This window comes from Salaquimonas pukyongi (assembly GCF_001953055.1).
Classification (GTDB): domain Bacteria; phylum Pseudomonadota; class Alphaproteobacteria; order Rhizobiales; family Rhizobiaceae; genus Salaquimonas; species Salaquimonas pukyongi.
This window is the reverse complement of sequence record NZ_CP019044.1, coordinates 2,557,100-2,614,770: the sequence shown is the minus strand read 5'-3', so window position 1 is coordinate 2,614,770 and position 57,671 is coordinate 2,557,100. Positions and strand designations below refer to the sequence as shown.

At 58.3% G+C, this 57,671-nt stretch carries 47 protein-coding genes and 1 pseudogene (2 of these 48 running past the window's edge); 23 read left to right on the top strand and 25 right to left on the bottom strand.

Annotated features, from left to right (window positions below):
- Nucleotides 1-1,050: the 3' portion of a precorrin-3B C(17)-methyltransferase gene (gene cobJ / locus BVL55_RS12495; RefSeq protein WP_075997175.1), read on the top strand. The gene continues 783 nt to the left of window position 1, outside the view; 1,050 of the gene's 1,833 nt are visible here — the last part of the coding sequence; its start codon lies off the left edge, out of view; the stop codon is at nucleotides 1,048-1,050.
- Nucleotides 1,047-1,823, top strand: a complete 777-nt coding sequence (gene cobM / locus BVL55_RS12490; RefSeq protein WP_075997174.1) for a precorrin-4 C(11)-methyltransferase — start codon at nucleotides 1,047-1,049, stop codon at nucleotides 1,821-1,823. The genes cobJ and cobM overlap by 4 nt, the downstream gene beginning before the upstream one ends.
- Nucleotides 1,824-2,025: 202 nt before the next feature.
- On the opposite strand, the gene BVL55_RS12485 is transcribed toward cobM, so the two are convergent.
- Genes BVL55_RS12485 through BVL55_RS12475 form a run of 3 tightly spaced genes read right to left on the bottom strand, consistent with a single transcriptional unit; the run spans nucleotide 2,026 to nucleotide 4,193 of the window.
- Entirely contained in the window at nucleotides 2,026-2,376 is a 351-nt protein-coding gene (locus BVL55_RS12485) for an MmcQ/YjbR family DNA-binding protein (RefSeq protein WP_075997173.1), read from the bottom strand.
- A complete protein-coding gene (locus BVL55_RS12480; RefSeq protein ID WP_244530507.1) occupies nucleotides 2,366-3,085 on the bottom strand; it encodes a cobalt-precorrin-6A reductase in 720 nt (239 codons plus the stop codon). Before BVL55_RS12480 ends, BVL55_RS12485 begins: the two co-directional genes overlap by 11 nt.
- Nucleotides 3,078-4,193, bottom strand: a complete 1,116-nt coding sequence (locus BVL55_RS12475; protein WP_075997171.1) for a cobalt-precorrin-5B (C(1))-methyltransferase — start codon at nucleotides 4,191-4,193, stop codon at nucleotides 3,078-3,080. Before BVL55_RS12475 ends, BVL55_RS12480 begins: the two co-directional genes overlap by 8 nt.
- An 85-nt stretch (nucleotides 4,194-4,278) precedes the next feature.
- On the opposite strand from BVL55_RS12475, the gene cobA reads away from it, so the two are divergent.
- From cobA to cbiB, 4 genes are read left to right on the top strand one after another with little or no spacing between them, the layout of a single operon-like run.
- A complete protein-coding gene (gene cobA / locus BVL55_RS12470) occupies nucleotides 4,279-5,127 on the top strand; it encodes a uroporphyrinogen-III C-methyltransferase (RefSeq protein ID WP_075997170.1) in 849 nt (282 codons plus the stop codon).
- A gap of 49 nt (nucleotides 5,128-5,176) precedes the next feature.
- Nucleotides 5,177-6,457, top strand: a complete 1,281-nt coding sequence (locus BVL55_RS12465) for a cobyrinic acid a,c-diamide synthase CobB (protein WP_075998138.1) — start codon at nucleotides 5,177-5,179, stop codon at nucleotides 6,455-6,457.
- Nucleotides 6,457-7,503, top strand: a complete 1,047-nt coding sequence (gene cobD / locus BVL55_RS12460; RefSeq protein WP_244530506.1) for a threonine-phosphate decarboxylase CobD — start codon at nucleotides 6,457-6,459, stop codon at nucleotides 7,501-7,503. Before BVL55_RS12465 ends, cobD begins: the two co-directional genes overlap by 1 nt.
- A complete protein-coding gene (gene cbiB, locus BVL55_RS12455) occupies nucleotides 7,496-8,470 on the top strand; it encodes an adenosylcobinamide-phosphate synthase CbiB (RefSeq protein ID WP_075997169.1) in 975 nt (324 codons plus the stop codon). The genes cobD and cbiB overlap by 8 nt, the downstream gene beginning before the upstream one ends.
- Nucleotides 8,471-8,473: 3 nt before the next feature.
- Here cbiB and cobC read toward each other — a convergent pair whose 3' ends face one another.
- The 3 genes from cobC to cobT are packed head-to-tail and all read right to left on the bottom strand — an operon-like array spanning nucleotide 8,474 to nucleotide 10,866.
- Nucleotides 8,474-9,022, bottom strand: a complete 549-nt coding sequence (cobC, locus tag BVL55_RS12450; RefSeq protein WP_156892541.1) for an alpha-ribazole phosphatase family protein — start codon at nucleotides 9,020-9,022, stop codon at nucleotides 8,474-8,476.
- A 4-nt stretch (nucleotides 9,023-9,026) separates the two neighbouring features.
- Entirely contained in the window at nucleotides 9,027-9,773 is a 747-nt protein-coding gene (gene cobS, locus BVL55_RS12445) for an adenosylcobinamide-GDP ribazoletransferase (protein ID WP_075997167.1), read from the bottom strand.
- Between the two features lie 52 nt (nucleotides 9,774-9,825).
- Complete coding sequence (gene cobT / locus BVL55_RS12440; protein WP_075997166.1) at nucleotides 9,826-10,866, bottom strand: nicotinate-nucleotide--dimethylbenzimidazole phosphoribosyltransferase; 1,041 nt, start codon at nucleotides 10,864-10,866, stop codon at nucleotides 9,826-9,828.
- Between the two features lie 182 nt (nucleotides 10,867-11,048).
- Between cobT and BVL55_RS12435 the strand changes: the two genes are divergently transcribed.
- Nucleotides 11,049-11,966 (top strand): DMT family transporter, encoded by a 918-nt coding sequence (locus BVL55_RS12435; RefSeq protein ID WP_205410796.1) that lies wholly within the window; start codon nucleotides 11,049-11,051, stop codon nucleotides 11,964-11,966.
- A gap of 73 nt (nucleotides 11,967-12,039) precedes the next feature.
- Here BVL55_RS12435 and BVL55_RS12430 read toward each other — a convergent pair whose 3' ends face one another.
- On the bottom strand, nucleotides 12,040-13,659 hold the full coding sequence (locus BVL55_RS12430; protein WP_156892540.1) for a TadE/TadG family type IV pilus assembly protein: 1,620 nt from the start codon (nucleotides 13,657-13,659) through the stop codon (nucleotides 12,040-12,042).
- 309 nt (nucleotides 13,660-13,968) lie between these two features.
- On the opposite strand from BVL55_RS12430, the gene BVL55_RS12425 reads away from it, so the two are divergent.
- Nucleotides 13,969-14,778: a hypothetical protein gene (locus tag BVL55_RS12425; protein ID WP_156892539.1), complete on the top strand. Its 810-nt coding sequence runs from the start codon at nucleotides 13,969-13,971 to the stop codon at nucleotides 14,776-14,778.
- 31 nt (nucleotides 14,779-14,809) lie between these two features.
- On the opposite strand, the gene BVL55_RS12420 is transcribed toward BVL55_RS12425, so the two are convergent.
- The 13 genes from BVL55_RS12420 to cpaB form a co-directional block, all read right to left on the bottom strand.
- Nucleotides 14,810-15,268: a hypothetical protein gene (locus BVL55_RS12420; RefSeq protein ID WP_156892538.1), complete on the bottom strand. Its 459-nt coding sequence runs from the start codon at nucleotides 15,266-15,268 to the stop codon at nucleotides 14,810-14,812.
- An 80-nt stretch (nucleotides 15,269-15,348) separates the two neighbouring features.
- Entirely contained in the window at nucleotides 15,349-15,858 is a 510-nt protein-coding gene (locus BVL55_RS12415) for a hypothetical protein (protein ID WP_156892537.1), read from the bottom strand.
- A 73-nt stretch (nucleotides 15,859-15,931) separates the two neighbouring features.
- Nucleotides 15,932-16,498 carry a hypothetical protein gene (locus tag BVL55_RS16840; RefSeq protein ID WP_075997161.1) on the bottom strand — a complete coding sequence of 189 codons (567 nt, stop codon included), beginning with the start codon at nucleotides 16,496-16,498 and terminating at the stop codon, nucleotides 15,932-15,934.
- A 5-nt stretch (nucleotides 16,499-16,503) separates the two neighbouring features.
- Nucleotides 16,504-16,935: a hypothetical protein gene (locus tag BVL55_RS12405; protein ID WP_075997160.1), complete on the bottom strand. Its 432-nt coding sequence runs from the start codon at nucleotides 16,933-16,935 to the stop codon at nucleotides 16,504-16,506.
- 25 nt (nucleotides 16,936-16,960) lie between these two features.
- Nucleotides 16,961-17,434 (bottom strand): hypothetical protein, encoded by a 474-nt coding sequence (locus BVL55_RS12400; protein ID WP_075997159.1) that lies wholly within the window; start codon nucleotides 17,432-17,434, stop codon nucleotides 16,961-16,963.
- A 698-nt stretch (nucleotides 17,435-18,132) separates the two neighbouring features.
- Nucleotides 18,133-18,669, bottom strand: coding sequence for a tetratricopeptide repeat protein (locus BVL55_RS12390; RefSeq protein WP_075997157.1), 537 nt, complete (start codon nucleotides 18,667-18,669; stop codon nucleotides 18,133-18,135).
- Nucleotides 18,670-18,840: 171 nt separating this feature from the next.
- The gene (locus BVL55_RS12385; protein WP_156892536.1) at nucleotides 18,841-19,797 is read right to left on the bottom strand and encodes a type II secretion system F family protein; all 957 of its coding nucleotides are present in this window, start codon (nucleotides 19,795-19,797) and stop codon (nucleotides 18,841-18,843) included.
- Nucleotides 19,798-19,802: 5 nt separating this feature from the next.
- Nucleotides 19,803-20,768 carry a type II secretion system F family protein gene (locus tag BVL55_RS12380; protein ID WP_075997156.1) on the bottom strand — a complete coding sequence of 322 codons (966 nt, stop codon included), beginning with the start codon at nucleotides 20,766-20,768 and terminating at the stop codon, nucleotides 19,803-19,805.
- A gap of 9 nt (nucleotides 20,769-20,777) precedes the next feature.
- Nucleotides 20,778-22,235 carry a TadA family conjugal transfer-associated ATPase gene (locus BVL55_RS12375; RefSeq protein ID WP_244530505.1) on the bottom strand — a complete coding sequence of 486 codons (1,458 nt, stop codon included), beginning with the start codon at nucleotides 22,233-22,235 and terminating at the stop codon, nucleotides 20,778-20,780.
- Between the two features lie 10 nt (nucleotides 22,236-22,245).
- On the bottom strand, nucleotides 22,246-23,478 hold the full coding sequence (locus BVL55_RS12370; RefSeq protein ID WP_075997155.1) for a CpaE/TadZ family protein: 1,233 nt from the start codon (nucleotides 23,476-23,478) through the stop codon (nucleotides 22,246-22,248).
- Between the two features lie 75 nt (nucleotides 23,479-23,553).
- The gene (locus BVL55_RS12365; protein WP_075997154.1) at nucleotides 23,554-23,850 is read right to left on the bottom strand and encodes a hypothetical protein; all 297 of its coding nucleotides are present in this window, start codon (nucleotides 23,848-23,850) and stop codon (nucleotides 23,554-23,556) included.
- 18 nt (nucleotides 23,851-23,868) lie between these two features.
- Entirely contained in the window at nucleotides 23,869-25,296 is a 1,428-nt protein-coding gene (locus BVL55_RS12360; RefSeq protein ID WP_075998135.1) for a type II and III secretion system protein family protein, read from the bottom strand.
- 42 nt (nucleotides 25,297-25,338) lie between these two features.
- The gene (gene cpaB / locus BVL55_RS12355; protein WP_075997153.1) at nucleotides 25,339-26,244 is read right to left on the bottom strand and encodes a Flp pilus assembly protein CpaB; all 906 of its coding nucleotides are present in this window, start codon (nucleotides 26,242-26,244) and stop codon (nucleotides 25,339-25,341) included.
- A 262-nt stretch (nucleotides 26,245-26,506) separates the two neighbouring features.
- On the opposite strand from cpaB, the gene BVL55_RS12350 reads away from it, so the two are divergent.
- A complete protein-coding gene (locus tag BVL55_RS12350) occupies nucleotides 26,507-27,319 on the top strand; it encodes a TerC family protein (RefSeq protein WP_075997152.1) in 813 nt (270 codons plus the stop codon).
- A 21-nt stretch (nucleotides 27,320-27,340) separates the two neighbouring features.
- Here BVL55_RS12350 and BVL55_RS12345 read toward each other — a convergent pair whose 3' ends face one another.
- Nucleotides 27,341-28,279 (bottom strand): alpha/beta fold hydrolase, encoded by a 939-nt coding sequence (locus BVL55_RS12345; protein WP_075997151.1) that lies wholly within the window; start codon nucleotides 28,277-28,279, stop codon nucleotides 27,341-27,343.
- Between the two features lie 416 nt (nucleotides 28,280-28,695).
- Between BVL55_RS12345 and ettA the strand changes: the two are divergent.
- Nucleotides 28,696-30,344 (top strand): annotated as a pseudogene (gene ettA, locus BVL55_RS12340) (energy-dependent translational throttle protein EttA).
- A gap of 4 nt (nucleotides 30,345-30,348) precedes the next feature.
- Here the strand turns inward: ettA and BVL55_RS12335 are convergent.
- Both BVL55_RS12335 and BVL55_RS12330 read right to left on the bottom strand, forming a co-directional pair.
- On the bottom strand, nucleotides 30,349-30,960 hold the full coding sequence (locus BVL55_RS12335) for a BglII/BstYI family type II restriction endonuclease (protein WP_075997150.1): 612 nt from the start codon (nucleotides 30,958-30,960) through the stop codon (nucleotides 30,349-30,351).
- Nucleotides 30,960-31,856, bottom strand: a complete 897-nt coding sequence (locus BVL55_RS12330) for a DNA-methyltransferase (protein WP_083649522.1) — start codon at nucleotides 31,854-31,856, stop codon at nucleotides 30,960-30,962. Before BVL55_RS12330 ends, BVL55_RS12335 begins: the two co-directional genes overlap by 1 nt.
- 146 nt (nucleotides 31,857-32,002) lie before the next feature.
- On the opposite strand from BVL55_RS12330, the gene BVL55_RS12325 reads away from it, so the two are divergent.
- The 9 genes from BVL55_RS12325 (at nucleotide 32,003) to BVL55_RS12285 (ending at nucleotide 49,908) form a co-directional block, all read left to right on the top strand.
- Nucleotides 32,003-32,758, top strand: coding sequence for an SDR family oxidoreductase (locus tag BVL55_RS12325; protein WP_075997149.1), 756 nt, complete (start codon nucleotides 32,003-32,005; stop codon nucleotides 32,756-32,758).
- Nucleotides 32,759-33,306: 548 nt separating this feature from the next.
- The gene (locus BVL55_RS12320; protein WP_162841506.1) at nucleotides 33,307-33,960 is read left to right on the top strand and encodes a proprotein convertase P-domain-containing protein; all 654 of its coding nucleotides are present in this window, start codon (nucleotides 33,307-33,309) and stop codon (nucleotides 33,958-33,960) included.
- The gene (locus tag BVL55_RS12315; RefSeq protein WP_075997147.1) at nucleotides 33,957-36,215 is read left to right on the top strand and encodes a DUF7507 domain-containing protein; all 2,259 of its coding nucleotides are present in this window, start codon (nucleotides 33,957-33,959) and stop codon (nucleotides 36,213-36,215) included. The genes BVL55_RS12320 and BVL55_RS12315 overlap by 4 nt, the downstream gene beginning before the upstream one ends.
- 113 nt (nucleotides 36,216-36,328) lie before the next feature.
- The gene (locus BVL55_RS12310; RefSeq protein ID WP_162841505.1) at nucleotides 36,329-37,939 is read left to right on the top strand and encodes a DUF7507 domain-containing protein; all 1,611 of its coding nucleotides are present in this window, start codon (nucleotides 36,329-36,331) and stop codon (nucleotides 37,937-37,939) included.
- A gap of 269 nt (nucleotides 37,940-38,208) precedes the next feature.
- Nucleotides 38,209-39,228 (top strand): DUF7507 domain-containing protein, encoded by a 1,020-nt coding sequence (locus BVL55_RS12305; RefSeq protein WP_162841504.1) that lies wholly within the window; start codon nucleotides 38,209-38,211, stop codon nucleotides 39,226-39,228.
- A 68-nt stretch (nucleotides 39,229-39,296) separates the two neighbouring features.
- Nucleotides 39,297-43,943, top strand: a complete 4,647-nt coding sequence (locus BVL55_RS12300; RefSeq protein ID WP_162841503.1) for a beta strand repeat-containing protein — start codon at nucleotides 39,297-39,299, stop codon at nucleotides 43,941-43,943.
- Between the two features lie 194 nt (nucleotides 43,944-44,137).
- Nucleotides 44,138-47,812, top strand: coding sequence for a hypothetical protein (locus BVL55_RS12295; RefSeq protein ID WP_075997143.1), 3,675 nt, complete (start codon nucleotides 44,138-44,140; stop codon nucleotides 47,810-47,812).
- 181 nt (nucleotides 47,813-47,993) lie between these two features.
- Nucleotides 47,994-49,211, top strand: coding sequence for an MFS transporter (locus BVL55_RS12290; protein WP_075998133.1), 1,218 nt, complete (start codon nucleotides 47,994-47,996; stop codon nucleotides 49,209-49,211).
- Nucleotides 49,212-49,314: 103 nt separating this feature from the next.
- Nucleotides 49,315-49,908, top strand: coding sequence for an alpha/beta hydrolase family protein (locus BVL55_RS12285; protein WP_162841502.1), 594 nt, complete (start codon nucleotides 49,315-49,317; stop codon nucleotides 49,906-49,908).
- A gap of 85 nt (nucleotides 49,909-49,993) precedes the next feature.
- Here the strand turns inward: BVL55_RS12285 and BVL55_RS12280 are convergent, their stop codons facing one another.
- Nucleotides 49,994-50,782 carry an SDR family NAD(P)-dependent oxidoreductase gene (locus BVL55_RS12280; RefSeq protein ID WP_075998132.1) on the bottom strand — a complete coding sequence of 263 codons (789 nt, stop codon included), beginning with the start codon at nucleotides 50,780-50,782 and terminating at the stop codon, nucleotides 49,994-49,996.
- Between the two features lie 65 nt (nucleotides 50,783-50,847).
- Here BVL55_RS12280 and BVL55_RS12275 point away from each other — a divergent pair, with 65 nt between their 5' ends.
- On the top strand, nucleotides 50,848-52,185 hold the full coding sequence (locus BVL55_RS12275) for an amidase (RefSeq protein ID WP_075997141.1): 1,338 nt from the start codon (nucleotides 50,848-50,850) through the stop codon (nucleotides 52,183-52,185).
- Here the strand turns inward: BVL55_RS12275 and guaD are convergent.
- Entirely contained in the window at nucleotides 52,169-53,467 is a 1,299-nt protein-coding gene (gene guaD, locus BVL55_RS12270; protein ID WP_075997140.1) for a guanine deaminase, read from the bottom strand. The genes BVL55_RS12275 and guaD overlap by 17 nt on opposite strands.
- A gap of 146 nt (nucleotides 53,468-53,613) precedes the next feature.
- Between guaD and xdhA the strand changes: the two genes are divergently transcribed.
- The 3 genes from xdhA to BVL55_RS12255 all read left to right on the top strand — a co-directional run.
- Nucleotides 53,614-55,089 (top strand): xanthine dehydrogenase small subunit, encoded by a 1,476-nt coding sequence (gene xdhA / locus BVL55_RS12265; protein ID WP_075997139.1) that lies wholly within the window; start codon nucleotides 53,614-53,616, stop codon nucleotides 55,087-55,089.
- Nucleotides 55,089-57,407 (top strand): xanthine dehydrogenase molybdopterin binding subunit, encoded by a 2,319-nt coding sequence (gene xdhB, locus BVL55_RS12260; protein ID WP_075997138.1) that lies wholly within the window; start codon nucleotides 55,089-55,091, stop codon nucleotides 57,405-57,407. The genes xdhA and xdhB overlap by 1 nt, the downstream gene beginning before the upstream one ends.
- 98 nt (nucleotides 57,408-57,505) lie before the next feature.
- A protein-coding gene (locus BVL55_RS12255; protein WP_075997137.1) for an S-(hydroxymethyl)glutathione dehydrogenase/class III alcohol dehydrogenase crosses the window boundary here: on the top strand, nucleotides 57,506-57,671 show its start. It continues 947 nt past the right edge of the window; the window shows 166 of its 1,113 coding nt (coding positions 1-166); its start codon is at nucleotides 57,506-57,508; its stop codon lies off the right edge, out of view.

The window sequence follows — 57,671 nt, the reverse complement described above, 5'->3', positions numbered from 1 at the left end:
GCCGTTGCAGGCCATTTCGGCGTGCCGGCACGTTTCTTTTCTGCCGACACCCTGGAAACGGAAACGCCGAGGCTTGCAACCCCCTCTGATATTGTTTTCGCCGAGGTTGGTTGCCACGGGGTTGCCGAAGGTGCGGCCCTGGCGGCGGCCGGTGAGGGGGCGGAACTGGTTCAACCAAAACGAAAATCGAAACGGGCAACGGCGGCAATTGCCCGCTCTGGCCACGTGTTCACGGAAGCAACAATGAAAAAAACAGGCAGGCAACGCGGACGGCTTTTTGTCGTCGGCATCGGGCCGGGGCAGGAAGGCTGGCGTTCGCCGGAGGTTGCCCGGATGATCGGTGCGGCAAGCGATCTGGTCGGCTATTCGCTTTATCTCGATTTGATAGGCGATATCTCCGGCGGTAAAACCCGGCATGATTTTGATCTGGGCAAGGAGGAGGACCGGGTGCGCCATGCCATGGAACTGGCAGGCACCGGCAAGGATGTGGCGCTGGTCTGTTCCGGCGATGCCGGTATCTATGCCATGGCAACGCTGGTGTTCGAATTGCTCGCCAAGGGGGGCCTGACCGATGCAGCACAGCGTATCGGGATTGAGGTTTCACCGGGCATATCGGCGTTGCAGGCCGCAGCCGCACGGGCCGGTGCGCCGCTGGGACATGATTTCTGCACGATTTCGCTTTCCGATCTTTTGACGCCCTGGGAGGCGATCCAGATGCGGGTGAAGGCGGCGGCGGAAGGCGACTTTGTCATCTCTTTTTATAATCCGGTTTCAAAACGCCGGCGGACACAACTGGCCTATGCGCGGGATGTGCTGCTTGAGCATCGCCCGGCTGATACGCCGGTGATTCTGGCAACCAATCTGGGACGTCCGGAAGAGAAGGTCCGTGTTGTGCCCCTGTCAGAACTGCAGGTGGATGATGTCGACATGCTTACGGTGGTGATCGTCGGATCGAGTGAAACCCGCACAATCTGTACCGGCGACGGCCGGAACTGGGTCTATACTCCGCGCGGTTATGCGGCAAAGCAGGGCACGGGGATCGGGGCATGACCGTCTATTTTATTGGTGCCGGGCCGGGCGCGGCCGATCTCATCACCGTTCGCGGGCAGAAGCTGGTGGAGCGTTGCGCGGTCTGTCTTTATGCCGGTTCGCTGGTGCCGGAGGAAATCGTTGCGTGCGCCCCTGACGATGCACTGGTGATGGATACAGCACCAATGCATCTTGATGAGATCATTGCCGAAATCGAAAAAGCGCAGGCGCAGGGCAAGGATGTGGCGCGGGTGCATTCGGGAGATCCGTCGATCTACGGGGCGATTGCCGAACAGATGCGCCGTCTTGATGTACTGGGGATCGATTATGAAGTGGTGCCCGGCGTTCCCGCCTTTGCCGGTGCGGCTGCAAGGCTCAAGGCGGAATTGACCCTGCCGGAAATTGCCCAGACGATCATCATTACCCGTACAGGCATGAAGGCATCCAGTATGCCGGAACATGAGACGCTGGACGTGCTCGGCCGGTCGCGGGCGACGCTCGCCATCCACCTGTCGATCCGAAATCTCGATCATGTGCGGCGCACGCTTGAGCCTTATTATGGTGAGGGTTGCCCGGTGATCATTGCCTATCGTGCCACCTGGCCTGATGAACTCTATATCCGCACCACGCTGTCTGAAATGCGTGAGGAAGTGCGCAAGGCAAAGATCACCCGCACGGCGTTGATCCTCGTCGGGCCGGTATTCGGAGAGGCCGAGTTCCGCGACAGCGATCTGTACAATGCCGACTATTCCCACGTGCTGAGAAACCGGGGGAAAAAGAAAGCGGTAGGCTGAGCGGCAGTTAGAGCCTTTCACGCTCAAACGATTGCAGAAATGACAGGTTTTTCAACAGGTTAAGCTCCCGGCTGTGGAAGCCTTTCCAACCTGACTTCGTCGAAACCCTCGCGAGGTGGCAAGGCACCGCGCTGCGGTGTTCTCCTTGCCAGAAACGAAAAATCCATCCATGCAAACTGCTTCCATTTAAACAGGACACGCTCTAGGTGTCCGGGAATTCAGGCAGTGCCTGTTGCTGCTTTCGGGTAAGACCGAAGCGTACGATCTTGTATGACTGCACCAGCCGGTGGCGCAGTTCCTCCGGTTCGCAATCCCAGGGCAGCAAAATCCAGGAACGATGAAAATAGGGCGCCTTGGTGCCAACTCCCGCATCGATGAGCATTTGTGCGGTCTCTATGCTGTCGGTCTTGACCGAAACGCCGGGTGTTACCGAGCCGATACAGGCGAACATCTTGCCGCCGATCTTCCAGGCATCGTGGCCGCCGCCCCAGGGATCGGAAACTTCCGCGCCAGGCAGTTCGCGGCATATTTCATTGACGAGATCACGGCTCATGGGTTTTCTCCTGTTGAACGGGGCGGCCTATCATGATCACCGGAATGCCCAGTTCACGGGCCGCCGTAATCTTGGCGTAAGCGCCCTTGCCGCCTGAATTGCGGCTGACAATATGGGTAATGTCATGGCTCTTCAGCAGCATGGTTTCGGCGGCAGTATTGTCGGCCGGGCGGCCGAGCACGAGATCGTAGCGCTCAAAGGGCAGGGGCTCGGCCGGTTTATCGATCATGCGCAGGACAAAATGAACGTCCTTGCGGGCGGCAAAGCTGGCGATGTGCTGGCTGCCGAGGGCAAGCAGAACGCGAGCGCCGGGAGGGATCGTGTCGCGGGCTTCTTCAAGGGATGCCACCTTGATCCAGGTCTCGCCGTCCAGTTTTCGCCATGGGGCACGCTGCCGGTTTTCGAAGATGACGCCTGTGGTTTGTGCCGCCTGGCGCGCATTGGCGGAGATGTTGGCGGCAAAGGGATGGGTGGCGTCGATCAATCGCGTAAACCCGTTTTCGATCAGGAAGGCCGCAAGGCCCTCGGCACCGGTTGTGCCATCGCCGCTGAATCCGCCGATGCGGACGCTACCGGTAACGGGCCGGGGTTCCCTGGTGCGTCCGGCCAGTGACGTGGTGACGTCATGGCCTTTGGCCGCCAGTTCGTCTGCCAGTTCGACGGCTTCCTGTGTTCCGCCCAGGATAAGGATTTTGTCTTTTCTAGCCACGGAAGCTGCCTGCCTTGCCGAGCAGTTTTCCATCGCGGGAAAAGATCAGCACTTCCACGTCCACCGGCGCGCCGCGCAGGATGGCAAGGGCCTGCTTTTGTGCAAGGGCGGCAATATGGCCCGGCAGGTCGATCTTGCCGGTGGCAATTTCAAGTGCTTCGAGTGCCGTATTGGCGTTGCGGACGGCTTCTGTTTCAGCGCCGTTGAGCCCCAGTGTGGAGGCCTGGCCGGAAAGCCAATCCAAGTCGACCTGACTGCGGCCCGAATGCAGGTCCATGGCGCCCTGGGCAAGCTTGGTAAACTTGGCAAAGCCGCCGGCGAGTGTCAGGCGGGCGATGGGATGGACCCGCAGATACTTCAATAGCCCGCCGGCGAAATCGCCCATGTCGAGGAGGGCTTCGAGCGGCAGGTGGTAGATCGCGTTGGCGGCATCTTCAGAGGTTGAGCCGGTGGCGGCAATGGCATGGGTCAATCCATTGGCCCGGCAGACATCGATGCCGCGGTGAATGGAGTGAATCCAGGCCGAGCAGGAAAACGGGTGAACGATGCCGGTGGTGCCGAGGATAGAAATGCCGCCGATGATGCCAAGCCTCGGGTTCCAGGTGTGTCGGGCCATTTCCTCCCCATCCGGCACCGAAAGGGTAATCTCGATGTCCGGTGCTTTGCCATGTTCAGCACAAAGCGTTTGGACGGCTTCCTGCATCATTTGCCGGGGCACCGGGTTGATCGCCGGCTCGCCGGCCGCAACGGGAAGGCCCGGCTTGGTCACCGTGCCAACACCGTTTCCGGCCCTGAAGGCAATGCCGCTTCCGGGCGCCCCCATGCGAACAGTGGAGATGATCAGCGCGCCATGGGTGACGTCGGGATCGTCTCCCGCATCCTTGATAATGGCAGCTGTGGCAGCATTATCAATTAGTTCTTCTCTGGCCAGGGCAAAGGCGGGTCTTTCCCCCTTTGGCAGGGTGATGGAGACGGGATCGGGGAAGCTTCCGGTAAACAGCGCGCTCAGCGCGGCCTTGGTTGCGGCCGTGGCGCAGGCACCAGTGGTCCAGCCCCGCCTTAGCGGCGTTGCATCCTCCGGTTTGCCTTTGCGTTCCACTTTACTCATAAACGCCTTATAGGTGACGCGATTGCGATGGCCAATCGCGCTGCTTTATGATGATTGACCCGGTAAACCATGAGCTGTCGGACACGTGGCACAAGAACTGAAAGCACAGGACGTATTTCTGCCGGGCACGGTGTGGCTCGCCGGTGCGGGGCCTGGTGATCCGGGCCTTCTGACGGTATTGGCTGCCCGTGCCATCGGCGAGGCGGATGTTATTGTCTATGATGCGCTGGTCAATGAGGAAATTCTGGCCGGTGCCCGGCCTGATACCGAGCTGCGTTATGCGGGAAAACGCGGCGGCAAGCCTTCTGCCAACCAGCGCGACATTTCCCTTTTGCTGGTGGAACTGGCGCGGGCGGGCAAGAAGGTCCTGCGATTGAAAGGCGGCGATCCGTTTGTTTTCGGGCGTGGAGGTGAAGAAGCGCTGACCTTGGTCGAGCACGGTATACCCTTTCGCATCGTGCCGGGCATTTCGGCCGGGATCGGCGGGCTTGCCTATGCCGGCATTCCGGTTACCCATCGCGACATCAACCACAATGTGACCTTTCTGACGGGCCACGATTCTGGCGGTACCGTTCCCGATGCGGTGGACTGGGCAAGCGTTGCGGCGGGGTCGCCCGTCATCGTCATGTACATGGCAATGAAGCACTGGCAGAACATTTGCGCCCGGCTGATGGAGCACGGTCTTGGATCTGCAACACCGGTTGCCTTTGTCTGCGATGCGACACTGGAAAGCCAGAAGGTTCTGGAGACGACGCTGGGCCAGTCGGTATCGGATTTGGCTGAATCCGGCCTTGCGCCGCCCGCCATCGTTGTCGTTGGCGAAGCGGTAAAACTGCGCAAGGCGCTGGACTGGCGCGGAGCGCTTGAAGGGCGCAAACTCGATCCCGACCCTCTTGGAAGGACTGCGGGTTCCCGGGCCTCCGGGTCCGGTTGACGCGCTTTGGATTCGGCTTTTGGCTGACCTTTCAACCCAGAAACGGCTGATGATTGCCGCGCCGGCTTCCGGCAGCGGGAAGACGGTGCTGACGCTGGCATTGCTGCGGGCGTTAAAGGACAGGGGATATGATATTGCCGGAGCGAAAGCCGGGCCGGATTATATCGATCCCGCTTTTCACGCAGCAGCAACCGGCAGGCCATCGGTCAATCTCGATCCCTGGGCAATGGAAGTTGACCGCTTGCTGGCGCTGGCCTCGGCGCAGGAGACGGAGTATCTCCTCACCGAAGCGATGATGGGCCTGTTTGACGGCGCCGCCGACGGCAGCGGCTCAGCTGCCGATCTTTCCGCCAGCCTTGCCATGCCGGTCCTGCTGGTGGTGGATGCTGCAAAACAGTCTCATTCTGTTGCCGCGCTGGTCGGGGGATTTGTCCGGCACAGAGAGGACGTTGCGGTGGCGGGCGTGTTGCTCAACAAGGTGGGCAGTAAGCGCCATGAAGCCCTGTTGCGCGCTGCGCTGCAACCGGTTGGCAAACCGGTTGTCGGTGTCGTGAAACGGGACGATGCGCTCTGCCTGCCACGGCGTCATCTGGGCCTTGTCCAGGCGGGGGAAAAAGCAGATATCGATGCCTTCATTGCAGCAGCAGCGCAGACGGTAGCACAATCGTGTGACATGAATTTGCTGGCATCGTTGTTTCAGTCCGCCGGGAATGCCGGTATGGCCGCCAATCGCGTGCCGCCTCTGGGTCAGAAGATTGCCGTTGCAAAGGATGCAGCATTTGCCTTCTGCTATCCCCATATGCTGGCGGACTGGCGTATGCAGGGCGCGCAGATCAGTTTCTTTTCTCCGCTTGAAGATGAAGCGCCGCCGCTGGATGCAGATGCGGTGTTTCTGCCCGGCGGGTATCCTGAATTGCATGCTGCACAGCTTGCGGCGGCGGAGCAGTTCAAGAAAGGCATGGAAGTGGTCGTGGCACGCGAAGCACTGGTCTATGGAGAGTGCGGCGGCTACATGGTGTTGGGCGAAGGTCTGATCGACGGGGCGGGAAAAAACCATGCCATGCTCGGCCTGCTGCCGCTGGTTACCAGTTTTGAACAGCGCAAACTGCATCTGGGGTACCGGCGGATCACTTCCCACGGCAGCTTTCCCCTGGGCCAAAAGCTGCGCGGCCATGAGTTTCATTATACGCGTGCGGTTCGCGAAGAAGGAGAGCCACTGTTTTCCGTCTGTGATGCACTGGGCACCGATCTTGGAACCAGTGGTTTGCGCAAGGGCCGGGTGATGGGTTCCTATCTTCACGTCATCGATGCTGAAGGGGGAGCGGGGTGATGGGGGAACGGATTGCCCATGGCGGCGGGCTTGATGCGGCAATGATGCGATATGGCGGGGAGCGTGCCGGCTGGCTCGACCTTTCCACCGGCATAAATCCAAACGCCTATCCGCTGCCGCCGATCAAGATTGAGAGCTGGCAGCGGCTGCCGGACCGTGGCGCCGAAGATGCCCTGAAGGCGGCAGCGAGGGCTTGCTACTGCGTGCCGGAAGAGGCTGCGGTAGTGGTGGCAAACGGTACGCAGGCATTGATCGAATTGCTGCCGCGGGTACTCGATGCCGATCAGATCGCCGTTGTCACGCCGACCTATGGCGAGCACGCCCATGTGTGGCGAAAATCGGGGTTGGCTGTGAGCGAAATCCGCCACGGCGAACCGGTGCCGGAAGCAGCCAGGGTTCTGGTCGTGGTCAATCCGAACAATCCTGATTGCCGGGTGACGCCGCAAGATCAGTTGCTGGTGCTGGCGGAAAGCATGCGTGCGCGGGCTGGCTGGCTGGTTATAGATGAAGCCTTTTGCGATACCAGTCCGCAAGCAAGTCTGATTCCATTGCTGCCGGAAAATGTGATTGTGCTGCGCTCCTTCGGCAAGTTCTTCGGTCTTGCGGGATTGCGGCTGGGATTTGCCGTCTGTTCGCCGGCTCTGGCTGAAGCGCTGGAGGAATTGCAGGGTCCGTGGAGTGTATCGGGTCCGGCGCTTTCCGTTGGAGCCCGAGCATTGCAGGATACCAGCTGGGTTGCGAAAACGCGCCGCCGGTTGCAGAACGATTCCCAAGCCATGGCAGGTTTGCTCAAAGCCCAGGGTTTTGCGATTTGCGGGGTGCATCCGCTTTTCGTTTTTGCCGGTCATGAGCGGGCGACAGAAATCGCAGACGGCCTGGCGCAGCGGCACATTCTTGTGCGCGATTTCGAAACCTTGCCGGGCCGGTTGCGGTTTGGGCTATGCGGCGATGAAGCGGCCTTTTCGCGGCTTGAGATTGCGCTTTCGCAAGTGATGGCAGACGGCGGCGCCATGAAACGCACGTCAGGACATGAGGCCCATGGCTGACGAAGCGCTGCTGATCTTGCTGTTGGCACTTGCCGCCGACTGGAAGTTTGGCGAACCGCAATGGCTATGGTCGCGGATACCCCATCCCGTGGTGGGGTTCGGCAAGGCAATCGCATGGCTCGATCGCCGCTTTAATCTGGAAAGCGATGAGGATGGCGCCCGCTACCGAAAGGGTGCAATCTGCATCGCCATGATGATCCTGGCGGGCGTTGTCTGCGGTGTTTTACTGCATGGTGTGTTTAGTCCCCTTGGCATTCTGGGCATGGTACTGGAGGGGTTCATCGTCTTTTCGCTGATCGCCCAGCGTAGCCTGATCGACCATGTTTCGGCTGTGGCGGATGGGCTGACGGAGCAGGATCTTGAGGGCGGCAGGACGGCAGTGGGCAAAATCGTCGGCCGTGACCCGAAAACGCTGGACCGGCCCGGAGTTTGCCGGGCAGCCATCGAATCCCTGGCGGAGAATTACTCCGATGGGGTTGTGGCGCCTGCTTTGTGGTATGCGGTGTTCGGCCTTCCGGGTGTGATCGCCTACAAGATCATCAACACGGCTGATTCGATGATCGGTTACCGCAATACCCGCTACGAGCATTTCGGCAAGGTGGCAGCCCAGATCGACGATCTGGCGAACTGGCTTCCGGCCCGGCTTTCAGCGGGTATTGTTGCGCTCGCGGCCTTGGCGTACCGGGGAGTGATTTCCGCCCGTAAATCCATGTCCACAGCGATCGCCGATGCGGGTCTGCACCGTTCTCCCAACGCCGGATGGCCGGAGGCGGCGGTGGCGGGCGCCTGCAATTTCGCACTGGGCGGGCCGCGTATCTATGCCTCGGGACCGGTTACACAAGCCTATATCAATGCCAGCGGCAAGCGAGATCTCGACGCCAGTGACATTCGTGCAGCTACGGGTCTCATCAAGACGGCCTGCCTTGTCTTTGCCGGACTTATCCTGCTGAGCTGGGTAATTGCCTGATTGTCAGGCTTTCGGTTCGCGCCAGCCCGGTTTGAGCAGCCGCAAGGGTTCTGCATAGGGCGGCGCCTCGGAAAAGGCATCGTGAAAGGTCAGTCCGTGCCAGTTCATCTGCGTGGCGCGGATAGGGCCGGCATGGCAGACGACCGCTGTTGCCAGCGCCAGATGGTCGTCGAGTTCTGCGGTGGCTTCGGCAACACGGGTCTGCAAATCGGCAAAGGACTCACCGCCCGGCGTCGGATTGTTAACCGGATCGTTCAGCCAGGCCTCGGTAAGGGCCCGGTCGATTTCCTTCCACGGGATGCCCTCCCATTCGCCCATGTGCATTTCCCAAAGGCGCTCGTCAAAGATGGGTTCCAGACCGTCGCGCTCAGCGAGCGCAAGGGCAAGCTTGCGGCACCGGCGTGCCGGGCTTGCGACAATGCGGGACAATTTTGGCGTTGTCTGCAAGGCTTGCTCGACCTGGGTGTGGCCGATTTCGGCAATGTCCAGATCCGTGCGTCCATAGCAGATGCCCGGTTCGATATCAGGGGTGGGGTGGCGCAGGAAGATCATGCCGTCACGTCCACGCAGCACAGAAAAAGAGCATGACGGAGATTTCGGCGATCTGCTGCATGGCGCCCAGCCCGTCGCCGGTATAGCCGCCAAGACGTGCCTCAAGATACTTGAGAAACGCAAATGCCAGCGCAAACGCAACACTGGCTGCCGCAAGGCCGACAAGGCCGCCAAACAGCAATGCCAGCAGCAACGATATGACAATGGTGATGAATAGTTGTGATGAGTGAATGCCGCCGGCGACCGTGCTGGCAAGCCCCTCTTTGCGGGCATAGGATGAATAGACCAGCGCCGGGAGAATGGCGGCCCGGGAGACCGTATGGGCAGTCAGCAGCGCTAGGACGCCGCCGATCATGGTAAGTTCAGCCAGGGAAGCCCAGCGCAGGCCGATGGTCATGATCAGGGCTGCAGCGCCGAAGGCTCCGATACGGCTGTCGCGCATGATCTCCAGCGCGCGCTGGCGGGTAGTGCCGCCGCCAAGTCCATCGGCACAATCGCTCAACCCGTCTTCATGAAGAGCACCGGTCACCAGTAAGCCTGCAGCGATGGCAAGACCGGCAGCGGGAAGGGCTGGCAGTATGGTGGCGGAAATAGCCCACACAAGGGCTGCCAGCGCGCCGACAACGAAGCCGGCAAATGGAAAGCCGGTTGCTGCGGTAGCCAAAGGCTTTCCCTCGCCGCTATCTTCTGGCAGGGGAAGGCGGGTGAAAAAGCGCAAGGCGGCAAGCAAGTCCTGCAAAGTATCGTTCATGCCGGTGTTCCCTCAGCCCAGGCTGAATGCCTGTGGCCGTTCGAGATTGACCTTATTCCTTGCCAGAAACGCCGGCGCTTTCAAAGGTTGCCATGTCGTTCAACATTGCACAGGCATTGCGAAGCAGGGGGAAGGCAAGTAGTGCGCCGGTGCCCTCGCCAAGCCGAAGATCAAGGTCGAGCAGCGGTGTTGCATCAAGGGCCTGAAGAACAGCGTGGTGGCCAGGCTCCTTTGAGCGGTGCGAAAATACCGTGTATCCGGCAGCTTCCGGCCGGGCTTTCAGGGCGCAAAGTGCCGCCGCTGTGGCGATAAAGCCATCGACCAATACCATGCCGCCGGCGCTGGCAGCGCCGATAAGCGCGCCAGCCATGCAGGCGATTTCAAGCCCGCCATAGGCTGACAGCGCATCGCGCGGTTCAAGTTCTCCGGGCCTGCGGGCAGCGGTTTTGTGAAGAATTTCCAGCTTGCGGTTTACTCCGTCCCCATCGAGCCCTGCACCGGGTCCGGTCAGCGTTTCAAGGTCGATCCCGGCAATGGCATGGGCAAGCAGGCTGGCGCTGGAAGTATTGCCGATGCCCATTTCCCCAAGCAACACGGTCTTTGTCCCATTCTGAACGGCATCGGCGGCGATCCGGGCACCGAACGCCAATGCCTGGTCAACCTCCTGAAGGCTCAGGGCATCTTCTTGAAGGGCGTTGGCGGTTCCCTTCCGAATTTTGGCCCGCACGAGATCGGGATGGTCCGGCAAGTCGCCGATGATGCCGGCATCTGCCACGGTGATCGCTACATTGTTGGTTTTGGCGAAGACATTCGCTGCGGCGCCACCGGACAGAAAGTTCAAGACCATCTGGGTGGTAACTTTGCTCGGCCAGGCGGATACGCCTTCTGCCGTCAGGCCGTGATCGCCGGCAAATATGAGCAGGCGGGCGGGATCAGCAGATGGGGTTTCGGTTTGCTGGCAAAGCGCGATGGCAAGCGCCAGTTCCTCAATGCGGCCCAGAGAACCGGGCGGTTTTGTCTTGTTGTCGATGGCGCTCTGGATGCGCTCGCGCCGGGTTTCGTCCAGTCGGGAGATGGAAAAGTCTGCCAGCATGGTGCCTGTCTTTGCTTTGTAAAGTTCCTTCCCATCGCATAGGGCGGCTGGATCGCGATGCCAAGCCTGAAAGCGGCATGGGGGGTTAATTTAGCGCCAGCAGAAGCCTTGCCGGCATGACAACCGGCGCATACCCACTTGCCTTTTCCCGCGGGGCAGTTACGGCATTGGGTCATCGACTCATGAACAGGGTCGAAATGGCGTTGCGCCATGCAGTGTTGAAACCGGCAAGGGCGGGGCCCGGCATGCTTGAGCGCGTTGCGCCATTCATATTTGTCTTCTTGTGGTCAACGGGGTTCATCGGGGCGAAATACGGCCTGCCCTATGCAGAGCCGTTCACCTTTCTTGCCGTGCGCATGGCGATCACCTTTGTTCTGCTGATCGTTATGGCCCTTTTGCTCAAACGCCAATGGCCGGGGCTTCCGGCTGCCGGTCATTCCATGGTGACGGGCATTCTCATCCATGGCGGGTATCTGGGCGCGGTCTTCTGGGTGATCGACAATAGCATGCCGGCGGGCATTGCAGCATTGATTGTCGCCATGCAGCCGCTGCTTACGGTGTTGATTGCCCGGCTGCTGCTCGGCGAGAAGGCAACAAGGCGCCAGATCATCGCCTTCTTCTTCGCGCTTGGCGGGGTCTTCATGGTTATCCTGCCGCGGCTTGAAGGGGTAGCCGAGGCTACCGGCATTACACCGCTCAATTCTGCTGTCACGCTGTTTTCGGTGCTGGCGATCGCTCTTGGTACCGTGTACCAGAAGCGCTTCGCAGCGGATGTGGGAGTGGTCAGTGGAACCACTGCACAGTATTTCGGTGCGTGTTTGTTCTTGTCGGTTCTGTCATTTTTCTTCGAAACCGGACACATCGAGTGGACGCTGCAATTTATCCTGGCCATGGTCTGGCTGGTGGTGGTTCTTTCGCTGGGCGCAGTCATGCTTTTGATGGTGCTTATCCGCCGCAACAGTTCCGCCAGTACCGCTTCGCTGTTTTATCTGGTGCCGGTGTTCACAGCGGTTTTCGCCTGGTTACTGTTCGGCGAAACACTGACGCCGGTGCAGATTGCCGGTATGGCGGTTGTTGTCGCTGCGGTGGCTCGGGCCTGAAATCGGCAACTCCCGCGAAACACAAAAAAACCCCGCCAGTGGCGGGGTTTTCCGTTTGTTATGTTTGCCGGTGTCAGGAACCGACCCTGAGCATGTCCGGAATGGAGTCCAGAATTTTCTCTGCGATCACCTTGACCGCCTGCTGGTTTCCGACCGTCAGGCTGCCACCGTAATAGGTGCGGTCCCAACCCATGATGGTATTGAACCCGGAGGCACTTTCAGGACCGAAGCGAACCAGCAGTTTGTGCGACTGCTCCATTTTCGAGGGGTCTTGCCAGAGGTTCTTGAAAGAAGCCCAGCTGGTTGGCGTCGTTGAAGAAAGGTACTGTCTGCTCAGCGACAGGCTGTTGATTGTCGCATCCGACCAGAAGACCACAACCGGAACCGGGGTCACCAGTGTGTAGGTCTGTGCGGGTATCGGCTCACCCTGCTGGATGATCATGTGATGGTCCGGAATCTTGAAATACTCCCGAGCCTCTGCGGACTGGTTGTCGAACCAGTCCGAGCGGACGGCTTCGTTGAGGCAGGCACCGGCAGCTTCCGGCCAGTCATGGCCGCCAAAGGCGTGGGTGCTGCCCAGGAACCCTTCGAGCAGGTCGTTACGGTCGCTGCGCATGGAGAGGCGGTCTTCTCCAGCCCTTGCAGCTTCCTCTTCACTCGGGTCGAGATCGATGAAGTCGCCATACATGTTCAGGCCGTGATTGACCGGCGGTTCCGGACGCGGCGGCGGTTCGCTGCTTCCCGAACCTTCCAGCGTGTTCATCCAGGCTTCCAGTTCCGCCATGTCGCGGAAGTAATATTTCGTGCCTTCATGCCTGACCCTCTTGTGGGTCTTGGGTTTCCAATTGCGGTTGGATTTTCTCCACCTGCCGTTCTTGTTGTAGTACCAGCTGCTGTAGTTGAACTCGTTGCGGAACTGGTTCTTTTCAGATTCCGACAGGCCGGAACCGTCGCCGGGCTCCCAGTCGCCCCATTCGTTTTCCCAGTCCTGCAGATCCTGCTCATAGCCGGCATAGGCATTTTGATAATCACGGCCTTCTTCCCAATCGCGATAGAAGATCGGACGAACCCTGATTTTCAGTTTCTGGGAGAACTCCCCGACACCAAGCTCGGTGCGCAGGTCGGTATTGAACGTTTTTGCCGAAGCCTGAACCGCGTCCAGGGTGTTCTGCATCGAGCCGGTTGCATCAATGCACATGACGATGTCGATGATGTAGTTTTTCGGCTGGACCTTGAGATTGACGACCATTTCCTTCCGCGCGGTCAGCCGGTCGTAGCCAAAGGCTTTCATCACGGCGGTGTCGTAGTCCATGGCAACTGCCAGCTTGGTGACGTTGTCGACCTCAATGTATTCTAGGGTGTAGTTTTCCCTGTCGAGATCGTAGCCGCCGGCCTCGTAGTTGGCCTCGAAGAACGGTTTGAACACCTCATCCAGTTTCGCAACATACTGCTCGTTGGAGTAGTCGTAGCGCCCGTTATCGGCGTAGTCCTCTTCCTGCATCTTCTTGACCTCTTTGGAGGCGGCAAGAAGGGCGGATTCAGCAGACAGCGTCATGCGGTTTTCAACGCGCTTGAAACCGACATAGTCAACCGACACACCGGCACACATGATGACCGGTGTCAGGGCAAGACCGAGAATGATGGCGAAGTTGCCTCCGTCATCTTTCAGAAATTTTCTTACGATGCCTTTCATGGCTTCCTCGCTCTCCAACGGAACTTTTTTTGCAGGTCCAATTAGTGACATGCCCCACATCGACGCTGTTTTAACATGGGGGGTGTTACGATCCGGTTCAGGCGGCAATCTGCATTTTCAGCTTCCGTTTTGCCGTTTGTTAAGTATTGCAGAGCCGTGTTTTGCGAAGCGTTGTACGGGAAATCCAAGACACCTCTTCGATGCCGGTTCTGGCAGGCGATGACGGGAGGATAGCGGTTCGCCGCTAAGGGTTCGTTAATGCAAAAAACGCATTATCTGCAGGGTTTCCACGTCATTTGGGAATTACACATGCTTGCGAGAATTTCTGCCGCCCTGCTGCTTACGGCCACACTTGCTGCCTGTCAGAATACATCGGCTGTTGGTTCTGTGGAGAATGCAACCGCCGATGAAATCGATACAGTGGAAACTGCTTCCATTGAGGCGGCGGCGGACCAGCCAGCCGTCCTGGATGGCCCCGAGACGCCGCCCGCCGACGAGGAAACGAAAACCGCCGCATTGGGAAAAGATACCGGCGATCCGGTGAAGGGCGGCGTCATCACACATTACCGGCCGCCCGAGAAGGGAACGGTTTTTACCTGGCGCAATAACTGGTCCACGCTGCCGCCGGTCATCAGCTATGTTGCCGATGGCACCCTCGCCAAGGGCGATAAAACCTATGTCCGGTTCAAGTCCGTCAAGGGTCTCGATCAGACAACATTTGCGTATTACGACACCGGCAATTTCGGCCTTAAGGGATATCGCGATTCCCGCGACAAGGCATTAACGACGTTCAAACCTGTCGAAGAGCGTTACCGTTTCCCCATGAAAGCGGGCGACAAGTGGGTAATGCAGTGGAAGATGAAAGATCATAACAGCGGCAAGATCAGCCAGGGTGGCGGTATCGTCACGGTCATCGGCATTGAGCGGCTGAAACTGCCAGCCGGTGTTTACCAGGCGATGAAGGTTAAGCTGCCGACCCCTGCAGGCCTGCCGCGGCAAATGGTCCACTATGTCTGGTTTGCACCGGCGCTTGGCGTTACGGTCAAGGAACAGATCGGCAATGGCAAAATGACCTGGAGCCAGATTCTGGAAAAGGTGGAGCCGGCGGCGAAAGGCTGACTTGCCGAACCAGACTTTTGTTCGAAAGTCCCTATTCACACCTTACGATGGTAACGGCCGTGTAGTCGCCCGACGGAAACGAATCCGGGCGCTCTGCCTCCAGGTCCACATAGACCCGCGTTATGCTGTAGCCTCTGCGCAGGCGAACAGAGTTGTCACCTGGCCGCTCGGCAAAATCCCTGCCGCGATAAAGGCTTTCTCCCGAGAACGTTGTTGTGAAGGTTGTGGTGTCGTTGCCGCCGGACGGTGCATTGGTGAAAAAGTCCGGCGAGGAAACGGAAATCCGATAGCGGCGGATCGAATAGATGTCGGCGACACCCTGTTGTCCGCCGGCATTCTTTGAGCTCAGTTTCGTGCTGTCGGCATTGGGCGTGATCGTTCCCGGCGCGCCGACCACGATGGCACACGCGTTCGAATAGGTAATGTTGCCGCCGAAGTGAAGCGTGCCACTGCCGCCGGTGGCAGAAACCGGAGGCAGAAGAATGATCATGGCGGCAACTACCGCCGCGGCCGCTTTCCGCAGGATTGCTCCCAGGCCTTTGATTTGCCGGTTACACATGCCTGCCACCCTCACTCGCATCTCAGGGTAATGACTGCAGCGTAGTTTCCGGCCGGAAAAGGTTCGCCATTGCGGTGGGCAACCAGATGGGCCTCAATACTCGTGGTGCCTCTTTTGAGTTTGTGCTGGATGTTTCCCGGTGTCTCGGAAAAGTTGGAAGCGCCATGGCCATTAAACGTGGCCGTCATGACAACACCGTCATTGCCTCCCTTGGGAGCGGTGTGGAAGCCCAGCGGCGCATCGACGCTGAGACGATAGGATGAATTGGACGTCATGACCTGGGCGGTGCCCGGCCGCCCGCCGCCCGATTTCGAGGACAGCTCGAACAGGCCCGGCACTTCGCGAAGAACCCCCTCATTGCCAAGGACGATCTGACAGTAGTTTTTGCCGCGCTGGTGCTGGCCTTTTTTCAAATGCGTTTGGCCCTCCAGCGCCTCCTCGATGATCTCGTCGGCGGTTTGAGGGATTTCCTGTGCGTTGGCGGAGAAGGGAAGGGCGGCGGCCAGGCAGAGCGCAGCCAACCTGGTTCCGGTGAAACCAGCTTTGGGGGTGCTGCTGCATGCTGCAAGGTGTTTGCGCCGGACTGTCATCCCATCACTTCTTCTTCAGACCTTCTGTCGTCCAGCCATCGTCTGCCCAATCGTCTCCATCATCATCGCCAGCGGCGGTTTTGGATTCGGCAGGTTTGATCTGCGCTACCTTGATGTCATCGGTGCCGGCAGGTGCTGCAACCTCGCCGGAAGCAGCTGGCGTTGAGCCGGCATGGCTTGAAGAGCCTTCCGCAATGGGTGCAATTCCCCGGTTCAAACCCATCTGCATGAGCTTGAGTTCCATTTCCAGGCGGGCGACCTCAAGATCGTAAAGCCTGGTGCAGTCCACGCGCTTTCGGTTGGCGCCGAGCGGAACCACGATGCGTCCGTAGGCCGAGAAACTGCTCTCGCCCGAGGTCGTCCGTTCGGGATTTCCGATCACGCCCAAATCCATATATGCTCCATTTCCGCCTACTGCCGTGCGGCAGGTCGTGCCGTCTGCAGCGCGCACCTCGTCATGGCCTTGCGGCAGGGTGACGCCCGGCAGGTTGAAGCCGGAGATGTTCTGATTGATGGTGGTATCCTGGGCATTTGCCTTGACGCCTGAAAAGGCCAATGCTGCCAGAGCCATAATGGCTAGTTTAACCGCTCCCCTAGAAATTTCCCACATATCTGCGCCTTTATTGTTGTTGTTGTTTTTCCGCCTATTCCCGGGAATGGAACAGACTCAGTGCAGACACGGACTTTACGTTGGTTGGATCCATCAAACGGCACCATGACCGTTACGGGGCGGGAGTTTCTGCCACCGAGGGTGAATTCGGCTGGTGTAACCCTCGCAGGTACCGGGTTGAAGTGCTGGTCGTAGACCTTCACTTCAACGCGGATACGATGATTGTACGGGTTCGACGGGTAAACCTTCAACGCAAACGAGTCCGTAAAGCTCTGAACCTGCCCCCTCATGGGAGACATGGCTTGTGCTGCTGCCTCGTTCGGCAGCAGCGTGAGCGCAAAGGCACAGCCAAGAAATGAAGAGAGAGTAATCCTGGTAAAGATGGATGTCTTGTTCATGTCGTGTCTGTGCCTTTCTGGAGTGTTATTCGCAGCGAAGTACGACCGTGCCCGTATAGGCGCCGGCTTCGAATACGTCGGAACCCGACTTTGCTGCTTGCATGTTGACGGATACGTTTGTCGTACCGTTGTTGAGGTCGTTTGCTGCCGAAGCGTCGGTACCCGACACCGAAGAAGCACCCGTGGTGGAGTAGGAAGCACTCAGCGTTTCGCTGGTCGTGTCTTCAGCCGGCTTGGAAAGCGACGGTGTATCAACACTGACGTCGAAACCGTTACCGGTGGCGACAATCGTTGCGGTGCCCGCAGAGCCGGAGCCGATGCTCGATGAAAGGGTCTGGAACCCGGGATCAACATCAAGCGAACCGGCAGTGCCGCCGACGGTGATGGTGCAAGTGTGCGTGACGGTACCATTAAAAATAACGTTGCCGGTTACCGCATGCGCGTTGATAGGTGCGAGCGCGAGCATTGCCGCGCCAGCAGCCAGAATTGACTTCTTCATGTTTGACTCTCCTGTTTTTTTATTACCAAACAGGGCCCGAATTCGTGTTGGAAAATCCCCACTTCTTCAGCCACAACCCCTGTATTGGCTAGGTGAGAAATTACCTGTTATCGATTAGAAATTGGTAAACGCAGGTGACCCTTCGGCAGGTATTTTCCTTTACGGGAAGCTTTTGAGTCTCAGGGTAAATTGTAAGTAAACCGGCCCGTTTCTTGCACAGCCTTCGCCATGACGTTTCACAATGAAACATGGCCTGGTGTACAAGCTGCTGTCTGGAGACATTTTTGCGCGAAGGTCTGTGTCGCGCTGGCGGCAGTGGTGACGTTGATGCCGGACTGCGGGCTGGCTTCATCGGCTGCAATCACCTTTTCCGGACAAGTCCCCGCCCGGAACGCGCAGATCCGCGATATGGAGATCGTGGGATTTTCTGAAAGCGTATTGCTACCGGTACCGGCGATTGGTGCCAACTGGCAGACAGATGAACTGCGCGTTCAGACGATGGATGTTAGCCGAAGCTTTGTTATTTGGTCTGCTGCCGGGGGAGGGGCCTTGCCGGAGTTTGTTGCAGTGCCGGTAAAGCGGGGTGATGAAACCCGCTACCGTGTCTGCGTTTATTTGCAGCAATCCCTGAAAATGCGATGCCGGGCCTACCGGATAATCCCGGCGCCCGGCATGAATTGATACTGTAACGCCTGTCTTCAGGTGCGTGCGATTTTTTCCAGCAGGTGGATGTTACCCTGAACCTGATCGAGGCCCGGATTGGAATCCTGCGCGCGGTTCAGGTATTTGCGCGCTTTTTTGTAATCGCCACGCAGCAGATAGGAATAGCCCATATTGTTCAGCACGCGGGCGTCATTTCCCTTCAACTCTACCAGTGCCTTGTAGGCGCGGTCAGCCTTCTCGAAGTTTCCGAGCTGGTCGTAGGCGGCAGCGAGGCCGGCCCAGGCACCTGCATTGTCGGTACGGCGGGCAACTGCCTTGCGGAAATACCGTTCGGCGAGGCCGTAGTTCTGAAGGCGAAAGTTTTCCTTGCCCAGTTCCAGCAAGCGCTTCGAACTGTCGCCCTTCAGGCTGACATGATCGGATTGTGGTGAATGGGTGACGATGCCATCGCGCGCATACACGAAGCTGGAAGAATCTGCCGGAGCATGACTGGACGTTCCGGTCGTGTTGCAACCTGCCAGCGGTAAAGCGATGAGCGCGGCAAGCGCCGCCTTCGAAAGAAGGGATGTCATGGAGTGCCCCCTGCTGCACTTTTTTTCTTGTTGTTATGGGGCAAATCTAGCAGACCGCTCTTAACGGAGCTTCTACTTGAAATGGAAAGATCGCTTAAAATGCCGTTTGTTACAGCTATGCTTACCAAGAGGTTGCAAACGGTTATTGGTGCTGTCTGACAGCGCCGTCTTCTACTGCGTTGTCAGCCGCACAATCGTGGGGATGACGGCAACGCCGATAACGATGGGCAGGATGAAAGCAGTGACCGGCACGGAAAGCTTGGCGGGGAGGGCATAGGCTTTTTCCTCAGCGGCCATCATGCGGCGGTGGCGCATTTCATCGCTATAGACGCGCAGGGCATCGGAAACGCTGGTGCCAAGTTCCTTGGACTGCTGGATCATGGTGGCAAACCCCTGGACCTCCTCAAGACCCACCCGCTCGCCAAAGGCGCGCAGGGCTTCGTCGAGGGACTTGCCGGCCCTGACCTCGATTGCCGCGACCTGAAGCTGCTCGCTCAGGATCGGATAGGTGCGGCTGATTTCCTGTGCGATGCGCTCGATGGAGGCTTCAATGGTCAAGCCGGCCTCCGAGGAGACCACCATCAGATCCATCACATCGGGAAAGCCGCGGCGGTTTTCAGCCTCGCGCTCCTTGATGCGCTTGTTGATGTAGAAATTGGGAAAGAAATAGCCACCGGCGGCACCCAGCATGATGATGAGTGCCTTGTGGGTCATTTCCTTCTCGGGAAGGAAGGTGAAGACAAACCCGGCAGCAGCCAGCAGCAGGGCGATGCCGAGGCAAAGGCGGGCGGCCAGAAAGTAGCCCAGTGCACCCTTTTGCGGATAGCCGGCACGGATCAGGCGCATCTGCATCTTGCGCTGCTGGCCTGGGTCGTTGACCGAATAGTATTTGTCTGTCCGGTTGGCGATGCGGGTTGCAAAAGCGCCGGCGGCCCTCTTTGCCGATGGCGCACCAGAACCAGCGCCCCTGTCTTTTCTGGATGAAATATCAAGGCGCTTGCGTACTTCCGCCCGCGCCCGTGCCTGAGCCCGTGACTGCCAGAAATAGAAAATCAGGCCAAACATGAGCAGGCCGGCGAAGATTGCGGCCAGTACGGGCAGTTCGATGGTTTCAATGAGCTCAATCATTGCCGTCACACCCTGAAGCTGACCATTTTAAGAATGAGCAGATTGCCCATCACAAGCCAGAACCCGAGGCCTGCAAACATGTACCAGGTCATCGGCTCGCCCCAAATGCCGCCATAGTAGTCGGGCAGCAGAAACAGCAGCACCATGAACAGCAGGACGGGCATGGCCGAGAGAAATCCGGCGGAAAGGCGCCCCTCAGAGGAAATCGCCTTCACCTTGGCTTTCATCTTCAGCCGCTCGCGGATGACCTTGGACAGGCTGTCGAGAATTTCGCGCAGGTTGCCGCCCGTTGTCGACTGGATGGAAACGGCCGAGACGAGCAGCGGCAGATCGGGGTGACCAATGCGCTCGTACAAAGAAATCAGGGCGCTTACCAGATCAGAACCATAGGTGACCTCGTCGACCACGATGCCGAATTCGGTACCAATCGGGTCGGGCATTTCACGCGATACCATGGTCAAGGCCACAGGAACGGGATGGCCGGCCTTGAGGCTGCGGGTAATCAGATCGATTGCCTCGGGCAATTGCTTGCCGAACAGCTTGGTCTTCTTGTTGTGGCGCCAGCGCAGCCAAAGATAGGGAAGAATGAAGGCGGTTACCGGGAGCGAAGCGACCGGCAGCAGAAAAGAACGGGTGGCAAACAGCAGCGCCAGGAAGGCAACGAGCACGTAGACCAGATGATAAACGGCGAACTTCTTCAGGCCGGTGGTGATGCCAGCCTGGATGATCAGCCTGTTAAGCGCCTTGATTGGCAGAATGCCACGACCACGCGCATCCATGCCGCGTTCCTTGCGTAACTGAAGCAGAATGTCGTGCTGTGTCGCCTCTGTCTTCTCCGACAACTTCATGCGCCGGTTGATCTGACTCTTCGCTGCCGTATTTCGGGCGAAGAACAGATAGGCTGCTTCCACCGCCAGGACCGAGCAGGCCATGATGGAAACGGAAAAAATGACGACGGGGCTGATAACCATTGCCGCCCCCTACAACCGGTGACCCGGTTCGAAATATTCGCCGGGCAGTTCAACACCGAGGGCAAGAAGGTGCTCAAGAAAGCGCGGCCGCACCCCGGTTGCCTCGAAATGGCCGATGATCTTGCCTTCTTCAGTCATGCCCGTGCGGCAGAACTTGAAGATTTCCTGCATCTGGATGACATCGCCTTCCATGCCGGTAACCTCGGCGATGGAAGTGATCTTGCGCTGGCCATCAGACAGCCGGGTTAATTGAACGATCAGATGGATGGCGCTTGATATCTGGCTGCGGATTGAATTGACGGTCATCGGCATTCCGGTCATGCCGAGCATCTGCTCAAGGCGGGATATGGCATCGCGCGGAGTATTTGAATGGATCGTTGCCATCGATCCCTCATGGCCCGTGTTCATGGCCTGCAGCATGTCAAAGGCTTCTTCGCCGCGCACCTCGCCCAGGATCACACGATCTGGCCGCATGCGCAGGGCGTTCTTTACCAGGTCGCGCTGCTTGATTTCGCCGGAACCCTCATTGTTGGCGGGACGGGTTTCCATCCGGCCCACATGGGGGATGTGAAGGGCAAGTTCGGCAGCATCCTCAATGGTAATGATGCGTTCCTTCTCGCTGATGAATGCAGAAAGCGCATTCAGCATGGTGGTTTTGCCGGTACCGGTGCCGCCGGAGATGATTGTCGTCATCCTCGAATGCACGGCATGGCGAAGCACTTCCGCCATCGGTGTTGTGAGAGCGCCGAACTCAACCAGTTTTTCAAGGCTCAGCTTGTTCTTGGAGAATTTGCGGATTGATACCAGCGGGCCGTCGATGGCGATCGGACGGATGGCGGCGTTGAAGCGCGAACCGTCCGCCATGCGGGCATCGCACATCGGATTTGATTCATCGATACGGCGGCCGACGGCGGCAACGATCTTGTTGACGATGCGCAGAAGGTGGGCTTCATCCTGAAAAGGGATGTGCACGCGCTGCAAAACACCGCTGATCTCGGCATAGCAATTGTCGGGCCCGTTAATGAGAATGTCCGAGATGTCGGGATTGCGCATCATCGGTTCCAGGGGGCCAAGACCGGTCAGTTCATCGACGACGGTGCCGACAAACTGGTCGAGTTCGGAATTGTTGAAGGCGAGGCGTTCTTCGCTGGCATAGTCTGAAACGAATTTACGTACTTCACTGACAAGCTGGTCCCGCGGAAGTTTTTCGAGCGCTGCCAGATTGAATTCGTCAAGCATCTTGCGATGCAGTTTGGACTTTGCCTCAAGTATCTTCTTCTGGCTGGCGCCGTTTTCCTGGCCGGAAGGCTGGGATGCCGACTTAGGTTCCTGCCGGGGCGGAGGGCCGGACTCCGGCTGTGGCTGCGGTTCCTTTTCAACCTGGGATGCAGGCGGTTCGGCGGCCGTGTCATCGAACATGGCTTCGTCGAAGCTGAAATTCTGAAGGGCGGAAAAACGGTTGTTCATTTGCTGTTCCTCATGCCGCCTTGCGCCGGAACAGCTTGCGTCCGAAGGCCAGAATGGAGGACTTTCCGTCCTCCTCCGCTTCGGCGTTCTCATCGTTCTGGCCAATGATGGCCGAAAGCGATGCCGTCACATTGTTGGCCGGATCGATCTCAGAAAGCTGCACGCCCCGGTCCACTGCATCACGCACCAGCATGTAGTTGTTCGGAATGGTACCCACCAGGTGCCCGTCAAGGGCCGCTGTCACGTCGGTGGCGTTGAGGCCGGCGACATTTTTGCGGGTGTCCATGCGGTTGACGATGACCTGCGGCTTGATCTGGTTGCCGCCCTTTTCCTCAATGGCGGCGATGGTGCGCCGGGCATGGCGGATCGAGGGTACCGTCATGTCGGCAATAATGAAGGTCCGGTTGGAGCCCATGAGAACCGTTTCGGTCCAGGGAAACCAAATGCGCGGCATGTCGATTACCACATAGTCGAAATAGGCCGAGACGAGATCAAGCAGGCGCACCACCAGTGCCGGTTTGAACGAGCGCATGTCGCTTGGCTTGTTGGGGGCTGCAATCAACGACAGACCGCTTGCGTGGCGAGCCAGCATGACGTCGAGCAACTGCCGGTCAAGACGTTCCGGGGCGTTTTCAATCTCGTTGATGTCGAAGCGTGGTTCGAGGTCGAGATACTCCGCGCAGGAACCGTGCTGGAAGTTGAGGTCCACCACGCAGGTCGACCGGCCGACCTGTTTGCCGTAGCGGTTGAGAATGGCTGCGGCTTCCAGCGCCAGCACCGTGTTTCCCACCCCGCCGGAAGCTGGCATGAAAGCAAGGAATTGCGGTTCAACCTGGGCGTTTTGCGAGGACAGTTTCAGCGCATTGTTAATCGAGCGGACAAAGTCCGACGTTGCCATCGGCTTGACAAGAAAGTCGGTGACCTTGAGCTGGATCAGGATTCTTGCCGCTGATGGCGAGAAGTTTTCCGAAATCACGATGATGGCGGTCGAAGTGCCGGCCATGCGCTTGATTTTCTGCAGCTGTTCGAAATCTGTCACGGAGGTGGCATCGAGGTCGATCACAAGCGCGTCGTAATGGGATTCGCGGATTTCGGTGGCAACCTCACTGACTGGTTTCTGCAGCACGGCAATCCGGATTTCGCCGGAAGCGTCGAAGGCGCCTTTTGCCATGCCGATCAGTTCGTGATCGGTTGAGATCAGCAAGGTCTTGCGGATGTTCGCTTCGGTTTGCGAGCCTGTCATTTCGTGTCCCCGTTTCCTGGCTAACCTCCCGGGATCAAGCCGGGATGCTGCCGGTTTTTCTCCGGCATTGGTATCTTATTGCTGCGTGCTGGAACCAGAATTGCTGGTCTGCTGGGCGGGAACCACCACCGCAGCTGCAGCCTGGCTTTCTTCGTGCGCGTTGCGATAGTTGCGCACGGCGTCTGCCTGACGCTTGCCGCTGGTCTTCAGATTGGTGTCATAGACATAGCGCGGCCATGGATCGATGGTCTGCTGTGCCTGATTGGTAATCACGGCATTGCCCGTATAGGGGCTGACCATGTCGCTGCGGACCAGGTATTCCTGACAGCCTGCGAGCAGGACCAGCAAGGCAAGAGTGAGTGAGTTCTTCATCGTTCCGATGCCTTTCGATCAAAAGTCCAGAATGTGCCCGGCCGGCAGAATGCCGGCTTCGGTCTCGGCCATGGTGCGCAGCTGCGCACGGGAGATCTCCGTTTTCCCGTCGAGGAACATGTCGACATCATTGGGTGCAGCCGTTGCATCGAGCGGGGAAGCAATCTTGGTGCCGGGCACCAGCGGCTTTACGAGCCGTGGCGTCACGATGATCACCAGATCGGTTTCCTTCTTGCGGTAGGCGCTGGACCGGAACAGCGCGCCAAGAATGGGCAGGTCGCCAAGCCAGGGGAATTTGCGCACGTCGTAAATGCCGTTCGACTGCAGCAGGCCAGCCATGACAAAGCTCTGGCCGTCACGCAGTTCGACCGTCGTATTGGCGCGGCGCACAATCAGGCCGGGGATTTCGATGTCGTTGAATTTCACTGATGACGTGTTGTCGATGGCGCTGACTTCCGGTGCGATGTTGAGGTGGATCATTCCGTTGTCGAGCACGGTGGGCGTGAAATCGAGCCCGACACCGAATTTCTTGAATTCAACCGTGACCTTGCCGTCTTCGGCAGCCACCGGGAAGGGGAATTCGCCACCGGCAAGGAAGCTGGCCTTGTCGCCGGAAAGGGCAACCAGATTGGGCTCGGCTAGGCGGCGGGCAACGCCCCTGGTTTCAAGGGCCTGCACCAGGACGTCGACATCCAGCCCGTGGGAGATCAGGCTGGTAATGACCTGGCCGAACGGCAGGCTGCCGCTGACCAGTGCATTGGTCAGATTGCCGGTGATAAAACCGCCGGAATAACCCTGAACACGGTTTTTGTCACCGCGCAGACCAATGCCGAATTCCTTGGTCTTGTTGCGCTGGGCCTCGATAAAGCGAACTGCCAGTTGAACCTGGGTCGAGGACTGAACCTTGATGGTGTCGATGGCATCTTCGTCGAATTTTTTGGCGATCTTGCGGGCTTTTTCGGCCGCGGCGGGCGATTTTGCCTTTCCGGTGATGACAACACTGCCATTGTTGGTGGTGGCTTTCACGCCGGAATCACCAAGGGCAGCGCGCAGGTCTTCGTTGATCCTGCCGGCATCGGGACCGATTTCCACATCCAGTGACCCGATCAGGTCGCGCGCTTCGTTGAACAGGGCGATACCGGTCAAGCCCTTTCTGTAGCCGACCACATAAAATGACTGGTCGGTCAGCGGGGTGACGATGGCAAGGTCCGGATCGCCAACCACGATTTCGTTGAATGGCGTGTCAGTGCGGAATGTCGTCGGTTTGGCAAGCGGCACCTTGATTGACCGTGTTTTGGTGGAGGCGGCAAGCTTGATTACGCCGTCAGCTTTTGCCGGAGTTGACGAAAGGCCGAAGGTTACCGTTATGGCGATGGCCATCATGAAGATGACGACCGCAAGGCGCGGCAGGTAGCCTGTTTTGGTGACACGATTGAACTTGCTCATGACCGATCCCTTCATACCGCGCTTGCGCGGTCCCACAGCCGGTTACTGTATCTTCTTCTTTTTCAATTGCTTGTGCACGGGGACTGTCGCTTCGCGCACTTCCTCGCCGCGCACCACCCGAATGGTTTGCGATTTCTTTTCACTGTTCAGGAAAGAGAGAATGCCGTTGCCCTGACCGTCTGCGGCCGGATCGGGCGCGCCGTCTGCGCTTTCCTCGCCGCGTTTTGCCGGACCGCCGAAAGAAACCACGGATTTTTCCACCGATGCTTCATCGCCCATGCCGCGCAACAGGAGCGACAGCCGCCCCACTTCCGCGGCCAGAGCAAGGCGTTGTGCGCCCTCTGCATCGGTTTCCAGCGTAACAGTCTTGGCAACCTTGGGAGAGCCGACATTGTCCGCCTCCTGGTCGACGGTCAGTACCTTGACCTTCTCCATGATGATCTTGGCCGTCTGCCGGCCCGAGTGGCGGTCGCGCTGGGAAAAGACGATATCGACCCGGTCGCCGGGCTGGACGAACCCGCCAACACCCTTGACGGTGTCGACCGGAATGGTCACCGCGCGCATGCCTTCGGCTATGATGCCGGACAAGCCTGCCCTGCCATCTTCTCCGCTGAGTTTTACTTCCAGCAGGGGCTCGTTTTTGGTGATGGCCTTGAGCACCTTGCGCTGGCCTTCACCAACGGCAGCCTCAATGGAGGCAAAAGCGCCTTCGGGCATGGAGTCTTTCGGCCAGGAAACAAGTTTCAACTTGTCGGCAGCGAGCGTGTCGCCAAAGCGCAGATCGTCGGTGGCAATAACGACCTGCCCGACTTCGATGGAAGCCTGACTGCTTTCGATTTCGTTGAGGCGTGCCTTGGCCTGGCTGTCCAGATACTGGTTGCCCGCATAATAAGATGTGGCCCCAAAGACCACCGCCAAACCGGCCATGACGGCGAGTTTCCCGCTCATTTTAGCCCCCTGCTAAGAGAATATTCCAGGGCGAGCATAGCGAAGAAGGGTGTACGCATCCCTTAAAGGGCCGCGTGATTTATCTAAAACTTGAGTAAAATGGGCGGGTTTCGGCTGTCTTGGTAAACAAATTGTTTTATTGCCGGGGAGGCCTTTTGGCGGTTCGGGGATATTGCGGCGGCGCTGCATCCTCCTTAAAACCCGTGCAATCGGGAGCACTCCGAACCCTGCGACAGGCGGCAAATCTTACGGGAGATCATTCATGGAAGCGCTGTTTTCGATCGAAAACCTGTTTACGCTGGCAATGCTCATTGCCCTGCAGGCTGTGCTGGGCTTCGACAATCTGCTCTATATTTCCATTGAGTCAAAGCGGGCCCCGGCAGAAAGCCAGCGCAAGGTGCGCCAATGGGGCATCGGGCTTGCGATCGTGTTACGCATCATCCTGCTCTTCGTGGTGATGAACGCCATCGAGTATTTCCAGGATGAATTGTTCCACTTTGATCTGTTTGGCCTGTTCGAGGGCACCTTCAACGGCCATTCGCTGATCGTGCTGTTCGGCGGCGGGTTCATCATCTACACGGCGGTAAAGGAAATCATGCACATGCTGTCGGTGGATGACATCGAACATGCAGACAATGGGGGAGCAAAATCGGTTGCCGGCGTTGTCGTATCCATCGTGTTGATGAACCTGGTGTTCTCTTTCGATTCCATTCTCTCGGCACTGGCGCTGACCAAGGTCTTTCTGGTCATGGCGACGGCAATCATTCTGTCGGGTATCCTGATGATCGTGCTGGCCGACCGCGTGGCGGAATTCCTGAAGAAGAACCGGCTCTATGAAGTGCTGGGCCTCTTCATCCTGTTCATCGTTGGCATTCTGCTGGTTTCCGAAGGCGGTCATCTGGCCCATATCAAACTGGCCGGATATGCCGTCGAGCCAATGGCGAAATCCACCTTCTATTTCGTCATCATCGTGCTGGTGCTCGTTGACATCGTACAGAGCCAGTACCAGAAACGGCTGATGCGCCAGAAAGCCCGCGAAATCAACGATCCCGCCATCAAGGCGGAAACGGTCTAACCGTGGTTGCGTCAAGGCTGGTCAGTTGAACCGGCTGTCCAGCCATGCCAGCAGATTTGCGGTTTCCTCGTTCCGGTTGATCTCGTTAAGGGTTTCGTGCCGGGTTTGGGGAACCGTTCGTACTGTCAGGTCGGCAATGCCGGTTTTTCGGAGGCGCGCGGCCAGGCGTGTCATCGCCTTGCCGCTGTCCGTGCAGGGATCGGCCTTCCCGCCCAGCAGGTTCATCGCCAGCGCATTTTTGATCCTGCCGAGTTCCCGATCGCTTGCGCCTGTGGCGATCATACTGGAAACGTCCAGCCAGAGCCCAACCGAACAGGGAAAACCGCAAAGCGGATCGGCGACGTATTTGTCCACTTCCGCCTCGTCTCGCGACAGCCAGTCAAACTCCGTCCGGTTCGGGGCAAATTTTCTGTTCCAGGCATCAAAGGTGAGTTTCTGGGCGATTGCACTGGGCACATCGGAGCCCTTGAACATTCGCTCCAGTTTCAAAAGTGTCTTGTACACTGTGAGCAATGCACCGCCGTCGACGCCGGAATTCCATAGCACTGCCCCGCTGATCGTATCGGAGTGCCGGATGCAGTAGTTGACGCCGATGATCGAACCCATGGAGTGGCCGAACCAGATGACGGGCAGGCCCGGCCAGGTTTTGCGGGCATGGGCGTTTACGGTGTGGCAATCGGTCAGCACCTTTTCTGCGCCATCCCTGTTGGAGAAAATGCCCAGGGGCGCATCGGGAGCGCTGGTTTTGCCGTGGCCGCGGTGGTCCTGCGCGATGGCGTGATAGCCGGCCTTGTTGAGGACATCGGCAAAGCGGGCATAACGGACAGAGTGTTCAGCCATGCCGTGATTGATATGAACGATGGCCCTCGCCTTGCGCCTGCCCTTTGCCTTGCTCATGCGCACAGCCAGATTTGCGCCAGTCGGGCTTTTCAGGGTCTGGTGATCATTCCAAGCTGCCATGAATGCTCCTGTTGCTGCCCTGGCGGGGATATCGCTGAAGTGGTCAATCTTGCGATGCCGGTGAGTTCTGCCGTATCAATTGCGGTGCAGTGGCAAATCTCCTAGGGTCAAAACTCAATGCTATTGATGAAATGGTGGGAGGAAATTTGTCTTGATGCCAGGAGGAAATGTGCAGGAAACCAACTGGTTTTCAAACATTTACGACGACGCAGCATGGCAAATTCACCCCATCGTTTGGACGCCCCGCAATGACTGCGAACTACCACGTCAAAGTTCCCGGCCGGGGGATAAACCCCGCTCTTCGAGCTTTTCCCCGTATTTCTTGTCATATCGGGCGCCATTTCCTCAACAGCATTGAGTCTTGACCCTAAACACCTGCCAGTTTTCCATCGTTCGCACAGCGGAGCAATCCTTTCATGGCGCGCCAGTTCATCTATCACATGTCGGGGCTTTCCAAGTCCTATGGCAACAAGAAGGTTCTCGAGAACATTCACCTTTCCTTTTATCCGGACGCCAAGATCGGCATTCTGGGCCGAACGGGGCCGGTAAATCCACCGTGCTGCGCATCATGGCGGGCCTCGACAAGGAATTTACCGGCGAAGCCTGGCTGGCGGAGGGAGCGACCTGCGGATATTTGCCCCAGGAGCCACAGCTTGATGCCTCCAAGACCGTGGCTGAAAACGTCATGGAAGGGGTGGCGGAGAAAAAGGCGATCCTCGACCGCTACAACGAGCTGATGATGAACTATTCCGACGAAACGGCGGAAGAAGGCGCCAAACTGCAGGACATCATCGATTCCCAGAACCTTTGGGACCTCGACAGCCAGGTCGAAATGGCAATGGATGCGCTGCGGTGTCCGCCGGGAGAAGCCAGCGTCGACAAGCTTTCAGGTGGTGAGATCCGGCGCGTTGCGTTGTGCAAGCTGCTGCTGTCCCAGCCCGACCTTTTGTTGCTGGATGAGCCGACCAACCACCTTGATGCAGAAACCATCGCCTGGCTTGAAAAGCACTTGCGGGAATATCCCGGTGCCGTGCTGATGATTACCCATGACCGCTATTTTCTCGACAACGTAACCGGCTGGATTCTCGAACTCGACCGCGGCCGCGGCATTCCCTATGAGGGCAATTACACCGCCTATCTGGAAGCCAAGGCCAAGCGCATGACGCAGGAGGGCCGCGAGGAAGCTGCACGCCAAAAGGCGATCGCGCGCGAAAGCGAGTGGATCACCTCCAGCCCCAAGGCGCGGCAGGCAAAATCCAAGGCCCGCATCAAGGCCTATGACGAACTGGTGAAAAGCGCGGCCGACAGGCGGCCCGGCGATGCGCAGATCGTCATCCCCGTGGGCGAGCGCCTCGGCAATGTGGTGATCGAGGCCGAGCAGATTTCCAAGGGATATGGCGACAAGCTTCTGATCGACAAGCTCGATTTCAAGCTGCCGCCGGGCGGCATTGTCGGCGTGATCGGCCCGAACGGCGCCGGCAAGACGACCCTGTTCCGCATGATCACCGGACAGGAAGCGCCCGACAGCGGCGAAATCCGCATTGGCGATACCGTGCAGCTGTCCTATGTCGATCAGAGCCGCGATGCACTCGACCCCAACAAAACTGTGTGGGAGGAAGTTTCCGGTGGAAACGATGTCATCAAGCTCGGGGGGCACGAGGTAAATTCACGCGCCTATTGCTCATCGTTCAATTTCAAGGGCGGTGACCAGCAGCAGAAAGTGGGCACGCTTTCGGGCGGCCAGCGCAACCGCGTACACATGGCGAAGCTTTTGAAGGAGGGCGGCAATGTTTTGCTGCTGGATGAGCCGACCAACGATCTCGACACCGAAACCCTGGCAGCACTGGAAGAAGCGCTGGAGAACTTCGCCGGCTGCGCGGTGGTGATCTCCCACGACCGCATGTTTCTCGACCGGCTGGCAACCCATATCCTGTCGTTCGAGGGCGATAGCCATGTGGAATGGTTCGAAGGCAATTTCGAGGACTATGAAGCCGACAAGATCAGAAGGCTGGGACCGGATAGCGTTAATCCGAAACGGGTGACGTATAAAAGGCTGACTAGGTGAGGGATTAGGGAGCCACACCAACAATCACCAAGGGAACAGCAGGACTGCCTCGGCCTTGGCGTATAAGATTGTACAACTCTCCCTCGTAGTAACCAGGTCCAGAGGACATCTCTGTTTGAAGTTCTTTCATCGGGAGGATTTCGATCCCCAAATCAATCACGTCGCCAACAAAAAAAGCCATATGCTTTACGAATAGATCAAATGCCACGAAGGAGTATTTTCCAAATTGGACCTCAACTGCTACTCGATCTTTGACAAAGTCAGTTTGGTTGTAAGAGAAGATGGGAGAATAACCCGCTGCTTCAATCTCTTCTTTTTGTTCGTTGGCAGGCATGCTCATTGTTCGCCGAATGAGATTGGCATCCTTTGTTACCCAGTAGGAAGTTCTTGATTCTTTCCATCCATGCCCGGTGAACCCTTCATTCATTGCACTGTTCATTTCTTTGGGAGCGTAGAGAAGCCTCCCTTTCATGGTTTTTTCCTTGGAAACCTTTGTCTTGAATTGCGTGGCATCAACTGACGCAACAATGTCTTGAATTTCCTGCCAAAGCTTCGGTTTGTGAACGAGAAGGTATTCAAGGCCATTCAGATGCGAGTGATATTCAACTATGCGCATCAGTGCCCGCCATTCGGGAGGTTAGGATCATAAACTGGCTTGTTCATCGGGCGAGTTCGCAATTGGCCTTTTCTAAAGTCTTCAATCCTTGACTTCCCGATTTCTACGAACTCAGGATTGAGTTCACAGCCGATACCCGATCGACCGTGTTTAATAGCGCCGACAATCGTTGACCCTACGCCAGCATAAGGATCAAAAACGGTATCGCCTTTGTTTGTAAGAGATAGGACCAATCTTTCAACTAGCTCCACCGGATATTGGCAAGGGTGTATTGTTTTCTCAACATGGTTGTTTTTGACATTTGGAAATATCCAGACATCCCCAGGGTTCTTTCCCAGAGGATTTCCTGAAAGTTGGCCTACTTTGGGTCCCTTAAAGTGCTTTTTATTTGGATACTTGGACGGAACCCTAATTGGGTCTAGATTAAAAGTATATGCATCTGTTTTAGTAAACCATAGAATAGTTTCATGTCGACCTGACAAGCGCTTTGAACAATGTAGCCCATGCTCGAAATGCCAGACAATTCTATTTCGGAGCTTCATTCCCAATTCAACAAAAATTGGATATAGTAGGATATCCAGAGGAAAAACTTCGCCATTGTCAACGTGATTGCCGACTTGCCAACATATTGAGCCGGATGGAGCTAATGCACGATGACATTCAACAATTAGCTCTCTTTGTTCATTCAAATACTTGTCTAGTGGAGTGCGTGTTTCGTAAGATTTGCCGATATTGTATGGCGGTGATGTTATAATAAGTTGCACGCTTTCATCATCTAGGAATGGCATGAAATTCGCATTGTCAACGCAACGTAATATTGCTTGCGGCTGCGTGCCGCGTTCTTGTTGAACATTAACTTGAACTGAATGTCCGTTTGTCTTTCCGATGAAATTCATCGTTTCTTCCTCGATTCCAATTCGAGAACAGATCATGAACATTTCTGGTTGTCAACATTCACGAATCAGTTTGATGAGATTTGCACATCCAGGAATTCAATGCGACTTTGAGGTTCTCTTATGTGACATGAGGTGATTTCTTCTCAATGACCAATCTTCTCATCACCGGCGTTGCACGTGGTATCGGCTTTGAACTGGCTCAGCAGGCGCTGACCATGGGCTGGCGCGTCTTCGGCTCGGTCCGCAGCGAAGAGGATGCATTTCGGGTTCAGGGCGAGTTGGGCGTTACCGGTGGCGGCGAGCTGCGCGCGGCCGAAGCTATTGAGGCGCCGATGGGAGAGGCAAAGGCCGTTCCTGAAGCCCGTTTCACACCGCTCGTCTTTGACGTGACCGATCATGCCGGCGTTGAGGCGGCAGCTGACAGCATCGATATGCCGATTGACATCCTGATCAACAATGCCGGCATTATCGGGCCGAAGCGGCAAACGGTGCTGGACATGGATTTTGCAGGGTTTGCCGAAACCCTTGCTGTCAACACGCTGGCGCCGCTTGCGGTCACCCAAGCCTTCCTGCCGCATCTGAAGCGCTCCGATGCGGGGCGTATCGTCACCATTTCGTCCTGGATGGGGTCGATGAGCCATCAGAACGCCGACCGCATCGCGTACCGGGCGTCCAAATCCGCGATCAACAAGGTATGTCAGGGGCTGGCGACCGAACTGCGTGGCGACGGCATTGCCGTTATCTCCATGCATCCGGGCTGGGTGCAGACCGACATGGGCGGGGCGGCCGCCGATATTGCACCGGAAGAAAGCGCTGCCGGTATTTTGGCGGTTGCCGAAAACCTGACGCTTTCCCAGACCGGCCATTTCATCAATTACGACGGCTCGCTGCTTTCCTGGTAGACCGGCTGCGGCGCGTGGCGCCGAGCGCGGCTGCGCAAGATTCTACCCAGGAGTCGTGCGGTTTGTGGCAGCAGTTGGCCTCAGCCGGCGTGAAAATTCCCTTCCCCGGCTTTCTTGTGTGAGCCTTGCGCTGCGGCACAAGGCGCGCCGGAAGACCGGAATTATCCCGAAAGCTGAGTCTTTTCGGCAACAGTCCTGTCCATTACGGCGGAAATAATGCCGCAATAGGTAAGATTTCATGTTCAAAATCTTACCTAACCCCCTCGAATCACTTAACGTTTCGTTATTGCAAAGGGGGTGCAATGCGGCGGACATGGCCGAATTGTAAGCGGCGTGCCGTATCCTCTCATGGTTTGAGAGCCGGTTCGGCAGCATTGGCTGGTGTCTTGGCGCTGGCCCGTTTGGTGTTTGCTGTGCTTGTTCGGTTCAGCGGTCTGTTCAACAGCCGGTTCACAGAAAGTGCCCGCCGGCGCCGTTTTCTCCCCAATCTACTGCCAAGCCGTTCGCTGAGAGGACTGGCGGGCGTTGCGGCGGTTGCGGCGCAGGCGTTGTCATTTTCCGCCGTTTTCAGTGAAGCGGTTGCGGCGTCGGGCCAGTATAACTCGACAGGCAGCGCCCAATCCATTGTCGATGAATCCTGCACCGGCACGCCCAGCGGTGCGGCCATGACGGTGAATGTACCCACGGGCGGCACGATAACCGATATCGACGTTGGCGTGAGGGCAACCCACACCTATCGCGGGGCGCTTGATGTCTTCGTTACTTCGCCACAGGGCACAACGGCCACGCTTGCAGAAGGTGTAGGCGATGGTGCTGTAAACATGCATGCCCGCTTCAACGATGAGGCAGGTACGGTAATTGGCGGCAGCACCCATCCCTCCACGTCAAGTTACGATTCAACCTTTAACCGCAGGCCAGAATCTGCCGGTGCACTTGCTGCCTTTGATGGCGAGGAAATGGCGGGTAACTGGACGATACGGATCTGCGACTTTGACGCCTATGGGGACAGCGGACAGTTGCTCTCGGCGCATCTGCATATCACCTATACCGCGGCGGCGCCTGCCCCAACGGGCAGTCAGCAATGCGCTTCACTGACCGGGGCCTGGAGCGGATCAACGGCAACGTCGGGCGGGATCACGGTTACCCGGACACTTGGCACATCCGGGGGGGCACATGGGGTAGTTCATCGACCAATACGATGAATACCATCAATGCCTGGAGCGAAACGGCGGTTCAGGGCCGTGCATCGCTTGTCGACACATTTCAATGGCCAGGCGGGCCCACTTCTTCCTCTGGTAATCGCGGCACCTATACGGTTAGCTTCAACAAGCCCGTAACCAACCCGGTGTTTCATATCGACCGGGTTGGCGGCTATTCCGGTAGCGTTTCCAACTCATCAAAGTGGATCCTTGCGTCCAGCGGAACGATGTACCGGCTGGCCGGGGTCGATCATTTCGACACCTTCGCCGACAATTCGTTCATTCGCACGATCGGAGATACAACCACGAACTCTGAATCGAGTTTTTCAACGGCCAATGGAACGGCCGCTGGCTCGGTATTGATTTCGGGCACGCATTCTTCGGTGTCATTTACCGTGGAAGGGCATTCGGTCGGCTCTGGCGGTGCTTCCGACCAGATTGAAATGGTGGTTTGCGCGCCGCAGGCAGACCTCTCGCTGGCAAAGTCCGTCGACAATGCCACACCAACGACCGGCCAGGATGTCACCTTTACCCTGACGCTGACAAATGACGGACCGGAGGATGCACCCAATGTGCAGGTCACCGATCTGCTGCCGGCGGGGCTGACTTTCGTCTCCGCCACCCCGAGCCAGGGAACCTATACCAGCGGTACGGGGGTCTGGGATATCGGTACTGTTGCCAATGGCACCAGTCCCACGCTGCAGATCGTTGCGACGGTCAATTCAACCGGATCCATCACGAATACCGCGGAGGTCACCGCTTCCGGTTATGTGGATCCGGATTCAACACCGGGCGACGGCGGCGGCGATGACTATGCCAGTGCGGGGATTACATCTTCCGCCCCGTCCAACATTTCCTGTCCGGCCGGGTCCACCGCAACGGGTTCGGGTTACGCATCCGGCGGTTCAGGCGGTTTCGGGGACGAGGTATTCTGGTTCGACTGGAACTGTGGCGGAACAACCAGTTTTCCTGCCGGATCGACGGTGGCCAAAAGCTGGTCACTGCCGAACGGCACGATAGTTTCGGCGACCATTACCGGCATCACCCAGTCAATTTCGCCGTATAGTTCGGGAGACTGGACCGGAGACATGTTCCCCTCAGTCTATGGCGGCGTCAATCCTGTCGGTCTCATCAACACCGTGTCCGGTGAAGACCCCTCCTACACGTTGTCGTTTTCAGTTACCCATGGCGGCGTCCCGGTCGCGCTCGACTTTGTTGCCGCCGAAGTGGAGGAAACGGCGTCTGCCGAAAGCCTTTCGATAACCACGAGCGCAAGTGCATTCGAGCTGTTGGAGCAGTTTGGCAGCATTACCGTTTCGGGCGCCGGCACCAGCTCGGTAACCATCACGGGAAGCGGGGCTGGCGGCACCGCATTGGTGAGTTCCCATGGAAGTCCGACATTCAACGTCGCCCTGACCGCCGGCGGCAAACAGGCTTTTGGTTTTGGTGTGCGGCTGAAGCGCGATTTCTCCGATGCGCCGACATCGGGTTACGGCGGCGGCGATCACAGACGGATCGGTAGCTGGCTTATCGGGGCTGATGCAACCACGGAGATGGCGGACTACAACGACGCCAACGCGGCAGGCGACACCGATGACGGCGTTGTTTTGCCCGCGATGGTGCAGGGTGAACCCGTTATTATTCCGGTCACCGTCTCAGGGGCGGGTGGCTATCTTCAAGCCTGGATCGATTGGAATGGCGATGGTTCCTTCGGTGGTGCAGGTGAGCAGATCGCGAGCGATATTCAGGATGGCGGTGCCGGCGACAGTGACGGTACTGCCAATGGAACCATCGAGCTTGCGGTGACGGTGCCGGCCACAGCGATCACAACGCAGACCTTTGCCCGTTTCCGCTGGTCAACGGCAACCGGTGTGGCCTCAAGCGGTTCCGCCAATGACGGCGAGATCGAGGACTATGCGCTGACGGTTACGGCCGCTGCACCGGCCCTCTCCATCACCAAAACAGCCAGCGACACGACCGATGTCACTGCCGGCCAGACGATCACTTACACCTACACGATCACCAATACCGGCAACCAGACGATATCGGCGATCAGGCTTTCCGATGCCCATGGCGGCAGCGGAACGGCACCGGCGCCCGATGCAGACAGCGCAACCCTTACCGACAATGCACCAGCAGGAGATTCGGCAAATGCAACCACCGGCGACGGGGAGTGGGATGCGCTTGCCCCCGGCGACGTGCTGACCGTTACCGCGCCCTACACCGTAACCCAGAACGACGTGGATACGCTGCAATGACGCAAGGTAAGAGACAGCACGTGAAAATTGTAGTATGCACGTTCCGAATCAAAGGGCGAGAACTGTGCGTGTGGGGGGCACTTTCACACAAAGGAGCATGGGCTCTCGTTTTGGTGAAAGAGCACTCAGGGCCAAATGTCTATTGGCTGGCAGGCGGGCGTGGAGGGATAGCCGAGCTATCCGTCTTCCTTGTTGCATTTCTGTTTCTGTTTGCCTGGCCCGGCGCGAGCCGCGCCGTTGCGCAGGTTGTCAATGGTGACTTTGCTTCCGGTGCAACCGGATGGACAACCACTGCGCCTTCCAACAGTTCGCTTTCCTACGCGGGAGGGCAACTCACCGCCGTATCAGACGACAATGGCGGCACGAATTCCCGCACATTTGCCAGTCAGACACTGACGGTTTCCGATCCCGGTTTCCTCTCGGCGCTGCTGGTCAATTGGACCACAGCCGACATCGCTCACTATGACTACCCAATGGTGCGCCTTGGCGGCACCTATCATTGGATTACCGCTGCTGGCGGGTTGACCACCACCGCAGCCAGCGGCATCGACAATGGTGATGCGCCGGTTGCCAATCTGACGGTTCGCACCACTTTTGCCGCCGGGTCGCAGCTAATCGGTTTTGGCGTTACAGCCACCGACAGTTGCTGTGGGCGCGGCACAGCCATCTGGGATGACGTCGAGTTCCAGGAACTGACGCAATCTCCCGGCGCGCAGACGGTGGATGAAGACAACACGCTGGTTTTTTCCGGCGCCAGTGCGTTGCAGGTAGCCGGTAATTCCGGCGCTGCCAGCATGAGTGTCACCCTGTCGGCAGCCAATGGTGTGCTGACTTTAGCCACCACCACCGGCGTCACGGTGACTTCAGGTGCCAATGGCTCGGCAAACATGACGTTCAGCGGAACGCCGGCCGCCATCAATACTGCACTCGACGGGCTCAGCTATACCCCCTTGGCCGACTACAACGGAGCCGACACACTGACCTTCAGCGTCAGCGGCGGTGGCCTTTCAGACACTGATAGCGTCGCACTCACCGTTAATGCCGTGCCTGATTACGGCGTGAAGCTTTCGAAAAGCGCCGATACCGCCATTGTATCATCGGCCGGTTCGGTGATTGGCTACACGGTTACGGCCACCAACACTGGCGATACAGCGCTGACCGGCATTTCGGTCTCCGACACACTGGAGCAGAACGGAACAGCTACCACCCTTACCCTTTCCGGACCTGCTGGTGATGGTGGGGTTTCCGGTGTGATGGAACCTTCTGAGGTGTGGGTCTACACAGCAAGCCATACGGTAACCCAGAGCCAAATCGATGATGCCAATGACCTGGTGAATACGGCTGTTTTCACTTCTGCGGAGATGGCTCCGGCGAATGACGCTGCCACAACCGCGGTTACCGCCAACCCGGCCCTCTCCATCACAAAGTCTGCCAGCGACAAAACCGATGTCACGGTCGGCCACACGGTTACCTATACCTACACGATCACCAATACCGGCAATCAGACGATCTCGGCGATCCAGCTTTCCGATGCCCATGGCGGCAGCGGCACGCCACCGGCGCCGGATGCCGACAGCGCAACCCTCACCGACAATGCTCCTACCGGAAATTCGGCCAACTCAGCCACCGGCGACGGTGCGTGGGACAGCCTTGCACCTGGTGACGTTTTGACCGTCACCGCACCTTACACCGTAACCCAAACAGACGTGGATACCCTGCAATGACCCAATCAGATCAGCACTACACGACCTTGCAAATGGACACCTGCCTTGCAGTGCAAACCGAAGCGCTGAGTACCACTTCCGGCGAGGGAGATGTCAAAGCACTATCGGAAGATTTTTCCAGGACGATCCGAAGTTACTGCATGCGGGTGGTTTCACCGCCATTCGAGTTCCTGGCTGCGGTCCGGCGACGAAGGCCGCACTCCGTGCTTGGGGGAGCACTTTGGGTGGGACCACGCACAACCAAGGAATTCAATCCGGGAAACAAAACGATGTCAAAGCAATCAGAAACCAACCTCTCCAAGCCACCAGCCATCCGGCAACTGGCAGCATGTCTTGCCATCTCTGCGATGGTGTTACCGGCGGCGGTGAAACCGGCCTATGCCGTCATCTCCAACACCGTCACGGTGACCGGCTCCTCGCCGGGAAATACTGACGACATCACCGAGCCGGCGACGGAAACGGTTGATGTGGAAGATGCAGCTCCCGTACTGACGGTGACCAAGACGGCCACCTATGGTGCGGGACCGACGACAGCCGACGGAACCACTGACAATGTGGGGGTCGGCACCGTTATCACCTACACCTACACGGTTACCAATGACGGTAATGTCGGGGTGACCAATGTTTCGTTGAGTGATGATCACGGCACCGATGCAGATGGGGCGCTTACCACGATTACGCTTGGATCGCTGACGCCGGATGGCTCAGGGGCACCTTCCACCGATGACAGTTCGGACAACGACTGGGACTATCTGGCGCCGGGCGATCAGGTTTCCTGGACGGCGAGCTATACCGTTACCCAGGCCGACATCAATACGCAGAGTGCTGATGGCAATGGCGCGCTCAACAACACGGTGACGGCATCAGCCGGGTTCGAGAACTCTTCGGGCAACCCCGATACCGCAACGGGAACAGCTTCCGAAGCGGTTGACCTTGAAGATGCCAATGCTTCCCTGCTGATGGCGAAGGTTGCGACGGTTGGCGGCTCGCCGGTTGACGGGTCGGGTGACAATGTGGCGGTGGGTACTACCATTACCTACACCTACACCATCACCAACAACGGTAACGTCCCGATTGCCGACATCACGCTCAACGACGTGTTCAACGGTTCGGGAACCTTCACCCAGCCCAACCCGGATTCAGGGGTGGCGACGCTCACCAACAATTCGGGCGGCGGTTCTTCGGATGTTTCCGGCGACAGCACCTATGACCTGCTGGCGCCAACCGATGTCCTGACCATTACCACGACCTATGTGGTGACCCAGTCGGACGTCGACAATCTGCAATAGGCGCAGCCTGAACTGAAGAAGGTGAGGGCGGCGTGATGCATCGCTGGCAGCAAGGCAAGGGGGCAGGCATGGCCCGCTGGAGACGAAAGTCTCCGGCGACGCTGCTGCTTGCACTTTTTCTGACGCTGGCACAGGTGCAGTTCGCCCTCGCTGCGATTGTAAACACGATCACGGTAACGGGACAATTTGGCGACGGTCCCGTTACCGCAACGGATTCACAAAGCGTGGATGTGGAGGATGCAGCCCCTGGCTGGACCGTCACCAAAACCGGCATTCTCAACGATGACGACGGAACACCGGGCATTTCCGCCGGTGATACAGTCGACTATGAGATCACCGCCGAGAACACCGGCAATGTGACGCTGACCGGTGTGTCGGCCAGCGATCCGTTTGTCACCCTGACATTTGATGCGGCCAGCGACACCGATTCCGATGGAGCGCTTGATGTTGGCGAAACCTGGCGCTGGACGGGAAGCTATACGCTGCAGCAAAGCGATCTTGATACCGGCGGTGGCGGCGACGACGATTTGGACAATACGGCGACCGTCTCCAGTGACCAGTTGCCGGATGCGACCGTGAGCGAGGAAGTGCCGATTGTAACGGCGGCGGAGCTGACCATCGTCAAGTCCGGCACGCTCAACGATGATGACGGCACGCCGGGCCAGTCGGCGGGCGATACGGTCGATTACACCGTGACGGTGCAGAACACCGGTAACGTGACCGTCAGCGGTGTGACGGTTTCCGATCCGCTGGTGACGCTCGTTTTCGATGGTAATGACGGGGGCAGTGACGGGGTGATCACGCCTGGGGAAACCTGGACCTATGCCGGCAGCTATGTGCTGACCCAGGGTGATTTCGATGGAAATGGCGGCGGCGATGGCAGCCTGGACAACACCGTTACCGTTTCCAGTGACCAGCTGACCGATGAGACGGCAGGCCACAGCATCCCGCTTGCGCCGGCCGGCGGCATTTCGATTGCCAAAAGCGCGGATATGTCCGGCGTTTCCGGACCGGGCGACGATGCTGTTTATACAATTACCGCGACCAATACCGGCAATGTGACACTTACCAATGTGGTGGTCACCGATACGGTCACCACGCCTAATACAGCGACCTGCGCCACGCTTGCACCACAGACCGATTGCGTGCTTACGGGGAACTACACGGTGACGGCGGCCGATTATGTGAGCGGTGGTGTCACCAACACGGCCAGTGTTGCCACTGATGAGGGAGAAACCGACAGCACGACGGTTACGACGCCGCTGACGGCATCGCCTTCTATGGCGGTCACCAAGACGGCGTCTCCGGCCAGCGTGTCTTCAGCCGGTAGCGCGCTGACGTATACGGTGATGGTGGAAAACACCGGCAATGTGCCGCTGAGCGGTGTCAGCGTATCTGATCCGATGGTTTCGCTCGATTGCGGGGACGGAAGTTCCATCATCGCCACGCTGGCGGTTGGTGCCACCGAAACCTGCAGCGCCAGTTACACCGTAAGTCAGGCCGACATGGATGCGTCGAGCACGCTCAGCAATACAGTGACCGTTAGCGATGACGGCACTTACTCGGTCAGCGAAACCGCCTCGGCCAATGTGGCGGTAGTGCAGGCGCCGGGCATGGTGGCAAGCAAGTCCGGTGTCCTGAATGATGATGATGGCATAGCGGGTGTCAGCGCCGGCGATACCATCGCCTACGGCGTGAGTGTTGAAAACACCGGGAATGTTTCCCTCACAGGGGTTACAACCAGCGATCCGCTGGTCACCCTGGCGCTCGACAGTGGCGACAGCGACAGCGACAACGAACTTGACCCTGGCGAGATATGGGTTTTTGCAGGTGCTTATCCGCTTACGCAGGCTGATGTGGACAGCAACGGCGGCGGCGACGGCAACATCGAGAATACGGTAACGATTTCAACCGATCAGCTGCCCGACGCCACGGCAAACACGGCTGTGCCGCTCAACATCAATCCGGCGATGGAAGTTGCCAAGACCGGGACCCTCAATGATGACGATGGCAATCCCGGTCTGACCGCAGGTGACACCATCGACTATCAGGTTACCCTGACCAATACCGGCAACATCCGGCTGACAGGCATTGTCGTCGATGATCCCTATGTGACGCTGACGCTCCAATCAGGCGACACCAACAGCGACAACCGGCTGGATGTGGGCGAGGTGTGGGCCTATGGCGGTACTACCATCGTCACCCAGAGCGATCTTGACACACTGGGCGGCGGCGATGGCGATATCGACAATACGGTAACGGTCACTTCCGATCAGTTGCCGCCGCAAACAGCAGATCACGAACTGCCGATTGCACCGGTTGCTTCGCTTGAACTCAAGAAAACAGCGACGGTACCGGTTCAACAGTTTCCAACGGTCTTTACCTTCGATTATCAGTTGACGGTGCGCAATACCGGGGCGGTGACGCAAACCGGAATCCGCCTTTCCGACGATATCGCCGCCGCCATTGCTCCGGGCGTCCTGATGAACAGCCCGGCAGTCGCTGCCAGCGGGTTTTCCGGTAGTGGCGGGGTCAATGGCGGATATGACGGTGACACGGACATCGAGCTGCTGACCGGAGACGTTCAGCTTGCACCGGGCGATATCGCCCTTGTCACCATCCCGGTAACGGTAAACACCGGCGGACAGTCGATTTCGGGGATCAATACCGCCTTTGCCACTTCCGACCAGATAACCACGCCCGTTACTTCTGATGACCCGACCCAAACACCGGGCGATTCTTCTGATACCAACCCGACGCCCAAGAGCATTCCCGACAGCGATGGCGACGGCGCTGTCGATGGCGATGAAGACGATACGGCAGACCGTGACGGAGATGGCGAAGCGAACGAGACGGACTACGATCCGACCGGCTATTTTTACTGCCAGTCCGACGGGCGCATACTCTCCGGCGGTCTCATCACGGTGGAAAATCTTACTTCCGGTGGCAGCCAGACGGGGGTTGGTACCAGCAATGGCATCGTTATTGTCCGTGATGGCAGCGATGGGCATTACCAGTTCCACGCAACGCAGCCGGGAACCTATGAGCTCAGCTATTCCTTGCCGGCAGGCGGGGTCGCCAGCACCGACCGGCTTTCTTCCGGGACGACCGATCTGACCAGCTACCTGCCGGACAATCCTGCTGTGCTTGGCTCGGGCGAATTCGGTTCAAGCGGCTATCTTGCCGATTACACGGCAGCGGCAAATCCTTTCTATACCCGGTTTGAAATCGAGGCGGGTGATCCTGCCCTGTTCAACAACAACATACCGCTGCAGTATTGCGGGTCACCAAGCCTGAGTGCCGACAAACAGGTTGTGGCGGGGCCTGATATCCAGCCGGACTTTTCTTCCAACGTCCAATACCGCCTGACGCTTACCGCCGACGGGGATGAACCGGTCAACGATGTGCAGATGGTGGACGATCTGGCTGCTGTTTTCGGTGCGGGCAACTTCACCGTCACCAACAAGGCGATCGACAGTGCGCCGGCAGGATTTACCCAATCCATCGACCCCTTCTATGACGGATCGGCCAATACGGCGCTGCTGACCGCAGGCGGATCGCTGCAACCCGGTGAAAGCATCGCCGTGCTGCTTGATGTCAACGTTACGGCAGCAAGCGGCGTCTACAACAACACGCTGGTTTCAGCAGGGACGACACCCCTCGACGGCGGTGCAATACCCTCCAGCAGCGACAACGCCCAGGTTACCATCAACTCGGCTTCCGGCCAGTTGACGGTGGAAAAGAGTGCTGTGCCGGGGCGTGCGCCGATTGGGGCTCCGGTGTCCTATACCATCACCATTCGCAATGGCGGCACGACACCGGTAACCGGCATCGACATTGTCGACGTCATGCCAAACGGAATGAGCTATGTGCCGGACAGTGCACGGGTTGCCGGTGTGGCAAGAGAGCCTGAACCGGGAGAAGCACCAGGATACAGCAGCCGCTCAGGCAGGGCGCTTGTATGGGCAAACATCGATGTTCCGGCGGGCACGTCGGTAACGGTGACGCTGGCCATGGCGATCAATGCGTCGGCTTCGGCCGAGGAGTTTGAAAACCTTGCTTACGGTTATTCGCAGGCTGCAGGCAGTATTGTTACCAACATTGCCCGGGCAAAGGTTCTGCTTGAAATCGAACCGGTCTTCCAGTGTTCCGATGTCATCGGGCGGGTATTCGACGACAAGGACAAGGACGGTTATTACGACGAGGGAGAGCCGGGCTTGCCCGGTGTGCGGCTTGCAACACCCAGCGGCCTGCTGATTGTTACCGACAAGTTTGGCCGGTACTCGATTGCCTGCGGGGCGATACCGGACAGTCAAATCGGATCAAACTTTCTGCTCAAGCTCGATGTTGCGACGCTTCCAACCGGTTACAGGGTCACCAGCGAAAATCCCCGGGTTGTTCGCCTGACACGGGGCAAGCTCGCAAAACTGAATTTTGCCGCTGCCAATCTCAGGGTTATCCGGCTTGAGGTCACCGATGCGTCCTTTGCCGAAGGGGATGCGCGGCCTTCCGCACAAACCGTGCGTTCGCTTGGCGGCCTGCTGCCCCTTGCCGAAGAAGAGCCGTCGCTGTTGCGGATCGTCTATGCCGCACCTGATGTCGATCCGTCACTTGCCCGCCGCAGGCTGGAAGGGCTTGAAACCCTGATCGACAGCGCCTGGTCGGCGAAGCCGCGCAGCAGTCCGCTTCCGGTTGAAACCCGTATTGTGAATTAGCGTGGCGTCCGGTGGGACTGCTGCCAGATGACAGTGGTTTGCGTAATGCAAAACCAGTGCGGGGCTGCGCGAGGAAATACCTTGTTTCGGAAGGTATTCGAAGCCGCAGAAATTCACGAAAAATCAGGGGCTTATTAATCCGATGTTAACCATAAATGCCGTTTCTTTACCCTTGGTTAAGGATGCGGCGAATCATGTCGAGATTAAAAGCATCGCAAACGGTTCAGTGGCCGAAAACCGCCCTGAAAAGGGTGGCTGCCGGCCTGTTCTCATATTGTCTTCTGACAAGTACCGCCTACGCTGCCTGCACTCCGGACAATTTGTGCGATGACGATCTCTCGGCGGTCCTCGCCGCGGAAGAAGCTGTTTTACAACACAAGGAAACCGCAAGTCAGGGCGCCGGGCTGGGAGCTGGGATTTCAATCAGCATCGATGGTGAAACGGTCGTCGGTACTCCCGGCCGTGATGACGCAAACCGGCAGGCGGACATCGATCTTGAGGCTGTCGACATCCAGGTGAAATTCGACGGTCTTGGGGTTGAACGCAGCCTCTCGGTCTCAACAGCAGAGGATGCGCGTATCCATACACCTGATGCGCTGGTGGAATTCACCGGCCACTGGAACTACCCCGACTGGATCGAGCGCGCGGAAGTGCGCATTCATCCCGCGCCAGGGTTGCGGCGTACCAGCGGAAACGCGCAACCGGTGGCGGTTGTCCCGATGGATCGCGAGGGTAACGCCTCCTGGCTTCCCGGGCCTGGTTCCAAGGGCGATCATTTCTACGTATTGCGAGTCTATGACGCTCAGGGCCGGTTCGATGAAACCGAGCCCCTGCCGCTTGTTGTCAGCGATGATCCGCTACGCCTGCCCGGAATGATGCTGCGTGGCGAGCAGACCGGTCGTGGCATGATCCCGGAGCGGCCCGCTTCGCCCTTGCCGGCACACGGCACCAATCAGCTGGCCCGGGCCGGAATTCCGGTGCATGGCGGCATGGTGACCGTTTACGGAAAACAGGTCCAACAAGGACTGGCTGTACGGGTCATGGAGCGCGAAGTGCCGGTTACCGGTGACGGGGATTTCGTGGTTCAGCGCATTCTGCCTGCCGGGGAACACGTGGTGGGTGTTTCGGTATATGAAGAAAAGGGCGAACGCAGTATTGAGTTTGAGCGCGGCATCAACATTCCCGACAGCGAGTGGTTTTATGTGGGGCTTGCTGATCTGACGGTCGGCCGCCGAACCGGCGATGACAGCGCATTGCTGGCGCCGGCAAAGCCGGGCGAATACGATCCGGTCTATCGCAAGGGGCGGCTCGCCTTCTATCTGAAGGGCAAGGTTCGGGGCCGCTACATCATCACGGCAGCGCTGGATACCAACGAGGAAGACCTCGATACGCTGTTTTCCAACATGGACCGGAAGGATCCGCGCCAGCTTTTGCGGCGGCTCGATCCAGATGACTATTATCCGGTTTATGGGGATGATTCGCTCATCAAGGAAGATGCACCCACCTCAGGCAAATTCTACGCCCGGGTGGACCGTGGCCGCAGCCATGTCATGTGGGGAAATTTCAAGACCCGCATTGAGGGCGTCGAGCTGGCCCGCTACGAGCGCGGCCTTTATGGGGCAAAAGCCAATCTGGAAACGGAAGCTGCCACCGTTTACGGCGATCCGGTTGCCCGCCTTCAGGGTTTTGCCGCTCAGCCGGGCACGCTGCCCCAGCGCGACCAGTTCAAGGGAACAGGCGGTTCTGTCTATTTCCTGAAGCGTTCCGACATCAACCAGGGTTCGGAGCAGATCACCATCGAGATTCGCGATGCGAGCAGCGGGCTGGTGGTGGACCGCAAGCTGCTGCGGGAGGGGGAAGGCTACACCATCGACTATGTTCAGGGTGTTCTGATCCTGGCTGAGCCCTTGTCGTCGACAACCATCGGTGCGTCTTCAGTTCTGCCCTCCAGCCTGGCGTCCTATGAGCAGTTTGTCGTTGCCACTTATGAGTACACACCGACTTTCGATGAGGTGGATGGTTACAGCTATGGCGGGCGGGCGGAAGCCTGGCTGATGGACAGCTGGCGTTTCGGGGTGACCGGCTATCAGGAAAACACCGGCCCAGCCGACCAGACGCTGGTTGCGGCCGATGCCACATGGCGGCTCAGCGAAAAGAGTTATTTCCAGCTTGAATGGGCGCAGTCGCAAGGCGACACATTTGCCGAGGTCAGTTCCACCGATGGCGGCTTCATCTTCAATCCTGTTACGGGTACTGGTGCGGGTGGCACGGCAGAAGCCTGGCGTGCCGGTGTACATCTCGATCTTGGGGAACTGACGCTGGGCGGTATGGAAGGCAGTATCGGGGCTGTCTATGAACAGCGCGACAAGGGCTTTAATGCGCCGGGCCGCTATACCGTTACCGACGAGCGTATTCTTGATGCCCATCTTGAACTGCGTCCCAGCGAGGCATTGACCCTGACCGGGCGGTTCGATCAGGTTGAGCGTTCCGATGGGGTGATGCGCCGCGATGCCAGCGCCGAGGCCAAGGTGCGGCTGAACGAACAGGTCAGCGTTCAGGGCGGTATCCTGCATTCCGACAGCGAAAGCGGTGCCGAACTTCATGACGGCGTGGGCGAACGCACCGATGCCGGTGGCCGCATTACATGGCATGGTAGCGGGGAAGACGAGATTTATGTCTTCGGCCAGGGGACGGTGGCCCGAGATTCAACGCGTGAGCGCAATGATCGTATTGGCGCCGGCTTCAAGGCTGACATTGCCGAAAACCTTCGCGCCGAGGCACAGCTATCCTACGGCACCAGCGGTATTGGGCTGCTTGGCGCGCTGACCTGGGAACCCACCTCAGGGGACAAATATTATGTTGGCTATCGGCTGGTGCCTGATTCCATCGGCGGTAATCTTGTAAGCTACGATCCTTTCGGCCGCGACAATGGTACGCTGATAACCGGCATTCGGCGCCAGGTTTCCGATTCCATGACGGCCTGGACCGAGCACAACTTCGACATGATGGGAACAAGCCAGGGACTGGTTCAGGCCTATGGCGTGGAGTTTCGGCCGGACAGTTTCTGGACGGTGAGCAGTGGGGTGGAAATCGGAACGGTAGAGGATGAAGCCAGCGGCAGTTTTGAACGTATTGCTCCCTCGATTGCTGCAACCTTCAAGGACCAGGGCAAGAATTTCGGCGCCCGGCTTGAAGCGCGGTTCGAGGATTCCAACGGGGAGGTTCGCGACCGGGTTACCTGGCTCGGGCAAGCCAATATGGGCCTGCAGTATGATGATGATTGGCGGTTTCTTGCCAAGATCGATGCGGTTATCTCGCAATCCGACCAGTCGGCGACGCTGGATGGCGACTACATCGAGGCGAGCGTCGGCTGGGCTTACAGGCCTGTCGCCAGTGACCGGTTCAATGCCCTTTTCAAATATACTTACCTGCACGACCTGCCGGGCGCCCAGCAAGTTAACTCCGATGATGTGATTGCAGGTCCCAAACAACGCAGCCATGTGCTTTCGGCCGATTTCATCTACGACCTCACCGAGCGGCTTTCCGTTGGCGCCAAATACGGTCTGCGTATGGGCGAAATCTCCACCAGCAGGGATGACGATGATTTCGTGCCCAGTACTGCGCATCTGGGTATCGTGCGGGCCGACTATCACGTGGTGAAGAACTGGGACATTCTGCTGGAGGCCAGGGCCTTGTGGCTGGAAGAACTGGAGCAGGTCCATTACGGCGTTCTTGCCGGGATATACCGTCACATCGGGAACAATCTGAAAGTCGGCGTCGGCTACAATTTCGGACGCTTCTCCGACGATCTTACCGATCTGACACTTGACGATGAGGGAATCTTCGTCAACGTGGTTGGAAAGTTCTAGACACCAACCCTTGTAGTTCCTGCCCCGTCCGGTGTCTCATCGCACCTGTGATTGTATCTTGATCCAAACTGCCGGAAGGGGTGTTTCCCCGGACCGGTTCTTTCCCGCCCAATGGTAGCAGCCCGTGACCGACAATTCCGATCCAGCCAATAAAAGTGCCGCTGGCGCGGAACCGGTTTCGATGGGCGACCGCTATCTCGCTTTCCGTCATCAAGGCTACCGGCGTTACTGGTCTTCCCGTTTTGCAAACACCTTCGCAGCGCAGATCGTCTCGGTAGCGGTCGGCTGGCAGATTTACGATATCAGCCGTGATCCGTTTCACCTTGGGCTTGTTGGATTAACCCAGTTTCTTCCCTCGCTCGTTCTCGTGCTGGTTACCGGTGCGGTGGCCGACCGGTTCGGGCGTCGTTTGATCATGGCGCTTGCCGATGTGCTGGAGGCGGTATGCGCGCTGATCCTGCTGTGGCTGACGATCACCGGCACGGACAGTGTCTGGCCGTTCTTTCCCGTTCTTGCGGTATTTGGCGTTGCCAGGGCATTTCACGGTCCGGCCTCCTCGGCACTGGTCACCAATGTCGTGCCGCGTGAAGCGGTGGCCAATGCAATTGCGTGGAACTCTTCTGCCTGGCAGACCGCCACCATCATGGGGCCGGTTGCCGGCGGGCTGCTCTACGGTGTTTCACCGGAAATTGCCTATTCGATTGCTGCTGCGATGCTGCTTATCGGCGCCGTGCTGGCGGGGCTCATTCCCAAGCCGGTACGCAGCCAGACGCGGCAGAAAGTAAACCTCGAGACCCTGCTTGCCGGATTTCGCTATATCTGGCGCGAAAAGGTGGTGCTGGGTGCCATCTCGCTTGACCTGTTCGCTGTTCTGCTCGGCGGTGCGGTGGCGCTGCTGCCGGTCTATGCGCGCGACATTCTGGAACTCGGCCCGTGGGGCCTCGGCCTGTTGCGCGCAGGCCCCGGAATCGGCGCGGTGGTGATGGCCTTGTGGCTGACCGGAAAATCGATCGACAATCACGCCGGCTATATCATGCTGGCCTGTGTTGCTGCGTTCGGTGTTATGACCATCGTCTTCGGTGTTTCGACCATTGTGTGGCTCTCCATCCTGGCGCTGGCTCTGCTTGGGGCTGCAGACATGGTCAGCGTCTATATCCGTGAAACGCTGATCCAGCTTTGGACGCCAGATGAACTGCGAGGGCGGGTCAACGCCGTCAACATGGTGTTCATCGGCGCCTCCAATGAATTGGGCGAATTTCGTGCCGGAACCATGGCAGCGCTGATCGGTGTGGTCCCTGCCGTGGTGTTTGGCGGGGTGGGCGCCATCGGGGTTGCGGCAATCTGGGTGGTGCTGTTTCCCGAACTTGCCCGGGCAAGGCATTTGCGTGGCCGCGACTGAACCGCCTGCCGATAACCAAACCGCTTTAACAGGGTTGAATGCCATTGCGCTTTGACTATTATCCGCGCCATCGGGGCGAAGCGAATCCAATTGTGAGGTGATGATGGCGAAGTTGAAATCCATCCGGGCAGGAGTTTTTGGTCTGCTGGCCATGGGCGCCACCCTTGGTGCTGCAACACAGGCAGCCGCCGAAGAAGTATATGTCCTGCGCGGTGCGTTTGACGTATTCTCCGCCGGCATGAACCAGATGACGAAACGGATGCAGGCACGGGGCATCAATGCCCGGGCCTATTCCAATGGCGCCTGGCGCGGTCTTGCCGACAACATCATCAAACGGGACAGACAGGGCGGGGTTTCCTATCCGATTGTCATCATGGGCCATTCGGTGGGCGGTCAGGAAGCTGCGGCCATGTCGAACTATCTGGGTCAGAACGGCATTCGCGTTTCGCTCGTGGTCGGTTTCGATCCGGGCTTTGCCCAGCCGCAACCGTTTCGCTATGGTTCGCCGCGTGTGGTCAACTTCTATATTGCTGGCCAGCCGCGCGGCCATCCCTACCGTTCGGCTGCCGGGTTTGGCGGCAGCATCAACAACATCAACATCAAGTCGTTCACCAATGCAGACCATGTGGCGATCGACAAGGATCCGAAAGTTCAGTCGCGGGCGCTTTCCGTGGTGTATGCCGCTGTCGGGAAATAACCTTGGCCATTCACGTTTCATCGGAAACGGGTCAAGATGATTTAGGAAGGGGCCGTATCGGTGGATGCGGCCTTTTTTCGTGTCATCAACCGGCGCTCAAGCCGCCATCCAGGGCTAGCGCCTGACCGGTATAGAAGCTGTTTTCGGGGGAACATACCCACAGCATGGCCTGGACGATTTCATCCACTTCGCCGACTCGGGCCATGGGAATGTTGGAGATCAGCTTTTTCTTGGCAGTTTCGCGGCCATGGGGTGATTCCGACAATGGTATTTCCAGCATGGCGGTGCGGGTAAAGGCCGGGCAGATTGCGTTGATGCGGATACCCTTGCGGGCATATTCGATGGCAGCTGCCCGCGTTAAGCCGATGACCGCATGTTTAGCCGCGCCGTAAACCGACAATGTCGGTGCGCCGACGAGGCCGGCAACGGAAGCGGTATTGAGGATCACCCCGCCATCTCCCGTTTTTTCGAACTGTTCGCGCATTATCGGCAGCTGCGCTTTCATGGCATGCAGGACCGCCATGACGTCTACCTCCAGTACCTTACGGGCATCATCGGCGGAAATGTCTTCCAGGCGCTGTTGGGACTGGACGATGCCGGCATTGTTGAGTGCAATGTCGAGCCGGCCGAAAGTTTCGATTGCTGCTGCGGCCAGTTCTAAATGCAGCGTCTCCCGGGTCACGTCGCCGGAAAGGAAAATGCAGGGATATTTCTGCTGCAAAGCTGTTTTGGCAGGGTGCAGCGTTTCATCGGTCCGGTCTGTCAACACCAGATTGGCGCCGGCGTCTGCAAAGCGCTTTGCCGCAGCAAGGCCAATGCCGCCGCCCGCGCCGCTGACAAGGACGGTTTTGCTGGTAAAGTCGTATTGTGTCATGGCTTTTTCCTTGCCCAATCTTTTATGGTTGCCGATAAGCGCTGTCAGCAAAAAAGGGACTTCCCATGGATTATTCCAAGATGACCGCTGCTGCGCTGGGTCGCGCCATTGCGGACGGAAAAGCCGATCCGATGGAGATCACAGGGCATTTTCTCGATCGCATCAACACTCATTCCAGGGCAGATGAAATCTATGCCCGGCTGACGGCGGAGCGGGCAATTGCGGAGGCAAAGGCAGCTTCGGTCCGGGCAAGGGAGGGCAGGCTATCGGGCCCGCTTGACGGGGTGCCGGTTTCCTGGAAGGACCTCTTCGATACCAAGGGCGTTGCAACCGAAAGCGGGACACCATTGCTGAAAGGGCGGGTGCCCGACAGGGATGCGGGCGTGCTGGCCGCTGCAGGGGCGGCGGGCACGGTGTGCCTCGGCAAGACCCATCAGACCGAGTTTGCTTTTTCGGGCCTTGGCATCAATCCGAATACGGCCACCCCGCCCAACCGCTTGATGCCGGGCCACGCGCCCGGCGGCTCTTCCTCGGGAGCTGCGGCGGCGATAACCCACGGGCTGGCACCGGTTGCCATCGGGTCCGATACCGGTGGCTCGGTGCGCATTCCGGCATGCTGGAATTCGCTTGTGGGCATGAAGACCACCCATGGGCTGCTGCCGCTTGAAGGTGCGGTGCCGCTGTGTGCCGGGTTTGATACCGCGGGTCCGATTGCCAGGACGGTCGAGGATGCGGCTCTGATGACCGCGGCGCTCGGCGGGCCTGAAACGCCGGATAATGGCCTGCCTGCAGCAAGCGATCTGCGGTTTGCGGTAGTGGACGGACCGCCGATGGAAGAGTGCGACGACCAGGTCTTGCAAGCCTTCGGTTCGGCGGTTCAACGGCTTGAAAGCGCCGGCGCTGTCATTAACCGGATCGAACCATCGGCGGCGCTTCAAAAAGCCCTGTCGCTCGGTGCCATATTGTTTCCATTCGAGGCCTGGCAGCAATGGGGTGATCTGATCGAAGCCAATCCCGGCGTGATGTACCCGCCGGTGGAATCCCGCTTCAGGCAGGGAGCATCGGTTAGCCGTGAACACTATGATGCAGCCTGGCTATCGCTGGGCGAAATTCGCAGTGCATTCTTTACCGAACATGCCGGATATGACGGTTTCCTGCTTCCAACCATTCCCATTCTTCCCCCGCGCGTCGATGAATTGCTTGGCAATGACGAGCGCTTTACCAGCGTTAACCTGCTGGCGCTGCGCAACACGCGCTTCGTCAACCTTCTGGGAAGCTGTGCGTTGAACCTGCCGGTACCCGAACCCTGCATCGGGCTGCAAATCATGGGGCATCCGATGGGAGACGCGCGCCTTCTGCAGATCGGGTTTGCGGTGGAACAAGCCGTCAAAGACGGGGCTTGACCGGCTTGCCTGCGACCCAGGTTTCGGTGACCGCCCGGTCATCCCCCAGGATCATCAGGGCAAACAGGACGTCGTGCAGGTCGCCGGAAAGGGCATGACGTTCTGCCATCAGCGGGGTTGCGGCCGGGTCGAGCACCACAAGGTCGGCATATTTTCCGGTTTCAAGCGTTCCGGTCTCTCCATCCGTGCCGAGCAGACGGGCATTGCCAAGCGTTGCCCTGTAGAATGCTTCATGGGCGGAAATGCGCGAGCCAACCAACTGGGATACCGTATAGGCATCACGCAGTGTGTCGAACATTGAATAGCTCATGCCGCCGCCGATATCGCACCCAACGCCTACCCCGACCGGATGATCGCCTTCTGCTGTGGAATGCAGGTGGAAAAGACCGGAACCGAGAAAATTGTTTGAGGTCGGGCAGTGGATGACAGCGGAGCCGGCTTCACTCAAACGGGCTTGCTCGCGCTCCGACAGGTGGATGCCATGGGCGAACAGGCTTGTGGAGGTCAGTAGGCCGTAACGATCATAGACGTCGGTGTAATCCTTGGACCAGGAAAACTGGCCGGCGACGAACTCGATTTCGGCGTGGTTCTCGGAAAGATGGCTCTGAACCAGAAGGCCGGGATTTTCCTTTACCAGCGCTCCGGCTGCTTCCAGTTGCGCCTCAGAGGACGTGACGGCAAAGCGTGGACTGATGGCATATTTCAGCCGTCCCTTGCCGTGCCATCTGGCGATCAGCGCTTTCGAATCATCATAGGCGGATTGCGGTGTGTCGAGCAGGCCCTGCGGTGCGTTGCAGTCCATAAGGGTCTTGCCGGAGGCGACGCACATGTTGCGGCGAGAGGCTTCCTTGAACAGGCAATCGAGCGCCACCGGGTGAATGGTCGAGAAGGCAAGGCATGAGGTGATGCCGTTGCGCAGCAATTCATCGAGAAAGACGTTCGCTGCGGCCGCGGCCACCGCCGGGTCGCCGTAACGCTGTTCTTCAATAAAGGTATAGCGGTTGAGCCAGTCGAGGAGGTCTTTGCCAAAGGCGGCCAGCATGCGGTACTGGGGAAAATGCAGGTGGGCATCGATGAAGCCGGGCAGGATCAGCTTGCTGCCATAGTCGGTTCGTTCCAGACCTGCATGGGCATCCGGCAGTTCGCTGTGTCCGCCGCACCAGGCAATTTTCCCGTCCTTGCCAACAACGAGTGCACCATCCTCGATATGACGGACGGCACCGTCCCCTGCTTTTCGGGGATTGGCGGTGTAATGGAGAATCTGGCCGGTCAGTAGTCTCATGCGGCAATCATATATACCAGGAACGGGAGAACATTATACGGAATTCGGAGAAAGTGTATCTGGCGGGAGGCCGGAGCAGTACCCTTCACAATGGTCGAAATGATGCTACCGTCAAAACGCAAGCTGGTGGAGTTGAGGGAGAGAGCATGCGTGGTGCGTTGCGGTTTCTGCGAAACGGGAAAGAGGTGGAAATCGGGGATTTCGACCCGGCGACGACGCTGCTTGATTATCTGCGGCTGACAGAGCGCAAGACGGGCACCAAGGAAGGCTGCAATGAAGGCGATTGCGGTGCCTGTACCGTGGCGCTTGGAAAACTCCGCGACGGTGATCTGAAATACGAACCGGTCAATGCCTGTATTCTGCTGCTGGGTCAGGCCGATGGCTGCGATGTCATCACCGCCGATGATCTGGCGCAAAACGGCAAGCTGCATGCCGTCCAGCAGGCGATGGTTGATCTGCACGGGTCCCAATGCGGTTTTTGTACCCCGGGTTTTGTGATGAGCCTGTTCACTTTGCAGCACAGTGGCACCAAGGCCGACCGGCAGGGCGTGAACGATTGGCTGGCGGGTAATCTTTGCCGCTGTACCGGCTATCGCCCCATTGCAGATGCCGCGGTGAAGACCGCGGGGAAAAAGCCGAAAGACGCGCTGGCAGCCCGATGGGGCAAGACGGAAAAAGCGCTTCAAAAATTTGCTGATGGAAAAGACCTGTTTGCCGGCGATGAGGCTTCGTTTTTTGCCGCGCCCGGATCGGTGAAATCACTGGCAGCGCTGTGTGCTGAACACCCCGACGCCACGATCCTTTCGGGGGCAACCGATGTGGGCTTGTGGGTTACCAAGCAGATGCGGCATCTGCCGAAGATTATTTATACTGGCCGGGCTGAAGGATTCGATGCCATTACGGAAAGCAGCCGGCAGATCGTCGTGGGCGCCGGTGCGACCTACACCCAGGCATTCGACAAGCTGGCTTCTCTCAGCCCCGATATTGGCGAAGTATTGCGCCGGCTCGGGTCGCGCCATGTTCGGGCGAGCGGCACGGTTGGCGGCAACATCGCCAATGGTTCGCCGATTGGCGATACGCCGCCCATGCTGATCGCACTTGGTGCCTCGCTCGAATTGCGGCATGGCACGAGCAAGCGCACGCTGCCGCTCGAAGCGTTTTTTGTCGACTACGGCAAGCAGGACAGAAGGCCGGGCGAGTTGATAACCAAAATCGTCGTTCCGAAGCCCGGAAAAAAGCAGCATTTCCGCGCCTGGAAAATCTCCAAGCGGTTCGATCAGGATATTTCCGCCGTGCTGTTTGCGGCTCTTTTCAGCATTGAAAACGGACGCGTTGCAAAAGCCCGCATTGCCTGTGGCGGCATGGCTGGAACGCCAAAGCGTGCAAAACATGCGGAGGCGGCGATTGCCGGTGCGCGGCTGGATGACCCCGCCACCTGGGAGCGGGCACGGGCAGAATTGGAGCGCGACTACACGCCGATGACCGACATGCGGGCTTCAAGCAGCTACCGGATGGAGATTGTCAAAAACCTGATGATCAAGGCACTGACCGAGATTGCCGGGGAAACCGGTGCGGGAAAAATTGCCGCAACACGGGTGCTTGAAGCAGGGGAGGTGGTGTGATGGGAAAACGCATCCAGCCCAATTCCCTGCGCGAGGATGTTGTCACCGTCGGCAAGGCGCTTGCCCATGACAGCGCGGCAAAGCACGTTGCCGGAACAGCGGCCTATGTGGACGATATTCTGGAACCGGAAGGCTGCCTGCATCTTGCGCCGGGACTTTCTGCGATTGCAGCGGGAAAGCTGAAAAAGCTGGATCTGAGCGCCGTGCGGGCAGCGCCGGGTGTGGTTGCAGTGCTGACGGCAAAGGATGTTCCCGGCGTCAACGATTGCAGCCCTTCCATTGGCGGCGACCCGATCCTGGCGGAAAAGGAAATCCTGTTTTGCGGCCAGGTGCTGTTTGCCGTGGCCGCGGAAACCCGCCAGCAGGCGCGGCAGGCGGCGCGGCTTGCCAAAGTGGATTATGCCAAGGCAAAGCCGCTGGTCACGGTGCAGCAGGGGCTGGCTGCCAGGAAAACCGTGCTTGATCCCTATACGTTCAGGCGCGGTGATGTGAAATCGGCGCTGAAACAGTCGGCGAAACGCCTGAAGGGCGAGATCTCCATTGGCGGCCAGGAGCACTTTTATCTGGAAGGCCAGGTATCGATGGCGGTGCCCGGTGAAGCAGGCGACATGCGGGTTCACTGTTCCACCCAGCATCCCACAGAAGTGCAGCATCTGGTGGCGCGCATGCTGGGCCTTCCCGATGCGGCCATCGTTTGCGAGTGCCGGCGCATGGGGGGCGGCTTTGGCGGCAAGGAAAGCCAGGCCGGACAATGGGCCTGTCTTGCCGCGCTTGCCTCCAGCATTACCGGACGGCCCTGCAAGATGCGGCTCGACCGTGACGACGATATGGTGGCAACCGGCAAGCGGCATGATTTTCACGTGCGCTATGAGGCCGGTTTTGACCGGCGCGGCGTGCTCGACGCGGTTGATGTGGACTTTGCCGGGCGCTGCGGCTGCTCGGCCGATCTGTCGCTCGGCGTCAACGACCGCACGATGTTTCACGCAGACAATGCCTATTACTATCCCGATTGCCGGATTCATTCGCAGCGGATTTTTACCAATACGGTTTCCAATACTGCCTTTCGCGGCTTTGGCGGGCCGCAGGGCATGGTCTTTTCCGAGCGGATGATGGATGCCATCGCCATTGAGATGGATGAGGACCCGCTTGAAATCCGCCGCCGCAACTTTTACCGGCGCGGTCGCTCCGTCACGCCCTACGGCATGGCGGTAAAGGACAATATCCTCAATGAAGTTGTCGATGAGCTGGAACGAAGCAGCGCTTATCAGCGCCGCCGCAAGGCGATTGCGCGGTTCAACGAACAAAACAATTTCCTAAAGAAAGGAATTGCGCTCACTCCGGTGAAATTTGGCATTGCCTTCACCTTGAAGCATCTCAATCAGGCCGGTGCGCTGGTGCATGTCTATACCGATGGTTCCATCCAGGTGAACCATGGGGGCACGGAAATGGGACAGGGGCTTTATCTGAAGGTTGCCCAGGTAGTGGCTGAGATATTCGGCGTCGACATCGCCAGGGTGAGAATTACCGCCACCACCACAGACAAGGTGCCGAATACGACGCCGACGGCGGCTTCCTCCGGGTCCGATCTTAACGGTATGGCAGCACGGCGGGCTGCCGAAACCATTCGCGAGCGCATGGTGAAAGTCGCCTGCCGGCTTTACCAGGCAAAACCCTCACAGGTAAAGTTTTCTGGAGGATATGTTTTTATCGGCGGGCGCGAAATACCCTTTGGCGAGCTTGCCAAGACGTGTTTTCTGGAGCGGGTGCAATTGTCGGCAACCGGCTATTTTTCGACCCCGAACATCACCTGGGACCGGGAGGCGATATCCGGCAATCCGTTTCTCTACTTTGCCTATGGTGCATCGTGTTCGGAAGTCACCATCGACACGCTTACAGGCGAAATGAAGGTCGACCGGGTCGATATCCTTCACGATGTGGGTGCCTCGATCAATCCGGCGATCGACATCGGCCAGATCGAAGGCGGTTTCGTTCAGGGCATGGGCTGGCTGACCACCGAAGAGTTGGTCTTCGATGAGGAAGGCAGGCTGCGCACCCATGCGCCGTCGACCTATAAAATCCCGACTGCGTCGGACGTACCGGAGGCCTTCAATGTGGCGCTGTACAAATCGGCGGGCAATCCGGCGAAAACCATCTACCGTTCCAAGGCGGTGGGTGAACCGCCCTTGATGCTGGCAACCAGCGTGTTTTCGGCCATTACCATGGCCATTGCCTCGCTCAATCCGGGCAAAGTGCCTGCCCTTGACGCGCCGGCAACACCGGAAGCGATCCTGCAAGCATGCCAGGGGATGAAGTCATAGGTTTTTTGGCACGCGAGGCAGCCTGCCCTGCTTCCATCCGGGCGTGAAAGGCACTAGTCTTTGTTCCAATATGTGACAAACCGGAGGAGTGCTGCCCCATGAAAACCCGTGCCGCCGTGGCTTTTGAAGCCGGCAAACCGCTGGAAATCGTCGAAGTGGATCTGGACGGCCCGAAAGAAGGCGAAGTGCTGGTGGAGGTCAAGGCGACCGGCATCTGCCATACCGATGAGTTCACCCTCTCGGGCGCCGATCCCGAAGGCATTT

What these genes read in the sequence shown, in the direction of transcription:
- cobM (WP_075997174.1), top strand. Translation starts at nt 1,047, where the DNA reads ATGACCGTCTATTTTATTGGTGCCGGGCCGGGCGCGGCCGATCTCATC.
- BVL55_RS12485 (WP_075997173.1), bottom strand. Translation starts at nt 2,376, where the DNA reads ATGAGCCGTGATCTCGTCAATGAAATATGCCGCGAACTGCCTGGCGCG.
- BVL55_RS12475 (WP_075997171.1), bottom strand. Translation starts at nt 4,193, where the DNA reads ATGAGTAAAGTGGAACGCAAAGGCAAACCGGAGGATGCAACGCCGCTA.
- BVL55_RS12465 (WP_075998138.1), top strand. Translation starts at nt 5,177, where the DNA reads ATGATTGCCGCGCCGGCTTCCGGCAGCGGGAAGACGGTGCTGACGCTG.
- cobD (WP_244530506.1), top strand. Translation starts at nt 6,457, where the DNA reads ATGGGGGAACGGATTGCCCATGGCGGCGGGCTTGATGCGGCAATGATG.
- cbiB (WP_075997169.1), top strand. Translation starts at nt 7,496, where the DNA reads ATGGCTGACGAAGCGCTGCTGATCTTGCTGTTGGCACTTGCCGCCGAC.
- cobC (WP_156892541.1), bottom strand. Translation starts at nt 9,022, where the DNA reads ATGATCTTCCTGCGCCACCCCACCCCTGATATCGAACCGGGCATCTGC.
- cobS (WP_075997167.1), bottom strand. Translation starts at nt 9,773, where the DNA reads ATGAACGATACTTTGCAGGACTTGCTTGCCGCCTTGCGCTTTTTCACC.
- cobT (WP_075997166.1), bottom strand. Translation starts at nt 10,866, where the DNA reads ATGCTGGCAGACTTTTCCATCTCCCGACTGGACGAAACCCGGCGCGAG.
- BVL55_RS12435 (WP_205410796.1), top strand. Translation starts at nt 11,049, where the DNA reads ATGAACAGGGTCGAAATGGCGTTGCGCCATGCAGTGTTGAAACCGGCA.
- BVL55_RS12430 (WP_156892540.1), bottom strand. Translation starts at nt 13,659, where the DNA reads ATGAAAGGCATCGTAAGAAAATTTCTGAAAGATGACGGAGGCAACTTC.
- BVL55_RS12425 (WP_156892539.1), top strand. Translation starts at nt 13,969, where the DNA reads ATGCTTGCGAGAATTTCTGCCGCCCTGCTGCTTACGGCCACACTTGCT.
- BVL55_RS12420 (WP_156892538.1), bottom strand. Translation starts at nt 15,268, where the DNA reads ATGATCATTCTTCTGCCTCCGGTTTCTGCCACCGGCGGCAGTGGCACG.
- BVL55_RS16840 (WP_075997161.1), bottom strand. Translation starts at nt 16,498, where the DNA reads ATGGCTCTGGCAGCATTGGCCTTTTCAGGCGTCAAGGCAAATGCCCAG.
- BVL55_RS12405 (WP_075997160.1), bottom strand. Translation starts at nt 16,935, where the DNA reads ATGAACAAGACATCCATCTTTACCAGGATTACTCTCTCTTCATTTCTT.
- BVL55_RS12400 (WP_075997159.1), bottom strand. Translation starts at nt 17,434, where the DNA reads ATGAAGAAGTCAATTCTGGCTGCTGGCGCGGCAATGCTCGCGCTCGCA.
- BVL55_RS12390 (WP_075997157.1), bottom strand. Translation starts at nt 18,669, where the DNA reads ATGACATCCCTTCTTTCGAAGGCGGCGCTTGCCGCGCTCATCGCTTTA.
- BVL55_RS12385 (WP_156892536.1), bottom strand. Translation starts at nt 19,797, where the DNA reads ATGATTGAGCTCATTGAAACCATCGAACTGCCCGTACTGGCCGCAATC.
- BVL55_RS12380 (WP_075997156.1), bottom strand. Translation starts at nt 20,768, where the DNA reads ATGGTTATCAGCCCCGTCGTCATTTTTTCCGTTTCCATCATGGCCTGC.
- BVL55_RS12375 (WP_244530505.1), bottom strand. Translation starts at nt 22,235, where the DNA reads ATGAACAACCGTTTTTCCGCCCTTCAGAATTTCAGCTTCGACGAAGCC.
- BVL55_RS12370 (WP_075997155.1), bottom strand. Translation starts at nt 23,478, where the DNA reads ATGACAGGCTCGCAAACCGAAGCGAACATCCGCAAGACCTTGCTGATC.
- BVL55_RS12365 (WP_075997154.1), bottom strand. Translation starts at nt 23,850, where the DNA reads ATGAAGAACTCACTCACTCTTGCCTTGCTGGTCCTGCTCGCAGGCTGT.
- BVL55_RS12360 (WP_075998135.1), bottom strand. Translation starts at nt 25,296, where the DNA reads ATGAGCAAGTTCAATCGTGTCACCAAAACAGGCTACCTGCCGCGCCTT.
- cpaB (WP_075997153.1), bottom strand. Translation starts at nt 26,244, where the DNA reads ATGAGCGGGAAACTCGCCGTCATGGCCGGTTTGGCGGTGGTCTTTGGG.
- BVL55_RS12350 (WP_075997152.1), top strand. Translation starts at nt 26,507, where the DNA reads ATGGAAGCGCTGTTTTCGATCGAAAACCTGTTTACGCTGGCAATGCTC.
- BVL55_RS12345 (WP_075997151.1), bottom strand. Translation starts at nt 28,279, where the DNA reads ATGGCAGCTTGGAATGATCACCAGACCCTGAAAAGCCCGACTGGCGCA.
- BVL55_RS12335 (WP_075997150.1), bottom strand. Translation starts at nt 30,960, where the DNA reads ATGCGCATAGTTGAATATCACTCGCATCTGAATGGCCTTGAATACCTT.
- BVL55_RS12330 (WP_083649522.1), bottom strand. Translation starts at nt 31,856, where the DNA reads ATGAATTTCATCGGAAAGACAAACGGACATTCAGTTCAAGTTAATGTT.
- BVL55_RS12325 (WP_075997149.1), top strand. Translation starts at nt 32,003, where the DNA reads ATGACCAATCTTCTCATCACCGGCGTTGCACGTGGTATCGGCTTTGAA.
- BVL55_RS12315 (WP_075997147.1), top strand. Translation starts at nt 33,957, where the DNA reads ATGAATACCATCAATGCCTGGAGCGAAACGGCGGTTCAGGGCCGTGCA.
- BVL55_RS12305 (WP_162841504.1), top strand. Translation starts at nt 38,209, where the DNA reads ATGTCAAAGCAATCAGAAACCAACCTCTCCAAGCCACCAGCCATCCGG.
- BVL55_RS12300 (WP_162841503.1), top strand. Translation starts at nt 39,297, where the DNA reads ATGGCCCGCTGGAGACGAAAGTCTCCGGCGACGCTGCTGCTTGCACTT.
- BVL55_RS12295 (WP_075997143.1), top strand. Translation starts at nt 44,138, where the DNA reads ATGTCGAGATTAAAAGCATCGCAAACGGTTCAGTGGCCGAAAACCGCC.
- BVL55_RS12290 (WP_075998133.1), top strand. Translation starts at nt 47,994, where the DNA reads ATGGGCGACCGCTATCTCGCTTTCCGTCATCAAGGCTACCGGCGTTAC.
- BVL55_RS12285 (WP_162841502.1), top strand. Translation starts at nt 49,315, where the DNA reads ATGGCGAAGTTGAAATCCATCCGGGCAGGAGTTTTTGGTCTGCTGGCC.
- BVL55_RS12280 (WP_075998132.1), bottom strand. Translation starts at nt 50,782, where the DNA reads ATGACACAATACGACTTTACCAGCAAAACCGTCCTTGTCAGCGGCGCG.
- BVL55_RS12275 (WP_075997141.1), top strand. Translation starts at nt 50,848, where the DNA reads ATGGATTATTCCAAGATGACCGCTGCTGCGCTGGGTCGCGCCATTGCG.
- guaD (WP_075997140.1), bottom strand. Translation starts at nt 53,467, where the DNA reads ATGAGACTACTGACCGGCCAGATTCTCCATTACACCGCCAATCCCCGA.
- xdhA (WP_075997139.1), top strand. Translation starts at nt 53,614, where the DNA reads ATGCGTGGTGCGTTGCGGTTTCTGCGAAACGGGAAAGAGGTGGAAATC.
- xdhB (WP_075997138.1), top strand. Translation starts at nt 55,089, where the DNA reads ATGGGAAAACGCATCCAGCCCAATTCCCTGCGCGAGGATGTTGTCACC.